The organism is Pantoea sp. NSTU24 (assembly GCF_050157905.1).
Lineage (GTDB): Bacteria > Pseudomonadota > Gammaproteobacteria > Enterobacterales > Enterobacteriaceae > Pantoea.
Genome location: NZ_JBKIWZ010000001.1, coordinates 1,137,297 through 1,194,448, shown reverse-complemented (window position 1 = coordinate 1,194,448; position 57,152 = coordinate 1,137,297). Strand labels below are relative to the sequence as shown.

The window sequence follows — 57,152 nt, the reverse complement described above, 5'->3', positions numbered from 1 at the left end:
GCCCGTCCGGAGAAAACTTAACAGTCAGTCCGGGCTCAGGCAGTGCACTCCATAAGGAGGAAGCATACTGCCCGGTTTTTGACTGATGTCAGGATCCGCCAGCGGGGTCAGGTATTTAGTCGCTAACCTGACTGATTTAAGACGATTAACCTGATACGGACAAGGAGGAATTTACCGAAAAAACTACGAGATAGCACTCCGCGCCAGAGGCCAGGCAGTCTGCGCCGCAAGGCTGTCGTGTGCATCCTGATTACGGCGGCGGAAGTCGCTGGGGCTGACACCAACCCGCTTACGGAATACGCGTGAAAAGTAGAGCTGGTCGTCGTAACCCACTTCGCGCCCGACCGAGGCGATCGGTTCCTGCGTGGTCTGTAGCAGCAGCTTGGCGCGGATGACGCGCTGATCTTCCCGCCAGCGCAACAGATTGACGCCCATCTGCTCACGGAACAGGTGCGCCAGTCGCGACGGTGACAGGCAGACATGGCGGGCCACCTCTTCGATTCTGACTTCGCTGGCGAGATGGTTGGTGACATACTGGCAGGCTTCGATGACGCGCGGATCGCGGATAAGCTGATGACTGCGGGGATCTTCCTCGACGGCGCGCAGCAGCAGCCGTTCCAGCAGATTCATCGCCAGCTCTTCCGCGAAGCGACGTCCGGAGTTGTGAGTCTGTTCAATACTGGCAAACAGTCGATCAAATTCGCCGCGCAGCGATTCCGGCAGCAGCAGGCGTCCGACTCCCTCCTGCTCATCCTGCCAGCGCAGCCAGTCCTGCCAGTAGGCACGCGGGCGGAAATAAACCCAGCGGTGGAACCACTGCGGGCTGTCCGGCGCGCGACCATAATAGTGAGCGGTTTTAGGCTGAAACAGCAGCAGTTCGCCCGGTTCACAGTCAAATGCCCGCTCGCCGTCGAATACCCGCCCTTTACCCTTAATGGTGAGATTCAGAATATAACCTTTCATGCCGTGCGGACGATCGATAAAGAAATCGAGCGGGCCTTCGGCGGTAATCGGGGTCAGCCCCGCCACCAGCCAGGCATTAAATGAATAGCCCGGCAGTAAGGGGTTTTGCTGTTCGGCCGGTAATTCGCGGTGATACATAGCGTCCTCACTCAGTCTGTTATTGTCCGGATAGCCCGCAGAAGCGGCTGCATCTGCGGGCCAGCGACGCGGGTAATCAGGCTTTTTTCTGCTTATAACGGTCAAATATCACCGCAGCTAACAGTATCAGACCCCGCACGACATACTGTGAGAATGGCGAGATATTCAATAAATTCATCGCATTCTCAACCGTACCGAGAATAAGCACACCGGCCACGACATAGGAGATTTTGCCAATCCCGCCCTTCAGCGACACGCCGCCCAGTACACAGGCTGAAATCACCACCAGCTCATAGCCGATAGAGGTCATCGGCTGGCCGCTGGTCATGCGTGACGCCAGGATGATACCCGCCGCTGCCGATACCAGGCCGGAAAGAATAAAGATGATGATGCGGGTGCGCACCACCGGCACCCCCGCCAGTCGTGCCGCCTCTTCATTGCCGCCGATGGCCAGCGTATTGCGGCCAAACGTGGTTTTGTTGAGCAGGAAACCGAAGATCAGCATGGTTGCCAGGGTCAGCCAGATCGGCGCCGGGACGCCCAGCCAGTTAGCGAAGCCCAGCGCAAAAAAGCGTTCATCTTCGATGCCGACCGCTTTACCGTCGGAGAAAATATAGGCCAGACCGCGCACAATCTGCATGGTCGCCAGCGTGGTAATCAACGCGTTGATCTTCAGCCGGGCGATCACGAAACCGTTGATAAAACCGGTGAGCATGCCCAGTACCAGACCGGCTGCGACGCCAATCCACAGGCTTTCCGTCATATTGATCACCACGGCGGTAACCACACCTGCACAGGCGATGACGGAAGCAACCGACAGGTCAAAGTCTCCGGATGCCAGGCAGAACAGCATGCCGCAGGCGACCATGCCGGACATCGACATCGCCAGCCCCAGGCCTTTCATATTGATAAAGGAGCCGAAGTTCGGCACAAAAATCGCACAGACAATAAACAGCAGCGCAAAGACGACCAGCATGCCGAAGTTGTCCCAGATGCGACCTAACTGCAGTCCGCCGCGTGATGCAGGCTGCGGCGTATTTGAGGTCGTGGATGAAGCCATGATGCTCTCCTGTCAGGCCACGGCGGCCGCTTGAGTGGTTTTAGGCATCGCCAGGCTCAGCGTCTGCTGCTCCGTGGCGTCGTCGTGCAGCAGTTCACCGGCGATGGCACCTTCGCGCATCACGACGATACGGTCGGCCAGGCCCATCACTTCCGGTAAATCGCTGGAGGCGAACAGCACCGCGATGCCCCGGTTCGCCAGCTGATAAATCAGGTTATAGATCTCGTGTTTAGCGCCGACATCGATGCCGCGCGTCGGCTCATCCAGCAGGATCACCTTCATCTCCTCCGACAGCCAGCGTCCCAGAATCGCCTTCTGCTGGTTGCCGCCGGAGAGGTTCATGATTAGCTGATCGGCGCTGGGCGTTTTGATGTTCAGCGAGCGGATGTGGCTGTCGGCGTTTTTGTTTTCCCAGCCGTTTTTAATCAGGCAGCCCGCGGTCAGGTTGTGACGGCGGGCACTGATATTGATGTTATCGCGCACTGAATGCACCGGAATAATCCCCTCAGCTTTGCGATCTTCCGGGCAGAGCATAATACCCGCCCGGATGGCGTCGATCGGCTCGCGCAGCGGCAGCGGCTTGCCATCCAGGATCACCTGACCGCCACGCAGACGGGTGCCGCCAAACAGCCCTTTCAGCAGTTCACTGCGTCCGGCGCCCACCAGGCCAAACAGCCCGACGATTTCACCGGCATGGACCTTCAGCGAAATCGGCGTGCGGACGCCCTTTGCTTCGACCTTATCCAGTTCCAGCCGCACCGCGCCTTTGGCTCGCGGCGCGTAGCCATAAATATCACCCAGATTACGGCCCACCATCGCCTGCACCAGATCGTCGTGATGGGTATTCGCCATATCGGTAAAGGTGCGCACGTAGCGTCCATCTTTGAAGACGGTGATGGCATCGCTGAGGGCGAAGATCTCCTCCATGCGGTGCGAAACGTAGAGCACCACCCGGCCTTCCTGACGCAGCTGACGGATGACGCGGAACAAATTGTCGATCTCACGCGCCGACAGAGAACTGGTCGGCTCATCGAAGGCGATGATGCGCGCGTTACGCGCCAGTGCTTTGGCAATCTCCACCATCTGCCACTGCCCCAGCGACAGGTATTTCAGCGGCATATCCGGATCGATATCCATGCCGAGATTTTTCAGTTGCAGGCCCGCCTCAAAGCGCATCAGCTTACGGTTTACCAGCCCATGTTTATGGGGAATCTGACCGAGGTAGATATTCTCCGCCACGCTCATTTCCGGCACCAGATGCAGTTCCTGGTAGATGATGGCCACGCCCGCGTCCAGCGCATCTGTGGTGCGCTGAAAGCTTACTGGCTGGCCTTTGATACGAATCTCACCGCCGCTCGGCTGATAACTGCCGCTGAGTATTTTTAACAGCGTCGATTTGCCTGCTCCGTTTTCGCCCATCAGCGCATGGACTTCACCGCCGCGGCAGTCGAAAGAGATATCCTGCAACGCTTTCACGCCAGGAAACGTTTTACTGATGCCATGAAACGACAGAAATGCTGAATCAGTGTTCATGTGGATCCTCACTCTTTCGCGCCACCCGCTGGCTGGAGCGGGTGACGCGAAATCGGCTACGAAGGATGTCAGGTGCAAAACACCTGACAGGCTCAGGGTTACATCAGTCCTTTTTTCGCCAGTTCGGTTTTGAAGTTGTCACGGGTGATCAGCACCACATCAGTAACTTCGGTGAATTTCGGCGGTTCTTCACCTTTGCTGACCCAGTTGTAGAGCATCTGGCTGCTTTTATAGCCGTGAATGTCCGGGCTTGGCAGCAGCGAGCCGTAGAAGCCGGTCGCTTTGTCTTTCGACAGTTCGCTGACCGCATCCACGCCGTTGATGCCGATGCCGATGACGTCAGCCGCCTTAAAGCCCTGACCTTCTGTGGCGCGCACGCCGCCCAGCACGGTATTGTCGTTCATGCCGACAATCAGCCAGTGTTTGATTTCAGGATGCTGAACCAGCAGGGAGTTACCGGCGTCAAATGCGCCCGGGATATCGTTGGATTTGGTCGGGACCTGGTAGATCTGTGCGGCCGGGAAACCGGCTGCCTTCAGCGCGTCCATAGAGCCGCCGGTACGACGACGGGCAGTATCGAGTTCATTGGCCGTAATCGCCATCACGCCGGTAGTTTTCACATCCCAGCCGCGCTTCTGCATCTCTTTATAGAGTTCCTGCCCCTGACGCTCACCAATTTTGGTCGCGGCCATCATGACCAGCGGCACCGTATCCATTGGTTTGCCTTTGGCCGTCACGAACTGATCGTCGACCGCGATGACCTTCAGGCCATAGCCGCGCGCTTTCGCCATAATGGCAGAGCCAAGTTTTGGATCGGGCGTACAGATCACAAAACCTTTTGCACCGTTGGCCGCCAGGCTGTCGATGGCATTCAGGGTTTTTTCCCCATCCGGTACGGCAATTTTGATCACGTCAAAGCCAAGATCTTTGCCCGCTTTGTCGGCGAATTTCCATTCAGTCTGGAACCAGGGTTCCTCTGGCTGCTTGACTAAAAAACCCAGCTTCATGGTCTCGGCGATAGCGGATTGTGACATAACCGCTGCCAGGCCGATGGCCGCGAATGCTTTAGTGAATTTATGCATGATGCTCTCCGGTACCAGGTTATTTTTCGCTGCTAATAACGAATTGGTGTAAACGCTACCAGTTAGTTTTGTTTTGAGGGTACAGCCATAAATCAGTGCGTTAGGCTGCTATGTGTGGTCAGCCTGTGCGGACGCTGGGCTAGTTTTAGCGGGATTGGCGAAGAAAATTGTAGAGCGGTATCACATCTTAAAATCACGACAAAATGATCCATATATTCAGCAAAATTAACCGGACCTTAACTTTTGCAATGGATCACAAAATCACTGCCGATGACAGAAAAGTGCATATTGTCAGCCAGCAATGACTAACTGTTCCGGCGCGCCGAACCCAGGATACAGGAGTTAACTCATCACAGGAGATTCCGATGCGTGCTGGAGCCATCACCCTTGGGCTGGATTTTGGTAGTGATTCGGTGCGTGCGCTGGCCGTAGATTGTCACAGCGGCAAAGAGCTACAGAGTGCGGTGTCGAACTATCCGCGCTGGCAACAGGGCTTATACAGCGATCCACACACCAACCGTTTTCGTCACCATCCGCAGGATTACATTGATGCCATGGAGCAGACGCTGCTGGGCGTACTGAATGCGCTGAGCGACGAGCAGCGGCGCGCCGTGGTCGGTATCGGCGTGGACAGCACCGGCTCAACCCCCGCGCCGATTGACCGCGAGGGGCATGTCCTGGCGCTGCGTCCGGAGTTTGCCGACAACCCCAATGCGATGTTCGTCCTGTGGAAAGATCATACTGCTATAGAAGAAGCGGAAGCGATCAATCAGCTCTGTCACAGCGGACGCTTTCAGGATTACAGCCGCTACATCGGCGGTATCTACTCCTCCGAATGGTTCTGGGCGAAGATTCTGCACGTATCGCGTGAAGATGCCGCTGTGCGCGAGGCGGCCGTCTCCTGGGTTGAGCTTTGTGACTGGGTGCCCGCCCTGTTAAGCGGCACAACCGCACCGGATAAACTGCGCCGCGGCCGCTGTGCCGCCGGGCATAAAGCACTGTGGCACGGCGACTGGAACGGTCTGCCCGATGCCGGTTTTCTCAATGCGCTCGACCCGCTGTTAACGCAGCAGCTCGACTTCCCGCTCTTTACTGAGACCTGGACGGCGGATCTGCCGGTCGGCACGCTCAGCCCGGAATGGGCACAGCGTCTGGGTCTGACGCAGACCGTCACGATCTCCGGTGGCGCGTTTGACTGTCACATGGGTGCCGTCGGGGGTGGCGCAAAACCTTACACGCTGGTGAAAGTGATTGGCACCTCAACCTGCGACATCCTGATTGCTGATGCAGCGCAGGTCGGCGATCGCGACATCAAAGGCATCTGCGGCCAGGTCGATGGCAGCGTCATGCCCGGTGCAATCGGGCTGGAGGCGGGTCAGTCTGCTTTTGGTGATATCTACGCCTGGTTCAGCCGCCTACTGGGCTGGCCGCTGCAGCTGGCGGCGCAGCAGCATCCGGCACTGAAACCGCAGCTGGCGGAGATGCAAAAGAGCCTGATTAAAGATCTCACTGAGGCCTGGGCGGCGAACCCGCAGCTCGACCATCTGCCGGTGGTCCTGGACTGGTTCAACGGTCGCCGCACGCCGAATGCTAACCAGCGACTGAAAGGGGTCATTACGGATCTCAACCTGGGCACCGATGCACCGGCACTGTTTGGCGGGCTGGTTGCGGCGACTGCCTTTGGCGCACGCGCCATCATGGAGTGCTTTGAACAGCAGCAGATTCCGGTGGAAAACATCCTGACGCTGGGCGGCATCGCCCGTAAGTCCCCCGCCATCATGCAGGCCTGCTGCGACGTGATGAACCGGCCGCTGGATATTGTCGCCTCCGATGAATGCTGTGCGCTGGGGGCGGCGATCTTTGCCGCTGTCGCCGCCGGGGTTCACGCCAGCGTTCCGGATGCACAGCAGGTCATGGCCAGCCCGATTGCCGTCACCCTGCAGCCCGATCCGGCCCGCGTCGCCCGCTATCAACAACTTTATCAACGCTATCAACAGTGGTGCGTAGCGGCTGAACCGCAATACGCCGCCCGCCCTGCTTCCGCGACCAGCCTGTCCCGGCAGGCGTAATGGTTACAGACAGTCCGGACACGGGCAGGCGCATACGGCGTGCGTAAGGATGATTCGCTGCGCGCCCCCTTCAGGGTCACCCTGACGGGCGTTCAGGTTGCTAAAGCAGCCTGTGTGCCCTGCCCGGATTCAGGCAGACAAATTAAACAGCCTATCAGGATAGGCGCAAAGTTAAGGAGTGATGTATGGAACAGTCAAACAGCTACAGCGTGTGGTTCGTCATCGGCACACAGCACCTCTACGGGGCGGAAACTTTACGCCAGGTTGAACAACATGCCCGTCAGGTCGTTGAAGGTCTTAATCAGACTGGTTTACCGCTTCGTCTGGAACTGAAACCGCTGGTGAAATCGCCGGATGAAGCGCTGGCCCTGTGCCGTGACGCCAATTTCGACCCGCAGTGCGTCGGTATCATCACCTGGCTGCACACTTTCTCCCCGGCCAAAATGTGGATTGGGGGCCTGAGCATTCTTAACAAGCCGCTGCTGCAGTTCCATACCCAGTTCAATGCAGAGATCCCATGGGATAGCATGGACATGGACTTTATGAACCTGAACCAGACGGCGCACGGCGGTCGCGAGTTCGGCTTCATTGGCGCGCGGATGGGCCTGCAACACAGCGTGGTCACGGGGCACTGGCAGGACAGCGCCAGTCAGCAGCGTCTGGGAAACTGGATGCGTGCAGCCCTGGCGAAACAGGAAAGCCAGCAGCTGAAAGTGGCCCGTTTTGGCGATAACATGCGTGAAGTGGCCGTCACTGAAGGTGATAAAGTGGCCGCCCAGATTCAGTTCGGCTATGCGGTTAATGGCTGGGGCGTCGGCGATCTGGTTGAGGTCATAAACGGCGTCAGCGACGGTGACGTAAACGCGCTGATTGACGAATATGAGAGCCTCTACCGCTTTACGGATGTCGCTGCGTCCGGCGGTGAAAAACGCCAGAACGTGCTGGATGCCGCGCGTATCGAGCTCGGCCTGACCCGTTTTCTGGAAGCGGAAGGCTGCCACGCCTTTACCACCAATTTCCAGACACTGCACGGCATGACACAGCTGCCAGGCCTGGCGGTTCAGCGCCTGATGGCGAAGGGTTATGGGTTTGCAGGCGAAGGTGACTGGAAAACCGCTGCCCTGCTGCGCATTTTCAAAGTCATGGCCGGAGATCGTAAAGGTGGCACCTCATTTATGGAGGATTACACCTATCACTTCTCACCGGGCAACGATCTGGTGCTCGGCTCACACATGCTTGAAGTCTGCCCGTCGATCGCCATCGAAGAGAAGCCATTAATCGATGTGCAGTTCCTGGGCATCGGTGACAAAGCCGATCCGGCACGCATGATCTTCTCCACGCCAGCGGGCCGGGCAATCAACGCCAGCGTGATCGACATGGGCGATCGTTTCCGTTTGCTGGTGAACGTCGTTGATGCAATTGAACAGCCAAAACCGCTGCCGAAGCTGCCAGTGGCACGCGCTCTGTGGAAAGCCCAGCCGTCACTGGCGACCGCTTCCGAAGCGTGGATTCTGGGCGGCGGCGCACACCATACGGTATTCAGCCAGGCGCTGACGCTGGAGGATATGTATCTGTACGGCGAAATGAACGACATCGAAGTGCTGGTGATTGATGAGCACACCCGGTTGCCCGCGTTTAAAGATGCGCTGCGCTGGAATGAAGCGTACTACCGCCTGAAACGTTAATCAGGGATCAGCGGTGCCTTTCTCCTCTGCGATACACGAAGTGCAGGGGTTGAAAGGCGCCCTGTTTCAACCCTAATGCCATGCGATCCGGAACAGCGGCGTGCCGTAAAGTCGCGGTTAATTCCTTCCTCAGGCCCGCCACCCTCACGTTCAGTAACGCTACTTCTGCTCATAAAGCAGCACCCAAGCCCGACCGGGAAAGAAACGCCACCTCAGCCCTTAAAGCCGCACCCAAGCCCGACCGCGCAGGAATTGTATGCCTGAAGAGCAAAGCGTCCGCGCCAGGGATGGCGTGGCCGATCCGCAGGGATGCGGGAATCCTTTGCGATCGGGCATACCTTTCCTGACCTGCACCCCAGCCACCCGCGAGGGTTCGCTTTCTAACACCCTACATACAGACTTCTGCCCGTACACTCCGAACAGCCGATTCCCCTGCGTAAGGAAACTCCACCTCAGCCTTAAAGCAGCACCCAAGCCCGACCGGGCAGGAATGGTATGCCTGAAGAGCAAAGCGTCCGCGCCAGGGATGGCGTGGCCGATCCGCAGGGAAGCGGGAATCCTTTGCGATCGGGCATACCTTTCCTGACCGGCCCCCCAGCCACCCGCGAGGGTTCGCTTTCTAACACCCTACATACAGACTTCTGCCCGTACATTCCGAACAGCCGACTCTCCTGCGTAAGGAAACTCCACTTCAGCCTTAAAGCAGCACCCAAGCCCGACCGGGAAGGAAAAGTATGCCTGAAGAGCAAAGCGTCCGCGCCAGGGATGGCGTGGCCGATCCGCAGGGATGCGGGAACCCTTTGCGAACGTGCATGCCTTTCCTGCCCTTGCGCCTCAGCCCCCGCGATGCGTTGTTTTCTGACACCACGCAGACAGATTTATGCCCGAACAAAAGACCTGCTACCCGCGTGCCGGATGGCACGCAATGGAACAGCGGCAAATCATGGGTGAAATGGTTACGGTGAGGGTGCTTTATCTGGCGCAACAAAAAGGCGGCTCCTGAGAGCCGCCTTTTAATCTCAAACTGAATAATCAGGAAGTGAGTCGCTTAACCGGGGCGTTCTGCTGACGATCCCAGATCACCGTCAGTAACCGCTGCAGGGCAATAAACGCAAACAGCAGAATCCCGATAGCGATCTTGGTCCACCACGAACTCAGCGTGCCGTCGAAATTGATCCAGGTCTGAATCAGTCCCTGAATCAGCACGCCAAACAGTGTTCCCAGCACCGTGCCGACGCCACCCGACAGCAGCGTTCCCCCAATCACCACCGAGGCAATCGCATCCAGCTCCACACCCAGTCCGGCCAGCGCATAACCCGCTGAGGTATAGATCGAAAACACGATCCCGGCCAGCGTCGCCAGCGTGGTAGAAAGCATATAGATTTTGATGGTGGTAGCGCGGGTTGATACGCCCATCAGCTGCGCCGATGTCAGGTTGCCGCCGATGGCATAAACCCGGTTACCAAAACGCGTACGGTGCGCCAGCATAATTCCACCGACCACCACCACCAGCATAATCACCGCCAGCAGGCTGAGGCGCCCGCCGCCCGGCACTTTCCACGCCAGACTCGAAAGCAGGGTATAAAACGGATGATCGATGGGAATCGAGTTCTCCGATACCAGATAGCTGCAGCCGCGCAGGAAAAACATCCCTGCCAGGGTAATAATAAAGGCCGGGATCTTCAGCGCATCAATCAGCCAGCCCATCATCGCCCCGAACAGCGCCCCCAGCGACAGAATCAGCGCAAACGCCAGCAGCGGATCGAGATGGAAATCGCCAATCGCCCGCGCCAGAAACACGCCGGTAAACGCGATTACCGCGCCAACTGACAAATCGATCCCGCCGGATAAAATCACAAAGGTCATACCCACAGCGATAATGCCCAGGAAAGCGTTATCGGTCAGAATGTTGCAGATGACCCGGGTAGAGGCGAAGCCCGGAAACTGGCTCAGACAGAACAGATAACCCGCCACAAACACCAGCAGCGTAATCATCAGCGGAAGATGACGTTTAATCATGTCGGACGTCTCCGTTTCAGCATCGCAATAAACCGCGGTGACTGCAGTAACAGCACGCACATCACCACCACCGCTTTCACCACCTGATTCAGCTCAGGCGGGAAGCCGGAGAGCAGAATCCCGGTATTCATCGACTGGATAATCAGCGCGCCAATCAGCGACAGTACCAGATTGAAGCGACCGCCCATCAGCGACGCACCACCAATGACTACGGCCAGAATCGCATCCAGCTCCAGCCACAAACCGGCATTATTGGCATCCGCGCCACGAATATCTGCCGCTACGATCAGTCCGGCAACGGCGGCACAGACGCCGCTGATCGCATAGGTGGACATCACCACCAGCCAGCCGGTCACACCCGCGTTGCGGGCGGCACGCAGATTAATGCCCACTGCTTCAATAAACAGGCCCAGCGCGGTCCTGCGGGTCAGCAACCAGACCGCCAGCGCCACCACCAGGGTGATCCAGACCGGCACAGGCAACATCCACAGCGAGCCGTTACCAAACCAGCCAAGACTGTCGCTATCGAAGGTCACAATCTGCCCCTGGGTAATCAGCTGCGCGATACCGCGTCCGGCCACCATCAGAATCAGCGTGGCCACGAACGGCTGGATCCGCAATAGCGCCACCAGCACCCCATTCCACAACCCACAGAGTAAGCCGGTACCCAGCGTCGCTAGGATAATAAAGGGCACGCCGTGGCCGGCCACCGTCAGCGTGGCGGCAGTCGCACCCGCGATGGCCATCACCGCGCCGACAGAGAGATCGATACCGCCCGTGGCGATCACCAGCGTCATCCCGATCGCCAGCAGCGCCACCGGTGCCGCACGGTTAAGAATATCGATCGGACTGCCGAACAGACGCCCATCCTGCAAATGCACGGCGAAAAAGTTACTGGCGACCAGGCTGTCTATCAACAGCACCAACAGCAGCGCGGCAATCTGTGGCATCCCGGATGGGAATTTCAGCTTACGACGAGGCGTTTTTTCAGATGACATAGGCGACTCAAGCATGTTGTACCCCTCCGTCCGCGATAGCATTGACGATCGACGCCACGGAAAGCTGCTCCAGCGGAATCTCTGCCACCTGCTTCAAATCGCGCATAATCAATACCCGATCGGCATAACCCACCAGCTCTTCGAGTTCAGAGGAGATGACCAGCAGCGCCAGACCATCGGCGCACAGGGATTCAATCAGACGAATAATCTCAGCGTGCGCGCCTACATCAATGCCGCGCGTCGGTTCGTCGAGGATCAGAAACTGTGGCTTCGTGACCAGCCAGCGCGACAGCAGCACCTTCTGCTGATTGCCGCCTGATAACAGCTCCACCGGCTGCTCAGCGTGCGGCGTACGAATACCCAGACTTTTGATAAAACGGTCGGCAATCGCCTGCTGCTCGCGTCGTTTAATCGGCCTCAACCAGCCTCGCTGCGCCTGCAGCGCGAGAATGATATTTTCCCGCACCGACGCCGCGCCAATAATCCCGTCCGTCTTGCGATCTTCCGGACAAAACCCCATTCCCAGCTGAGAGGCTTTCGCCGGGTTGGTGATGCGCTGCACTTTGCCCTTGATCTTCGCCGTTCCGCGATCGGCACGGCGGATACCAAACAGCACCTCAGCAGTTTCGGTACGACCCGATCCCAGCAGTCCCGCGAGCCCCACCACTTCGCCGGGACGCACGGCCAGGTTAAAGGGCTCGATGGTGCCTTTCCGTCCGTAATCTTCAAATGACACCACCGGCTGATTACTGCGCAGCGTGCTGCCCTGCCGCTGCAGCGCCGTCTCCAGCAGTTCACGCCCCAGCATCAGCTTGATAAGCTCAATCTGCGGCAGCGTGGCGGTGTCGCGGGTGGCGATATATTGCCCGTTACGCAGCACGGTAATCCGGTCGGTAATCCGGTACACCTGGTCAAGAAAGTGGGTCACAAAAATCAGGCTCATCCCGCGGGATTTCAACTGCGTCATCAGGGTAAACAGCATTTCGACTTCGCTGGCATCGAGGCTGGCAGTCGGCTCATCGAGGATTAACACTTGCGCCGACAGATCAACTGCACGGCAGATAGCAATAATCTGCTGCATCGCCACCGAATAATGGCCCAACGGACGGGTGACATCGAGGGAGAAGCCATAATTCCGCATCAGGGCGTCGGCATCACGCACCATCCGGCGACGGTCAATCAGACCAAAGCGACGCGGCTCACGGCCAATGTAAAGGTTATCCGCCACCGACATGTTCGGCAGCATATTCACTTCCTGATAGACAGTGCCGATGCCCATATCCTGCGCCTGCGCCGTATTGTGCGGCATGATCGGTTGACCGTTCAGGGTAATGGTGCCGGCATCGCGGCTGTAAACGCCGGTCAGCACTTTGATCAGGGTCGATTTGCCGGCACCGTTTTCACCCAGCAGCGCCATGATCTCCCCTTTGCGAATATCAAAGGAGACATTACTGAGGGCCTTAACGCCGGGAAAACTTTTGCTGATGCCCTGGATGGATAACAGCGGTGTTTCACTTTGCGTAGTCATTCTGCGCACTCCGCCTTACGTCAGGAAAAAACCGCCCCGTAGGGCGGTCTGCGGCCGTTCTGAGGCTGACAGATGAATCAGTAACCCATGCCTTTTTTGGTTTCCAGCTCCTTCTCCGCGTCGGCAGGCAGGAACAGCTTCGATTCGGTCTTGATCACTTTTGGCGGCAGCGTGCCATCTTTCTTAAATTTCTCCAGCGCATCAAAGGCCGGACCCGCCATGTTTGGGGTCAGCTCCACGTTGGCGTTAGCCTCTCCTGCCAGCATGGCTTTGTAGATATCCGGAACACCATCAATCGAGCCGGTCAGAATATCTTTGCCTGGTTTCAGCCCCGCTTCTTTAATCGCCTGAATGGCCCCGATCGCCATATCATCGTTGTGCGCGTAGACCATACAGATGTTTTTGCCGTTGTTCTCCGCCTTGATAAAGCTCTCCATTACCTCTTTACCTTTGCTGCGGGTAAAGTCGCCCGACTGCGAACGGATCACTTTGATATTTGGATGGTTGCTGATGGCTTCCGCAAAGCCTTTCTTACGATCGATCGCCACGCTGGCACCCACGGTGCCCTGCAGTTCAACTACGTTACACTGCTTATCGCCCACTGTTTTCACCAGCCAGTCGCCGATCAGCTTGCCTTCGAGCACGTTGTCCGCCGTCACCACCGACTGGTAAAGCGATTTGTCTTTTACCACAATGGCACGGTCCAGCAGATAGACCGGAATTTTGGCATCTTTTGCTTCTTCCAGTACCGGTTCCCAGCCAGTCTGCACCACCGGGGCGATGAAAATGGCATCCACGCCCTGCGCAATGAATGAGCGGACAGCCTTGATCTGATTCTCCTGTTTCTGCTGACCATCGGCGATTTTCAGGGTAATGCCCCGTTTTTTAGCTTCACTTTTCGCGACATTGGTTTCCGCCGAACGCCAGCCAGATTCAGAACCGACCTGCGAGAAGCCCACCGTCATATCTGCAGCGAGCACCGGGCCGGTTAACGCAGCACTGACCAGCGTGGTCAGAAGTAAACGTTTCCACATAGTTTTTATCCTCTGAAAGGCGATTGCTGTTTAGGGTAGAGAGCTTGCTTAGACTGGACTAAAAAAGGGTGCATAATGGCGACACACTTCACAAATCAGAGCAATTTAAAGGAGTTACGTGCAGGATGACGGCTTCGCTGAGGGTGCTGCTATGGATAAAATGGCTGAAAAACGTAAATGTAGCCGTTAAATAATTGTAATAAACAGAGGCGCTTATGATTCCTGTTGCTGGAAGCGATTACAGGCAGGCGTACAAAATGGGTTATTACGCCTGCCATTAACAAAAACCGGGTTTTGTGACTGGCCGCACACTCCCCGTCTGGCCCGCTTCTGTCGCGAAACGTTTCTCTGGTAACAAGGGACACCTGCCCGCTTATGCCTGATTCAAAAGGTGAAAAATAGGGCACTAATTTGCAGAAGAGTGTGAAGCAAATAAAAAGAGTATTTTATATCACAGTTAATCACGTCGGTTATCTGACTAAAATGGTGGATTTTAAAGGTCACTCCCAGGTTCAGGCGCAGAAATAAAAGCTTTCAGCCAGATAAACCGGCAGATAGGAGAGGTTAATGACCGATAATGTGTTTTTGTCTGATTTTTGCCTTTTTTCACGTTTGCCATCTGGACAGCTAAAGCCTGCCCCCTATACTGAGCACACCTTTGTTACTTCTCTCTGTAATGGCAATGATGACTGCGCACGATTACCTGCTTAAATTCCGCAAAGTAAATAACTCAGACAGTCTGGAAAAACTTTTTGATCACCTCAATTACTCTCTGACCAATGATTTGGACATCATTAATATGTACCGGGCTGCCGATCATCGACGCGCTGAACTTGCCTCGGGCGGTCGGTTATACGATCTGGGCTGCGTTCCGAAAACGGTATGGCGCTACGTGGTGTGATGTCTGACTGATTTTTCGCTGTTTTTGCCTCTGACTCTGTCCGGATGGGCGCGCCCTTCTGGACATGTTATTCTGCTGCGCTTCACCTCTCCCGGATAGGAATAACGACGATGAATGAACAGGTTGCTGCGCCGCGTATTGGTGGCTGGCTTCTGCTACCGCTGGCCTGGCTGATAATGACCCTGTTAACCACTGTTCTGGTGCTGGCGATGTATCTGACCCCCCTGTTTAATCCGGAATGGCGTGTGGCGCTGTTTTCCCATGGCAGTACGCTGCTCTCTTACTGGGCCATTTCTTTGCTGACCGCCGTTGCCGTCTGGGCGTACAGCCTCTGGATCAGCTGGCTGTTCTTTAAACGCTCCCGTCGTCTGCCACGCCATTATCTGCTCTGGCTGCTGATTACCGTCCTGCTGGCACTGAAAACCTTTGCCTTTACGCCGGTAGCTGATGGCCGCGCCCTCCAGACATTGCTGCTGTCGTTGCTCGCCGCGGCGGTCTTTGCGCCCTATTTCAAACGTTCTGTACGGGTGAAAACGACCTTCATTGCGCCCTGACGTCGTAAGTTATGCCAGGAATTTAATTCTGAGTGCGGTCTGCCGCCCGGCAGAGGGTGCGGGTGTTGAGATACGCCGCGCTATCCACGATAATAAGCCGCTTTCCGGCTCCCAGGCGAAAAAATGACCGATTATCTGCTTCTCTTTGTTGGCACCGTGCTGGTGAATAACTTCGTGCTCGTGAAGTTTCTCGGCCTGTGTCCCTTTATGGGCGTTTCCAAAAAACTGGAAACGGCGATTGGCATGGGCCTTGCCACAACATTTGTGATTACGCTGGCCTCGATCTGTGCCTGGCTGGTCAACCATCTGATCCTGCTGCCGCTGGACCTGGTTTATCTGCGCACCATGGCCTATATCCTGGTGATCGCCGTCGTCGTGCAGTTCACCGAAATGGTTGTGCGTAAAACCAGCCCGTCGCTCTATCGTCTGCTGGGGATTTTTCTGCCGCTGATTACCACCAACTGTGCAGTGCTGGGCGTGCCTTTGCTGAGCGTCAATCTGAATCACACCTTCCTGCAGGCGGCCCTTTACGGTTTCAGTGCTTCGATTGGCTTCTCGCTGGTGATGGTGCTGTTCGCCGGTATGCGCGAGCGTCTGGTGCTGGCCAATATCCCTGCACCGTTCAAAGGCAACTCAATCGCCCTGATTACCGCAGGCCTGATGGCACTGGCGTTTATGGGCTTCAGCGGGCTGGTGAAATTCTGATGACCGCGATCTGGATTGCTGTTGCTGTATTAAGTGCGCTGAGCCTGGTGTTCGGTGCCCTGCTGGGTTACGCCTCGCGCCGCTTTGAGGTGGAAGAAGATCCTATCGTTGAGCAGATTGATGCCCTTCTGCCGCAGAGCCAGTGTGGCCAGTGTGGCTACCCAGGCTGCCGTCCCTATGCGGATGCAGTGGGTAATAACGGTGAGGCGATCAATAAATGCGCGCCCGGCGGCGAACAGACCATGCTTAAGCTGGCTGCGCTGCTCAACGTGGATCCACAGCCGATTGACGGCGATGACGCGGCGAAAGAGCCGGTACGCACCGTCGCTTTTATTGACGAAGCTAACTGTATCGGCTGCACGAAATGTATTCAGGCCTGCCCGGTGGATGCGATTGTCGGGGCAACCCGCGCCATGCATACCGTGCTGAGCGATGTCTGTACCGGCTGCGATCTCTGCGTCGCGCCCTGCCCGACTGACTGTATTGAAATGCGACCCGTTGCCACCACGCCAGCCAACTGGAAGTGGGATTTGAATACCATTCCTGTACGGGTCATTCCGGTAGAAACTCATGCTTAATCTGTTTAACTTCCTGAAAAAAGAGAAGGTCTGGGATTTCGAGGGCGGCATTCATCCGCCTGAAATGAAAACTCAGTCAAACGGCACGCCGCTCAGCGAACTGCCTTTGCCGCACCGTTTTATTATTCCACTTAAACAGCATATCGGACACGAAGGCGAGATCTGTGTGGTGCCCGGCGACCGGGTGCTGCGCGGTCAGCCGCTGACCTTTGGCACGGGCCGTATGCTGCCCGTCCATGCGCCCACGTCAGGCGTTATTGATGCGATTGGTCAGCACATGACCGCTCATCCGTCGGGGCTGTCAGAACTCTGCATTTTCCTGACGCCCGATGGCGAGGATCGCTGGATCCCGCGCAATCCGCTACCTGACTACCGCCAGCATTCCCGCGCCGATATCGTGCAGCGTATTCACGATGCGGGTGTGGCGGGTCTCGGCGGTGCGGGCTTTCCGACTGCCACCAAACTGAAAGGCGGGCTGCGGGGCGTCAATACCCTGATTATCAACGCGGCAGAGTGCGAACCTTATATCACCGCCGACGATCGCCTGATGCAGGATCATGCCGCTGAAGTGCTGGAAGGCAGCCGTATTCTCGCGTGGGTTCTGCAGGCCGAGCGGGTGTTGATTGGCATCGAGGATAATAAACCTGAAGCGATTGCCGCACTGAAGCAGGCGCTGGGCAGTGAGCGAGACCTGCAGATTCGCGTTATTCCGACAAAATATCCCTCAGGCGGTGCGAAACAGCTGACCCGTATCCTGACCGGCAAAGAAGTGCCGCACGGCGGGCGTTCGACCGATATCGGCGTGCTGATGCAGAACGTCGGTACGGCCTGGGCTGTTAAGCGGGCCATCATCAACGGCGAACCGATTACTGAACGTGTGGTGACGCTGACTGGCGAGGCCATCGCCCAGCCGCGAAACGTCTGGAGTCGACTGGGCACGCCCATCAGTCATCTGCTGCATCATGTCGGCTTTACCCCTGCTTCACGACAGATGGTCATCATGGGCGGGCCGCTGATGGGCTTTACCCTGCCATCGCTGGATGTGCCGGTGGTGAAAATCACCAACTGTATTCTTGCGCCCTCTGCCTCTGAGATGGGAAATAACGAGGAAGAGCAGTCCTGCATCCGCTGTTCGGCCTGCGCCGACGCCTGCCCGGCCAAACTGCTGCCGCAGCAGCTCTACTGGTACAGCCAGGGCGGCGATCACGATAAAGCCCGCGCCCACCATATTGATGACTGCATCGAATGTGGGGCATGCGCCTATGTCTGCCCGAGTAATATTCCGCTGGTGCAATATTACCGTCAGGAAAAGGCCGAACTGCGCGCTATCGATCTGGAAGCGAAACGTACGCTGGAAGCAAAAGCCCGCTTTGAAGCTCGTCAGGCACGACTGGAACGCGAAAAGCAGGCGCGTGAAGCGCGTCATGAAGAGGCGAAACAGCGGGTTGCCCGTTCCGACAGCGGTGAACTGGCCGCTGCGAAAGCGCGGGTGAAAGCCCGTCAGACGACCGAGCCGGATGAAGCCACGCTGGAAGCACAGCGCGAGGCTCGTCATGCCCAGGCGCGCCTGCGTCAGGCAGAGGCGCAGGCTGAAACCCAGCCAGTGACCCGTCAGTCGGTCGATCCGCGTAAAGCTGCGGTTGAAGCTGCGATTGCCCGCGCCAAAGCGAAGAAAACGGTGGAGAAGCCTGCAGACGTTGCGTCAGAGGCCGCAGCCGTATCGGAGGCCGCAACCGATCCGCGTAAAGCTGCCGTCGAAGCCGCTATCGCCCGCGCTAAGGCGAAGAAGGCCGCGCAGGCGGAAGGCGCAGAGGCGGCATCAGACACCGATAACGCAGCCGCGACGGAGGCCCCAGCCGATCCGCGTAAAGCTGCTGTCGAAGCTGCCATTGCCCGCGCTAAAGCGAAGAAGGCCGCACAGGCAGAAGGCGCAGAGGCTGCACCAGGCACCGATAACGCAGCCGCGACGGAGGCCCCAGCCGATCCGCGTAAAGCTGCTGTCGAAGCTGCTATCGCCCGCGCTAAAGCGAAGAAGGCCGCACAGGCAGAAGGCGCAGAGGCGGCAGCAGGCACCGATAACGCAGCCGCGACGGAGGCCCCAGCCGATCCGCGTAAGGCTGCCGTCGAGGCCGCTATCGCCCGCGCTAAGGCGAAGAAAGCCGCACAGGCAGAAGGCGCAGAGGCGGCACCAGCTGCCGACAGTGCAGCCGCACTGGACGCCGAAACCGATCCGCGTAAGGCTGCTATCCAGGCGGCCATCGCCCGCGCTAAGGCGAAGAAAGCCGCACAGGCAGAAGGCGCAGAGGCGGCACCAGCTGCCGACAGTGCAGCCGCACCGGACGCCGAAACCGATCCGCGTAAGGCTGCTGTCGAGGCCGCCATTGCCCGTGCTAAAGCGAAGAAAGCCGCGCAGGCGGAAAGCGCAGAGGCGGCACCAGCTGCCGACAGCGCTGCCGGAATCGCGCCGCATCCCGACAGTGCAGCCGCACCGGACGCCGAAACCGATCCGCGTAAGGCTGCTATCCAGGCGGCCATCGCCCGTGCCAAAGCGAAAAAGGCCGCACAGGCGGAACGTGAAGCAGATGCCGCCTCACGCGATGCCGCTGCCCTGGCGACCGCCGCGCATTTTGCAGTGGAAAACGCAGAACAGGCTCAGGAGCAGGCCAACAACGCGAACGCTGAACCGGAACAGGCACCTGAACTGAATCAACCCGACGATGCGCGTAAAGCTGCAATTGCTGCTGCCATCGCTCGTGCCAAAGCGCGTAAAGCGCAGTCGTCTACGACGCTTGAGGATTAAATGGCTTTTCGTATCGCAAGTTCTCCCTATACCCACAACCGCCGCAGCACCGGCAATATTATGCTGCTGGTGGTGCTGGCTGCGGTGCCAGGTTTCGCTGCACAGTGTTACTTCTTTGGTTACGGCACCTTTATTCAGGTTATCCTGGCGACGCTGACTGCCTGGCTGACCGAGGCGGCCATTCTGCGACTGCGCAAAGCTCCCATTGCCTCAACCCTGGCGGACAATTCTGCCCTGCTGACGGCCGTCCTGATCGGTATCAGCCTGCCGCCGCTGGCCCCCTGGTGGCTGGTCGTCGTCGGCACCTTGTTTGCGGTGGTGATTGCGAAACAGCTCTATGGCGGTCTGGGCCAGAACCCGTTCAATCCGGCGATGGTTGGCTATGTGGTGCTGTTGATCTCCTTCCCGGTGCAGATGACCAGCTGGCTCCCGCCTGACACGCTGCAGGCCATCCGGCCTACGCTGATGGATACGCTGAGCATGGTCTTCCACGGCCATACACTGGCGGGCGACACCATGCAGCAACTGCAGCTGGGCGTCGATGGTGTCAGCCAGGCTACACCGCTCGATACCTTTAAAACCGGCCTGCGCGCCGGACACACAGCCGGACAGCTGCTGGCGCAGCCGATCTACAGCGGCGTGCTGGCGGGTCTGGGCTGGCAGTGGGTCAATGTGGGCTATCTGGCTGGTGGCCTGTTCCTGCTGTGGAAAAAGGCGATTCGCTGGCATATCCCTGCGGCCATGCTGCTGTCGCTGGCCTGCTGTGCCATGCTGGGCTGGATCTTCTCTCCTGGCTCGCTCAATAGCCCGCTGATTCACCTTTTCTCGGGTGCAACCATGCTGGGAGCGTTCTTCATCGCCACCGATCCGGTCACCGCGTCGACCACCAACCGCGGACGTCTGCTCTATGGCGCGCTGATTGGTCTGCTGGTCTGGCTGATCCGCAGCTTCGGCGGCTATCCCGATGGCGTCGCCTTTGCCGTGCTGCTGGCAAACATCTGCGTGCCGCTGATTGACTACTATACCCAGCCGCGCGTTTACGGCCATCAGAAGGATTAAGCGATGCTGGAGACGATTCGTAAGAACGGGGTGACGCTGGCGGTTTTCGCGGCGATTACCACAGCCGCCACTGCCGTGGTCAACACGGTGACCAAACCGACCGTGGAGCATCAGACCCTGCTGCAGCAGAAAAACCTGCTGGATCAGGTGGTGCCTGCCGACATGTATGACAACAACATCCAGCAGGATTGTTACGTTGTCACAGACAATGCGCTGGGTAACGATGCGCCACACTCTCTCTTTGTGGCACGCAAAGGCGGCCAGCCGGTTGCGGCGGCGCTGGAGACGACTGCGCCCGACGGTTATTCTGGTGCCATACAGATGCTGGTCGGCGCCGATTTCCAGGGTAAAGTGCTCGGCGTGCGGGTAATCGAACACCATGAAACACCGGGCCTGGGTGACAAAATCGAGCTGCGCATCTCCGACTGGATTAACAGTTTCAATGGTAAAGTGGTTCATGGCCCGGCAGACAAGGCTTTTGCCGTTAAAAAAGATGGTGGCGAATTTGACCAGTTCACCGGTGCTACTATTACCCCACGCGCGGTGGTCAATGCGACGAAACGCACCGCGCTGTTGATGAAAACCCTTCCGGAGAGACTCTCTTCGTTACCCGCATGTGGAGACGCAAATGAGTGAAGCAAAAAGTCTGCTGGTCGGCGGATTGTGGAAAAATAACTCCGCGCTGGTTCAGCTACTGGGCCTCTGCCCGCTGCTGGCGGTCACCGCCACCGCCACCAATGCGCTGGGGTTAGGCCTCGCGACCACGCTGGTGCTGACGCTGACCAATAGTTTTATCTCCGCTTCCCGGCGCTGGGTGCCGTCTGAAATCCGTATCCCGATTTATGTCATGATCATCGCCTCGGTGGTGAGCTGCGTACAGATGCTGATCAACGCCTATGCTTACGGGCTTTATCAGTCGCTGGGGATCTTTATCCCGCTGATTGTCACCAACTGTATTGTGGTAGGCCGTGCGGAAGCCGTCGCCTCAAAAAGCTCGATTCCGCTTGCGGCGCTGGATGGCTTCGCCATCGGCATGGGAGCAACCTGCGCCATGGTGGTTCTGGGTTCCCTGCGTGAAATTATCGGCAGCGGCACGCTGTTTAACGGGGCCGATCAGCTGCTTGGCCCGTGGGCGAAATCGCTGCGCATTGAAGTAGTGCATTTCGACTCACCTATGCTGCTGGCCATGCTGCCGCCGGGTGCCTTTATCGGTCTTGGCATGATGCTGGCAGGTAAATACCTGATCGATCAAAAGATGAAACAGCGGGCTGCCCTGCGGGCGCAGGCAGCTGAAACCGCTGCGCCACAAAATGGCGTTGGGAAAGCCGTGTGAATCAGACCAAACGTACTGAGATTCTGCGCCGGCTGCAGCAGAACAATCCGCATCCGACCACCGAACTCGCTTTCAGCTCACCCTTTGAGTTGCTGATCGCGGTACTACTCTCGGCGCAGGCAACCGATGTCAGCGTCAACAAGGCCACCGCGAAGCTCTATCCGGTGGCGAATACCCCCGCCGCGATGCTGGCGCTGGGCGTGGAAGGCGTTAAGTCCTACATTAAAACCATCGGCCTGTTTAACAGCAAAGCGGAAAATGTCATTAAGACCTGCCGCATTCTGCTTGAGCAGCATAACGGTGAGGTGCCGGAAGATCGCGCCGCGCTTGAGGCCCTGCCTGGCGTGGGCCGCAAAACCGCCAACGTGGTGCTCAATACTGCCTTTGGCTGGCCGACTATCGCTGTCGATACCCATATCTTCCGCGTCAGCAACCGCACGAAGTTTGCACCGGGCAGGAACGTCGAAGAAGTGGAGCAGAAGCTGCTGAAGGTGGTGCCTGCGGCCTATAAGGTTGACTGCCATCACTGGCTGATCCTGCACGGTCGCTATACCTGCGTGGCGCGCAAACCCCGCTGCGGCTCTTGCCTGATCGAAGATCTCTGCGAGTTTCCCGACAAAACGGAGTAACGGTTTTAATCCCCGACCCGCTTCGGCGGATTTTGCTTTGCTGCCCCGCCTTTTTCCCCTGCCGGTTCACTTCTGTGCCATGCCAGCCTGAAAGGCAACACGGTTTGTCGGGTTGTTACGCAGAGGGTGATAATGGAAAATCGCCGCCCCCGATTATAAGAAATGTTATGCCACGGTAAGCAATGTCATGAATAAACGTCCCTCTGCCGGGAAGCACGCGCTGCGCCTGTTTCTGGCGCGACTCTGGCCGCATCCGCTGGCGGTAAGCAAAAAGCATATCGTCATCGCCGGACTGGGTGCCGGCACCGGACTGATGCTGACCAGCCTGCTGAGCCACTGGATGCTGGGCGAACTGAACCTGTGGTTTGTCGCGCCGGTCGGCGCATCGGCCGTGCTACTGTTTGGCGTACCGGCCAGTCCGCTGGCGCAGCCGTGGGCCATCGTCGGCGGTAACAGCCTCTCTGCGCTGACGGGCGTTGTGGTTTGTCAGCTCATTCCCGATTCGGCCATCGCCTGCGGCGTTGCGGCCTGCGTCGCCATACTTTTGATGTTTCAGCTGCGCTGTCTGCATCCGCCCGGCGGCGCGGTCGCGCTGACCGCCATTCTGGGCGGCCCGGCGGTGCAGCAACTGGGCTATCACTTCGTGCTGACGCCCGTTCTGCTTAATTCCCTGATTCTGGCGCTGCTCGCACTGCTGTTTAACAATCTGGCGGGGCGGCGCTATCCGCATCCGCTGGCACCCGAAGAGGTGAAGCCCGGGCCAGTCGCGATGCCGGTTCCGCTGACGCGTGACGACCTGCAGCAGGCACTGCAGGGGGGTGAGCTACTGGATATTGATGAGGATGATTTGCAGGCGCTGCTGCTGCGTGCGGAAGAGATTGCCCAGCGCCGTCAGTTCAGCTGAAGAACCGGATGACAGCCTGTCAGGCGTGCCCGGACACCTCACTCGTTTGTGACAGTGTCACCAAAGAGGCTATACCGACCTGCCCTCAGCGCTGCGCCAGCGCGGCCTGCATCCAGGCCATCACCAGCGGTGAGCGTTTTTGCTGCAGCGCCGCCCGTTCCGACTGGAACAGCGTTGCCACAAAAAAGGGATGCCCTGGCAACTCCACGCCGCGGACGTCACCCGCCTCATCCCAGGCCGTTATCCGTAGTGTCTTCTCGCCCAGCGCCGCGCTGAAGGCCGGGTTAACGCCAAAGTTGCAGTGATAGCCCTCATCGCTCTCAAGCGCGCCGTAGGCGGTGGCGATACGCGACCCCGGTTCGAATCTTACCGTACCGCGCTGCTCCACCAGCGAACAACTTAACGGGGCGATGACGCTGCGTCCGCCGGTGTCGGTTTCGGCATGACCGGCATCCTGCCAGCCCAGGACGTTGCGGGCATATTCGATTACCGCGTACTGAAATCCGCCACAGGAGCCCAGGAAAGGCTGGCCGCTTTCACGCGCCCAGCGGATAGCGTCATAGACGCCGCTGTCGTTGTGATAGGGACTGCCCGGCACCACCCAGAGCGCATCGCCCGCTGTCAGGTCGGTTTCATCGAGTCGTTCGGTGGCGACCCAGGTGGTTTCAGCAGTGATGCTCAGGCTGCGGGCAGCACGCTCGATGGCAAGGGGAATGGCCTGGTGAGCGACCGCGCTGGCGCGGTAGTCTCCCACCAGAAAGAGACGCAGAAATGACATGGGCAGATCCTTTTCTGGGAAAACAGAAGGTTACACGAACGTTAATTTTTTGTCATTTATTGCCTTTGTGAAGGAGACAATGCGGCGAGCCAAGCGGCGGATTCAGTCTCTGCGCGCCGTTTATGACAGGCGAATTCACGCTATCCTGCGCGTCAGTGATGGATTTCACTTCTCTGACGGCGTGAAGCAATCGTTTTCTTTTTTTGCTTATTGAATTAAATCCCTGAATTGCGGGACCGATCGCGCATCGTGTATTTTTTCAGCGATCCGGAGCGCATAATGGTCACTCTTTGTTCAGATCGCTGGAAAAAATCGCTGTGACTGCTCATCTGTGCTGACGACAGGCGCCCTGGTAAACGATTCATCCACAGATTCCTCTGTTAGCAGTTAATATCAATTTCTTCCAGCACCCTGCTGTGATTCAGTCGTTTTCTGCTGATCCAGCCCTTACCATCAAAATTAAAATCTAATCAACAGCTTGTTCTGCGGTTTTTAACGCTACATTATCAGCTCAGGCTGGTTGTCAGAAAATTCTTGCCCTGCCGCCCGTAATCAGCCAAATTAGTCCCCCCTTTTCCCTTCTAATAACAATCTTGCGCGTGGAAAACTCACACGACGCAGACTTAATTGCTGTCCCGAAACAGGGTATGAAAAACTGAGGTACATGTGTCAACTGCAAACAAACACACTGATGAGGCTGTCAGTCTCAATGCGTTTAAACAGCCAAAGGCGTTTTACTTAATCTTCTCGATTGAGTTATGGGAGCGTTTTGGCTTCTATGGCCTGCAGGCCATCATGGCGGTTTATCTGGTGAAGCAGCTGGGGTTGTCTGAATCAGACTCTATCACCCTGTTCTCTTCATTCAGTGCGCTGGTTTATGGACTGGTCGCCATCGGCGGCTGGCTGGGCGATAAGGTACTGGGCACCAAGCGCGTGATCGTGCTGGGCGTGCTGGTTCTGGCGCTGGGGTATGCGCAGGTGGCCTTCTCCGGCCATAACGTCAGCATCGTCTACACCGGTATGGCGACGATCGCCGTGGGTAGCGGCCTGTTTAAGGCGAACCCCTCGTCGCTGCTTTCAACCTGCTATGAAAAAGATGACCCGCGTATCGACGGTGCTTTCACCATGTTCTATATGTCGATCAACATCGGTTCGCTCTTCTCAATGATGCTGACACCGTGGCTGGCGGCAAAATATGGTTACAGCGTGGCCTTCTCGCTCTGCGTCATCGGCCTGGTCATCACTCTGTTCAACTTCCTGTTCTGCAAACGCATGGTGAAGGATTATGGCTCTAAGCCGGACTTCGCGCCGCTGCAGGTTGGAAAACTGCTGATGACGCTGGTTGGCGTGGTCGTGCTGATCGCCCTGGCCAACTGGATGCTGCATCATCAGACTATCGCCCGTGTGGTGCTGGCGGTGATTGCGCTGGGCATCGTGCTGGTCTTCGCTAAAGAAGCCTTTGCACTGCAGGGCGCGGCACGCCGTAAGATGATCGTGGCCTTTCTGCTGATGGTCGAAGCGATCCTGTTCTTCGTGCTCTATATGCAGATGCCAACCTCACTCAACTTCTTTGCTATCCGCAACGTTGAGCACAGCATTCTCGGCATTACGTTTGCGCCCGAGCAGTTCCAGGCGCTGAACCCGTTCTGGATCATGCTGGCCAGTCCGCTACTGGCGGCGCTCTACAACAAGCTGGGCGATAAGCTGCCGATGCCGCACAAGTTTGCCCTCGGTATGGTACTCTGCTCCGGTGCCTTCCTGGTGCTGCCGGTAGGGGCAAAATTTGCCAGCGACGCCGGTATCGTTTCCGTTAACTGGCTGATCCTGAGCTATGCGCTGCAGAGTATCGGTGAGCTGATGATCTCGGGTCTTGGCCTGGCGATGGTGGCGCAGCTGGTGCCTCAGCGTCTGATGGGCTTTATTATGGGCTCCTGGTTCCTGACCACCGCTGGCGCGGCAGTGATTGCCGGTAAAGTGGCTAACCTGATGGCGGTGCCGGAAAACGTCACCGATCCGCTGATCTCCCTCGCGACCTACAGCCGGGTGTTCCAGCAGATCGGTATCGTCACGGCGGTCATCGCCCTGCTGATGCTGATCACGGCTCCGCTGCTGAACCGGATGACCCTGGACAGTGACGCGAAAAAATAGCGCACAGACCTGATCATCACATAACGACTCAGCCGGGCTCTGCCCGGCTTTTTTGTGGCCAATCACCTCATCGCGCAGATCCCTGATCCTTATCACTGGTAATTCAATCCCGACTCTTTACTATGCTGTGATCCCATTGCAACAAGGAGTACATGGTCATGAAACTGTTTTGCAAAGCAGGAGCCTGCTCTCTCTCTCCCCACATTGTTATGCGCGAATGCGGGCTCGACTTTACGCAGGTTAATGTCGACCTGGCCACCAGACTCACCGAACAGGGCGATGACTTTCGCCAAATCAATCCCAAAGGCCAGGTGCCTGCGCTGCAGTTCAGCGACGGCAGCGTGCTGACCGAAGGCGTAGCGATTGTGCAGTATCTGGCGGATCTCAAACCCGACCGCCATCTGCTGGCCCCGGTCGGCAGCCTGACCCGCTATCACACTGTGGAGTGGCTCAGCTACATTGGCAGTGAGTTGCACAAAAGCTTCGGCCCGCTGTTCCGTCCCGGCTACCCCGACGAGGTGAAAGCGCAAATCCGCAGCCAGCTGGAAGCGAAGTTTCGCTATGTGGATGAGTCATTGCGTGACAGACAGTGGCTGATGGGGCTGCATTTCAGCGTGGCAGATGCTTATCTGTTTGTGGTGACGCGCTGGGCAAAAGCGCTGGGACTGGATTTGTCCGGCCTGACGGCGCTGGAAACCTGGTTTGAACGCGTTGCGGAACGGCCTGCGGTGCAGGCGGCGCTAGAGGCGGAAGGGTTAGTCTGAGAGAACAGGGCCGGTTAACCGGCCCTGTTGCATTACAGTTTTTCTGCCGCGAAGTGCTGCACAGGCGTGGCGATAGCCTCCTGCGCCGCGACCAGCTGCAGCTCATATTCGCCCATCTGATGGGTTTTCAGCATCACCTCATAAACCGCCGCCGTAACGTGTTCCAGCGCATCCTGCAGTGATTTGCCGTGCAGCAGATTCACCAGCAGCAGGCCGCTGGTCAGATCACCGACGCCAACCGGCTGACGTACGCCGAAATCGACCAGCGGACGGCTGATGTGCCAGGCGTCCTCCGCCGTGACCAGCAGCATCTCAAAGCGATCGCTGCGGCGACCGGCGCGCGCAAGATGTTTCACCAGCACGACGCGTGGCCCCTGGGCAATCAGTGCCCGCGCAGCGTCGACTGCCGCGTCAACATCCTTCACGGTGCGTTCGCTCAGCATCTCCAGCTCAAGCAGGTTCGGCGCGATGATGTCGCTGGCGGGCATCGCCATTTTGCAGTGAAACTCCGCCACGCCCGGTGCCACAATGCAGCCTTTTTCAGGGTGGCCCATGACCGGATCGCAAAAGTACCAGGCGTTGGGATTTGCCGCTTTTACCTGACGAACAATCTGCAGAATCTGTTCGCCCTGCTCTGCCGATCCCAGATAGCCGCTCAGCACCGCGTCACAGGTCTTCAGGCGGTCGATGTCAGCAATACCTTTTACGATGTCGGTTAAATGCGTTGCCGGCATCACCGTACCGGTCCAGTGGCCATATTGCGTATGGTTGGAAAACTGCACGGTATTCAGCGGCCAGACGTTGGCGCCCAGACGACGCATCGGAAACTCAGCCGCCGCGTTACCGGCATGACCAAAAACAACATGCGACTGAATCGCTAAAATATTTTTCACTTGTTTGCCCTGTCTGCCTTGCCATAAAAAAGGGCCGGAAACCGGCCCTGAACGCTTACTGCCAGTTAATCAGACAGTAGTGTTTCTTGCCGCGACGCAGCAGCGTATAGCGATTAAACAGTTTGTCGCTGTCGCTGAAGCGGTACTCCGCATCGGATTGCTTCTCGCCGTTCAGAGAGACGGCATTTGAGCCGATCATCGTACGCGCCTGACCGCGGGATGGCACAAGCTCAGCTTTCACCAGCGCCTGCTGCAGGTCGTCTTCTGCGCTCAGCGCGATGGTTGGCATGCCATCCTGCGCCAGCTGCTCGAAGTCCGCTTCGGTCATGTCGCTGACGGAGCCGGAGAAGAGGCTGGCCGTAATACGTTTTGCCGCCGACAGGCCCGCTTCACCATGCACCAGGCGCGTCACCTGCTCTGCCAGCACATATTGTGCCCGTGGCGCGGCGCCACTGTTTTTATCCTCTTCTTCCAGCGCATTGATCTCGTCAATGCTCATAAAGGTGAAGAATTTCAGGAAGCGATAGACATCCGCATCGGCGGTGTTGATCCAGAACTGATAAAACTTGTACGGACTGGTTTTCTTCGCATCCAGCCAGACTGCGCCACCTTCGGTTTTACCAAATTTGGTGCCGTCAGACTTGGTGATCAGCGGAACGGTCAGGCCGAAGACCTGGTTCTGATGCAGACGACGGGTCAGATCGATACCGGAGGTAATGTTGCCCCACTGGTCAGAACCGCCGATCTGCAGGGAGACGCCGTGGCGCTCGTTCAGGCAGGCAAAGTCATAACCCTGCAGCAGATTGTAGGAGAACTCGGTAAAGGAGATGCCCTGGTCGTCACGGTTCAGACGCTGCTTCACCGCTTCTTTGTTAATCATCTGATTAACGGAGAAGTGCTTGCCGATGTCACGCAGGAAGGTCAGCACGTTCATGCTGCCAAACCAGTCGTAGTTGTTGGCAGCGATGGCGCTGTTACTGCCACAATCGAAGTCGAGGAACGGGGCCACCTGCTGGCGGATCTTTTCAACCCATTCACCGACGGTTTCGCTGGTATTAAGTTTACGCTCTGCGGCTTTGAAGCTCGGGTCGCCGATCAGGCCGGTTGCGCCCCCGACCAGTGCCACCGGCTTATGTCCGGCATCCTGAAAACGCTTCAGGCAGAGCAGCGGTACCAGATGGCCCAAATGCAAGCTGTCAGCAGTGGGGTCAAAGCCGCAATAGAGCGAAATTGGCCCCTGCGCCAGTTTCTCTGTTAACGCGTCTTCGTCCGTCACCTGGGCGATAAGGCCCCTCTCCTGCAATTGTTGTATCAGGTTACTGCTGGTCATTACTGACTCCAAATTGATCAGACTGCACCTATGCTGGTACACAGCTTTCCGCTGAGTTGCGGAACCAAAAAAATGAGGGCTATAGCATAAAGCGCTGACGCTTTCTGTGCCAGCGCTGATAGGGGGGAATCGTGCAGATTCAGGGGGCCAGACGGTCGATTTTCCAGCCATCGTGGTCGCGCTGATAGATGAAGCGATCGTGAAGGCGATGTTCGCCGCCCTGCCAGAACTCCATCGTATGAAATTTCACCCGGTAGCCGCCCCAGAAGCTCGGCAGTGGCACATCGCCCTGCTGGAACTTCTGTTTAAGCTCAAGGAACTTTCCTTCCAGAATTCCGCGCGCCGAAATCCGGCTCGACTGCTTCGACACCCAGGCTCCAATCTGACTGTCGCGCGGACGGCTGTGGAAATACTTCAGCACCTCCAGCGGCGACAGTTTTTCCACCTCGCCCAGCACCATCACCTGACGCTCCAGAAAGTGCCAGGGGAAATGCAGACAGATGCGCGGGTTCTGCGCCAGCTGCAGCGCTTTGCGGCTGCCGAGGTTGGTGTAAAACACCATGCCCTGGGCATCGAAATGTTTCAGCAGCACAATACGCTGCCAGGGCTGGCCCGTTTCATCCACCGTGGCCACCGTCATGGCCGTGGGATCGGGCAGTTTCGCCTCACAGGCCTGGTTCAGCCACTGTTCAAACAGCACGAGCGGGTTATCCGGCAGATCCTTACGACGCAGGCCGCCCCGGGTATATTCACGCCGCAGATGGGCAATGGTGTGTAGCGTTTCGCTGTCACTCATGATGCTCGCCTATTCAGATAAAAAGTCAGCTGGCAGGTTGCAGCTCACAGTCATTGACGACAATTTTATCGTTACGTTCGATAAACGCGCCGTTACCTTTGGACCAGAAAACATAGGTGCCGTCGCTGTAGCGGGCGCCGGACGCTGATACTGTCTGCTTCAGCGTCAACGGCTGGCCATCCATGATGAAGCTGACCTGTTCCTTCTTCTCATCCAGCGTGACGGTCAGAGGCAGGGTTCCGCAGCGATAGTGCAGTGTCTGCGCTGCCGGTGGCTCTTTATGCATCAGGCTACAGCCCGACAGCAGCAGGCCTGCAGCTACGGTTAATCCTTTCAACATAAGCGGGTCTCCTTTACGAGTGAAGCGGGCATTATAAAAAGGATTGGGCGTGAAGTAAGTGAGAATTGACGCCAATCGGGCTAATGAGGTCAGCCTGCATGAATTATTGCGCATTTTCAGGTGGTTGTCCGAATGCATAGCCACTATTCTCAGGCTACGCTCTATACATCTTAAGCAAGGGGAATGAGAGATGAAATTTGATAACGAAGATGCGTTTAAGCTGGCCGTGGCGTTTATGCACCACAAAGAGAATGCCACTGTCGCCAGCAGCTACTTTAAAACCTTTATCGATACCTATCAGAAATTTGATCGCTGGCTGAGCGCATCCGATCCGGTTAGCGCAATGAAAGCGGAAAAAGCGGCTGCCAAAGCGGGAGAAGACTCCGTGCTCTGATGCGGTTATCCGGGACGACGTTCTGTCGTCCCGGGCTGGCTGCTCCCTGCCATGAAAAGGCCGTCTGTTATCCTGTGACGATGCTGGCCCTCCGCCTGAACAGCTTTCTGAGCTTTTTATTTGCCGCCGCCTTTTTTCTGTTCCATTGGTCAGCGCTGTACGCTACATGGCTATTAACAGTGATACCCTTTGCAATAAATGCGATTTTTCATCGCTGCACCTGCTTATTCCCCCTGCACCCGCACGTTTTTGTTTAAAAAGCCGTCACCGAAGCGTGACAGGTCCAGCAAACCCGATAAAGCCGTCTATGCTGTAGATGTCTGGATAAAATTCACGGAGTTGAAATAATGAAAATGAAATCCCTGTCAGCCATTGCTTTGCTGGTTCTTTCTTTAGGTACGCTGGCGGGTTGCGCCTCGAATCAATCGATTAAAACCACTGATGGTCGTACGATTGTTACTGATGGAAAACCCCAGATTGATTCAGATACGGGTCTGGTTTCTTATCGCGATGCTCAGACCGGAAAAACTGAGCAAATTAATCGCAATGAGATTAGTAATATGAGCGAACTCGACAACTAATATAAGGTGAATAAGATGAAAAAAGCGCTGATTCTGCCTCTTGCCGCGTTGATCGGTATGACCGTATTAACCGGCTGTACCCGTACCAGCTATGCGATTCAGACTAATGATGGCCGGACCATCATCAGTGACGGTAAGCCTTCTGAGTCTGATGCTGGCCTGCTGGCCTACACCGATGCGAACGGTGTGAAGCAGCAGATTAATAAAGCAGACGTTAAAGCCGTTTCTGAAGTTCCTCATAAATGATTCTGCGGCTGCCGTTTGCTAAATAAAGCCGCCTGCGGGCGGCTTTATTTTTGCCAGCACAGGCTGAGAAGGTCAGGCAATGCTGGCTTTACACCCCCACCCGTTTATCCGGTACATCTGTCAGTCACCCTCCGGCTCACCAGCGGTAATTGAACAAAAGCAGCACATCCAGCCTTTTTATTTATCTGAATTTCAGGCCAGCTTCGTGTTTTTAATCAGTCTGATTGTTTAGTCTCCATTCATCAGCCAATTAGCAGATTATTTTATGCTTTGCATTTAGCCGTTTACCGCAATGCTTAAAGGTTCCATTTAATTTTCACCCATTCTGTTTTGTCCGATCGATTTTCAGGGGCTTTTAGTCCGGCGCTCCGTTTACTAAACTTACCTGTCGTTATTTAATCGGGGGGTAGCAGATGATTTATCATGAAAAAAGCGTCGGCCACATCATTCTCGGCGAAGCCACGGTTAACCTGGCCTTTGAGGCACAGGAAATTTCCCTGGCGTCGCTGATTCAACAGCTGGGTGTGATGGCGGAAAATGAAAAAAGTGATGAGCGCGTCGCGCAGATCGCTGACACACGGAACTGGCTCAAAAGTTTTGCTGAAGCCGCCTCGCATGACCGCGCCGAACTTAACTGGCTGGCCGAAACCGATCAGGTACCCGTTTTCCTCAACGATTATCGTTAGTGATGTCCGGGTCAGGTCCGGGCGCCAGCCCGGCTTATCCCCCTCTCTTTCACCGGTTTTGCCGTCTCGCTGGCCCGGCATCCGGTCAGGGATAAAAAATCATCTGGTCATCGCTGAAATAACTGTACAGATTCATAAATTTTGTATAACTTCGCGCCTGAGCGAACATTTTTACATCACCTGCCAGGAAATAAACCATGTATCCGAATCAGAGACTGCCGCGGACGGCAGACGATATTGCCCGTTATTTTAATGCGGCAAGCCTGCCTTCACAGCAAGAGACGCTGGGACAGGTGGTGGTTGAAATTCTGCATGCCGGACTGAACGTAAACCGTAAATCGATTTGCACCAAGCTTCTGCTTCGACTCGAAACCGCTTCTACGGAAGAGGAAGAGCGTCATTATCGTACGCTCATCAGCCTGCTGTTCGGCCGCTAAGCGACCGCGCCTCTGCGCTGCCCCTTTTTCATGACCGGCGTCATTCCTGGCAAGGCCCCTTTCATGCGGCATATCTGACCGCCTGACCGTTCGCGGATCAGGGCGATGAAAAGCCTTTTTGCCCGCAGTCAGGTTGTGATAGGGGTGTAAAGATCGGGGGAAAAGCCCCTTGCGAAAATGACGGGCTCAAGACGGGGTATGGATGATGGTGACTGTCTGTCTGACCGCAGAACGCCTACCCCAGCACTTTCAGTGCCAGTGCCAGCGTCTCCTGTTCATTGGTAACATCACCGACCTTACCTACTACCCGCATACCAAAGGCGATGCAGAGGATCAGACCGGCTGCCGCTTCCCTGTCCAGTGTGTTATCGATGGAACCATCTTTCTGACCCAGCGCCAGCAGCGTGACCAGGAAGCGCTGGTTACGCTGAACTACATCGTTGATACGCTGTGCCAGTTCCGCATCCAGGGTCTGCAGCGCAATCGCGCTGGAAACGACGAGGCAGCCGCACCGTCCTTCTGTCGCACGAGCGGAGTCCAGATAAAACTGCAAGAGTTCAGTAACTTTTTCCCGCCCGCTGACGCAGGGTGCCAGACGACGATGCAGATCGGCGTTGCGCAGCGCCAGGTAGCGCTCGAACACCAGCAGGAATAGCGAACGTTTATCTTTAAAGGCTTTGTAGATGCTGCCTGCGGAGAGGTTCATCGCCTCACCCAGATCGGTTATCGAGGCCGCGTGATACCCTTTTTGCCGGAAAACGATCATGGCGTGATCCAGAGCCTGTTCAATATCGAACTCTCTGGGACGTCCTCGCTCTCTGTTTTTATGCGCTGTGGCTGTCGTGATCATCGTTACCGGTCTGAGATCGTGCATTCCTGTCAAAATCGACAGCGATTCTATCTCAGGCATGGGCAACAAGTATAGATGGTCAGCGCGACAGCACGTCATCTGCCGCCGACGCGCCACAGGCCGCACTGCCTGCAAGACCCCTGTCAGCCGGTGCTGAGCGACGCCCGGCACCATCAGAGGCGAAGGCCAGACACTGCTTATTCAGATAATAACGATATCTTTACGCACGCTTTGTCCTCTTGCAGGGCGCGCTGAGCGGCATTGAATTTCATCAGCCAGAAGGTGAACTGCTTAATTAACAGGCTGGCATGATTTTCATCCTCCGCCTGGCATAAAAAAAGCCGGGTTTTTACCGTACTGCTATCGTCAATCGCGTAGATCTCATGGTCATTGTGATGGCGGGACAGGATGATCGTAGTAAAAGAGATAGTGGGCCATTGCTTTATTCTGGCTTCAAATTGCGTGAAATTCATTATATCTGCCTGGTTATGAACCTTAACAACCCGATGAAAAACCACTCATCGGACCAGGAGAAGCATAACCTCTGGCGCTATTCCGCGCGTGATAAAAAAAGCTTTTAGCGGACATGGCTACGTCAGCAACAGAGGAGGCCGGACACGCACCGGCCTAACTGCCGCCACCGGCATATCCGCTATCCGTGTGGCACAAGGTGACAGCATCTCGTGCTTCCTCGCCAGGCCTTATTGATCCCCCTGCCCGGCAAACCAGCGTTTTCCGCTGCCGGTTTCGTTAATTTTATCCATCAGCTGCATCAGACGATGAGCGATGCATTCCTCAATATCAAAACGCTGCCAGCATGGCTTTGCTGATCGAAACAGGCAGTCAGATGGCGTGGTTTTAAGCGTGCATTGGCCGGTTCTCAGATCGGCCTGGCAAAAATCAGGCACGATCTGATTCTGAAAATCAGGCGCGTTTTTCCATCTTTGCCCAAAACACCGCGATGCTCAGCAGCAGACAGATAACCCCACCGACGCTGAACAGCAAATCAATAGCCAGATTCAGGCTGGCATGATCCACCACCGCACCTAACAGCACGGGCACCCAGTTAGCGATATAGGCAATGACATAGAACAATGAAATCAGTTTTGCGTGACTGGCTGCAGGAGAGATCATATTAAGCAGGGTCGCACTTCCCACAAAGATGGCGCCGTAGGAATATCCAGCCACAAGCAGTCCTGTGCATGCCCATACTAAAGAGTGGGTGCTGATAGCCCAGGTAAAAAACACAATCGAAATGGCCTGAGTAAAACAGCCGGCAGCGAGAGACGTGCGAGCGCTAATCCGGCGGCTCAAAATCTGACTGATACCGGCCACCATTAAGTACACCGCAATCACGTAGCCATAAACGCCCTGACTATGAATGCCGAGCAGATGCTCCGATACCGCCGGTCCAATGGACAAAATACTGGCGGCAAACGCCCAACTCATAAACAGAGCGCCAGCACACAGGAAAAAACGTATGCCAGTCGCTTTCAGTCCGGCTTTAAGTGTCGTATCCGCTGAAAGAACAGATGAGGATGGCGCAACCCTGGCTTGATCATGATGATGCGCTGGCCAGCTAAAACGTAATCCGATAAGGGCAATTGCAGCCGTGATCATAATCAGCAGAAACGGCAACGTCTGGCTGTGGAAATTGGTCTGAATCGCCACGCCGCTAAAAACGGGCCCCAGAGCCAGACCGGTGGTGAAAGAAAGCGTGGCGAGCAGAGCCGCAGCTTTACCGCCATCTTTAGGGCCAAAACGCAAAAGGGCAATATTCGCTGCACCGGTTAATGCCCCGGTTCCTACGCCCGCCAGCAGGCGTGCCATAAACAGACAGGCAAATGAATCGGCGAGTGAAAACAGCAAGGCTCCCGCGAAGACGGCCAGTAGCGCAGGCATCATCAGGCTGCGCAGGTCGGCAACTTTCCCTGCAAGATTTCCTACGCTGAATAACGCAATCAAGACACCGGCCGCATACGCGCCATAAATCATTGTCAGGCTGACGGCGGTTAAACCTAGCTGCTGTTGATAGAGGGGATAAAGCGGCGTTGGTGCACTGCTATTCAATAAAGCAGCAACCAGCGCCAGTGCAAGAAAGAATAAAACGCTCTTTTTGGAAGCAGAATTATTTTTGTCTGTCGGACGACTATCGATAGTTAACACTTCTGACATTTTTATTTCCCGAACTGTAGATAAATCAACCCTGTGCAGCTAATGCTGATTTCACAGAGCAGCAAACACATTCATGATAAAGCCTGCTTGCTCCCCATAGCAGAGGCAAGATTGCATCACAGGCATTCATTTATGCAGCTTGATAATCCGTACTCAATGTGTCGTGTTACCCTGGATACGGTTTATAACGTTACAACTCGCCAATAAGGCCAGGCCATAAACAAAATGATTAATCAGAGCTGCTGTTAATAATTCATAACTCCCGTTTTTCAACCCGCATAACCCCAACCCGACCGAAGGATAGATAACCAGTAGTGTAATCGATGAACATATCAGCCCATAAAGAGCACTTTTCGGGATCGATAGGTGAGTAAAAAACCTCACCTTCAGGAATAGCCAGCAATAAGGAAAAGCCAATGCAACGCCTGCAAAATAATGAAATAAATAGCCTGCCAGCAATCCATATTTGCTGACTGTAACTTCACCAGGATGAGAAAAAACAAAATTCCCTTGCAACCATTGCGATAACAAATTACCAATAAAATTAATATTTAATGGGGGAGTAACATTGATGATGGAGGTAAGCTTATTTACGACATCCATACTTAGCGTAGACGTTACTCCACTCAAAAGAGTGAAAAAAATAATGGCTTTAAGATTGTTGCATATTTGCATCTTCAATTGGAATTTTACCCCCTGGCGATGGATGTTTCTTTATTGACACAAGGATACCGGACAGTGCTATACATAGCATGCCTCCTGCAGCGATTATTGATATTTTTTCGCCAAAAAAATAATAACCAATAAATGCCGTGAAAATAATTGTACTATAGGAAATAACACTCACCGTGGTTGTTTCTCCAATACTATATGCTCGCGTCATGGCTAATTGCCCAATAGTACCAAATCCACCAACTGCGATGAGAGCAATAAGTTGATTTGCCGTCGGAAAAGTGATACCAGAAACCAGACATACACCGAACCCTATAACCGCACCTGGCAATGAAAACCAGAATACAACTCTCAGGATTGGTTCCCCACATCGGGTCAATTTACTGACATTATAATAGGCAAGAGCAGTAAGCAGTCCCGAAAAAAGCCCAGCCATGATAAAAATATGGCTACTGACAGGAATGTCAGGGTGCAATAAAATCACTACCCCTAAAAAACCAAGTAAAATTGACATCAATATGCGGCGGGATGCATTTCCCTTTTGGATTAATATCATAATTAACCCTTGAAACATGGGGTTGGTATAACTTAATGTCGTGGCCATTGCCACAGGCAGGTGCATAAGAGAATAGAAACCACAATACATTGCTCCATTACCCAATGATGCACGTTTAAAATGCAATAGTGGCTCACCAGGCTTAAAAGAGATGCCTTTAAAAGACATTATTGCAGCTATGATAAGCACACTAATAAAACAGCGAAAAAAAATTATCTCAAAAAAACTCACTTCTGTTGACAGCACCTTGATTTCTGCGTTCATTAATGAAAAGAAAACACAGGCTAGCAGCATCCATAAAATAGCCATAAGCGTACTGCATCTCCAGTTAATCAGGATTTTTATCGTTTGCAATTTGAGTTGTAAGCAGTGTATTTTTTGAACATGCAAAAAAGACCAACATGCCTGCTCCCTCACGGCCAGAAACCCCCTCATGAACTGAGTTCACCGTGTCACTAAAAGTCTCGCCTTCAGAGAAGGTCATTTTTTTTCCTGAGTTCTTCATAGTGAGTGTTACATTCCCATGCGTCATATAGACTGTACTTATACACGCATGGTAGTGCCATGGAAGAACATGTTCAGGAGCAACTTCCACTTTCAAAACGGTGATTTCAGGCGTACCGCCAGGGTAAGCATGATAGACATCACCATTCCATGATCGCTCGGTTTTCAATAGTATGTTTTTTTCAACGCCCTCTTTCGCTATTGCTATATTGATACTGAGTATGGCGGCAAGTGTAATTATTGAACTTCGGAAATTAAACATAATGATTCCCCAACTATTTTATTCCTGCGGTAACGCAGAAACCGCCTGCGCCGCGATTCGTGCTTCATAAGCCGTTACGCTTTGTGAGTAGTAACGATTCGGCGTGCTATGATTACCGACAACAATTTCGATCAGGAAAGGTCCGGGATGTTCCTTCGCTGCGTTTACGGCTGTGCTTAATTCTGCCAGGTGTTTAACGCAAGTGGCTGTAACACCCAGGCTTGTCGCAAAGCCGACCCAGTCATGAGTGGGAAGCCGGGTAAAGTCCGCAGAAATACCGCGTTGATGCAATGTATCAATGTGCATAGCGCCGTGGGCCTGGTTGTTTATCACCACAAACAGCGTTTTAATGCCGTAACGTGCAGCCGTCTGAATTTCTATACCGTGCATCAGCATGCAGCCATCACCAGTCACCACCATACAAGGCCGCTCTGGCTGGGCAAGTTTAATACCGATACCCGCGCAGATAGCCCAACCCATGGGGGCAAGCTCGCTGGAAGTATGATAGTCACCAATGCCGGTAGCGGACCAGTAGTGGGCCATAAAGATTCTATGTGCACCTGAATCAACAACAACATTAGTATCTTCAGGCATAAGATTGCGTAAATAGTGGACGACATCACCAGCAAATAAGTGTTTATCTTCTTCGTCCTGTTTGGTAAACAGCGAGGTTTTAGAAACCGTTAATGATAATTTACGAACATCAGATATCCAGCGCGAACGCTTCTGTTTAGCCGCTAACAAAAGCGTGTTTCTCCCTATCCTGCTACTGACAAGGTAATCCAGGGTTTTGCTAAGATTAGAGAATATATGAATATCAGGTTGATAATGTGAGCAGTTTTTTTGGAAATCATCATCAATAAATATTAACGTTTTATTACCGTGCAGTTCAGGGCACCAGTTAAGGCTATCTCGCTGTGTTAAATCACTGCCTAAAACAATTAAAACATCTACAGCAGGATCGTTGATAGTTTTTATCGCGCGTGTATGTCCAGCGAAACCATACAGACCAAGGGCTAAAGGATGTTTTTCAGGAAAAGCCCCTTTACCTGAAAGTGTAGTCGCTACCGGAATGGAAAATTTTTCGGCTACGTTTTTTAGTAAGGTCGCATCATGGCAATTGTTAACACCACTACCTGCCAGTATGGCGACATTAAAGTCGCGGCAAAGATAATCGTGAATAAGCACATCCAACGCGCAAGTATCAATAGCAAATCCATGCCGAATACTTTTTATCTTTACTGAATGATCTTGTTGAGGTTCTTTTTGAATGTTTACGGGTATATTTAAATAGGCGCAACCTTTCCTCTGAACATTAAGCTGGTCGAAGGTTCGTCGCATTTCATGATTAAAAACACAAGGCGTCTTTATTTCAATAGCACTGTTAACTAAAGGTTTCACAACAGATAACTCATCAAGTCCGCCATTACTACCATCCTGAAAGGCGCCCTGTGCTTCGTGATAAGTCGCTACGCCGCCAGTAATATAGAGCACAGGTATTCTGTCAGCCCGAGCCGCTGCCATCGCCGGTAAGAAATTCATTGTACCAGGCCCTGAGATACCTAAACAAACACCAAATCTTCGGCTACCTCGGGCATAACCGTCAGCCATAAACCCGCAGGCAGTTTCATGTGCCCCCATAATCCCGACAATCGATGTTTTTTCCAGCGCCTTAACAATTGGATAAATCAACTTACCAGGCACTAAAAAAATGTGACTAATTTGCTTATTCTGTATTTCAGCAATAAGGACCTCAGCACAATTCAAAGCAACATCTGTTCGGCTATTTTTTCTTTCAACAACTTTATCTGAATTAAACGTCGGGCAGGTAGTGTTAAAAAAATCATCTTCAAATAATTTCATTTTCTAAATCCATTAGAATAAAAATAAAGACAATCAGCATTAATGAGGAAAAAATGTGCGTTATATGGGAGGCTTCACATAACAAAACGCATCGCACCTATATCCAAAAAACGGCCCATCATAGTCACAATTTGAAATTTTTAAAGTTGCATTAATGCTTCACAATAATGCAAAAATACTTATAATTTCATAGTGCTTTTTATGATATGACTTATGATTTCTGATGCTTTTTTGATCAATCTGAAGATGTGCGTTTAGTTATAAATAACATGGAGCAGTAGATGAACTGGGATGATGTTCGTTTTTTCCTCGCATTAGCGAGACAAAAAACGTTGCGGGGTGCCTCAAAATCGTTAAACGTCGATCAGGCAACAGTCGGACGCCGTATCGCAGCGTTCGAAAGCGCGCTCAGTTCCCGGTTATTTATACGTACGCCTCGCGCTTTCACGCTGAGCGAGTTTGGCGAGCAGGTGATGGCAGAAGCCAGTGCGATGGAAAGTGCCATGCAGGCGATGAGCCGTAAAGCCGCCTGCAGCGATAGCATCCCTGCGGGTAACGTGCGCATCGCCAGCACAGACACACTCGCCACCATGTTTGTCATACCTGCCATTCAGCGTCTGCGTGAACAATACCCGGACATCACCGTAACCTTATTGACCGGAATAGGTTTCTCCGATATCTCGTACCGCAGTGCGGATATCGCTATTCGTGGTGCCCGACCTGATTCTGAAGAGTTAATCGTTAAACGCCTGGCGACCATTACTATGGGGCTTTATGCCAGCCAGCGCTATTTTGATCGGCTCGGAGAACCGCAGCAAGAAAGCGGATTAACGGGTCATCAACTGGTTATGTTTCCGGCAGACATGGTGCCACGTCATCGACAAAACCTGTGTGGCTTTGCAGTAAACAGCCAGCAAGTCGTGCTGGAATGTAATACACAACTGCTGATGCAGTCCGCAATTAAACGCGGGATTGGCATCGGCCTGCTCTCGACATTTTTAGCTGACTGCGATCCGCAATTAATCCCGGTATTTCCCGAAAAACGTGACCCGGTGGATATCTGGCTGGTGCTCCATCCGGATCTACAAAAAGTTGCACGGATCAGGGCCGTGATTACGGCGCTGGAGCAGTGCTTTGCGGAAGAAACCCGGGCAAGAGAAATTTAGCAGACCTCGCGGTTTCAGTAGCCGGGGAAAATGACCCGGCCTACTTAACCGCAACTACCGGCAAATCCGCTACCCGTGTAGTGTAAGCAGGTGACAGCATCTCACGCTTCATTGCCCAGGCCTTATTGATCCCCTGCCCGGCAAACCAGAGTTTTCCGCTGCCAGTTTTGTTAATTTTATCCATCAGCTGCATCAGCTCCTGGCTGTTGCGGCGTGGCTGATGCTCATCAAACAGATCAAGCTGGGCCACGCCCTGACTGAAAAAATCCCCCAGCACAATGCCCGCCTTGATATAGCGATATCCCTTAATCCAGATGTTATCCAGACACGCTAGTGCAACGTTGATGATGTCGCGGGTGTCCTGCGTCGGGATCAGCAGCTTCTCTATAGACTGATTGCCATAAAAGGGTTCGTCAGTCGCGTGCGGGCTGGTGCGCAGAAATACCCCTATCTGACGACAATACTGGTTCTCGCGACGCAGTTTCTCTGCCGCGCGCTCCGCATAGGCACAGACGGCTTCGCGCATCTGGTCATAATCGGAGATGCGGCTGCCAAACGAACGTGAACACATGATTTGCTGCTTATCCGGTGTCACTGATTCCAGTTCCAGGCAGGATTCGCCACGCAGTTCTCTGACGGTGCGCTCCATCACCACGCTGAACTGTTTGCGAATGGATTCGGTGCTTTGATCGGCCAGATCTTTCGCCGTCATGACGCCCATGGCGTTGAGTCGTTTGCCGATTCGGTGCCCCACGCCCCAGACGTCAGCCACATCGACCAGTGCCAGCAGCTTTTTCTGTCGTTCGGGGTCCGATAAATCGACAATGCCGCCGGTTTTACTCCACTTTTTGGCCGCAAAATTCGCCAGTTTTGCCAGCGTTTTGGTCTGTGCAATGCCGACGCCGACGGTCAGATGGGTCTCTTTGCGGATCCGTTCTTTGACCTGTCGGCCAAAGGTCTCCAGCGCTGTGCAGTTCTGCACGCCGGTGAGATCCATAAACGCCTCGTCGATCGAGTAGATTTCTACCGAGGGGGCCATCTCTTCGAGGATGGTCATCACCCGATGGCTCATGTCGGCATAGAGCGCGTAATTTGAGCTGAAGACCTGTACCGCGTGACGCGTCAGCTCTTCGCGCATTTTAAAATAGGGTGCACCCATTTTAATGCCAGCTTTCTTTGCCTCGGCGCTGCGCGCAATCACACAGCCGTCATTGTTCGACAGCACCACAACCGGTTTACCTTTCAGATCGGGCCGGAAAACGGTTTCGCATGATGCATAGAAGCAGTTCACATCGACCAGCGCGAACATGGTCAGTGCGTCGCTTTAATCACAAAGGTAACAACACCAAACACTTCCAGCACATCTTCGGTCTGAATAGCGATCGGTTTGAATTTAGTATTCATCGGCATCAGTTGCAGGCAGGGGTGAAGCTGAAGACGCTTAACGGTAAATTCGCCGTCGACGGCGGCGACCACGATATCGCCATGGGCGGCGGTAAGGGAACTGTCGACCACCAGCATATCGCCATCGTTGATGCCCGCCTCAATCATCGACTCGCCGCTGACGCGGACAAAATAGGTGGCGCTGGGATGCTGGACCATCAGCGCATTCAGGTCGATGCGCTGTTCAACATAATCCTGCGCCGGTGAGGGAAAGCCGCACGGGACACGTTCGATATAGAGCGGCAGCGGCAGGATAGCGAGCATGTCCGCAGGTTTAATGAATTCCACAATGTTACTCCTTTTTTCATGTTACTGTATATAAATACAGTAATAGCTATTTCCCCCTTTAATCAAGTGCTCTGGCCCTTTTTTAAGTAAAACACCTGATGACCCGACACTTTTTTTTAATCGCTGTTTTTTCAGTGCCGGGATAGTAAACAAAATCGGGTTACTTTCAGCGCAGCGGCAACATATTGCTCTGCCTTGCTCACAGTAACGCCTCTTATAAATTACGCCGTGAATTATTCTGACTTAAGGAAAATCTGACATCTGCTTTCCGGTTCAGACAGACGTTTGAATATAGAGGTTGAGAGGGTTATTCTGCCTTTTTTCAGGCATGGAGGAGTTATGGCAGACGACGATCGCATCAGAAAGCTGGAAGAGACCGTTGCACAGCTAACAGTTGAGACCACAGTATTAAAAGCGATACTGGGCCAGCAAATAGCGCTGAATAATCTCAATTACAAAGGGAAATTTGACGATGTGCTGGCGGCGCTGGCGAAGGAATATGCCGAACGCGGACTGGAGGACGGTAATAATCGGGCCATCCATGATGCCCTGAGACAATATATTAAGTATGAGCCGCCAGGCATGGAATAGACGCCCCTCCGGCAGCGTCTGCCTGCCGGATGTTACCGGCGCGGCTGAACGCTGCTCCGGCCCATCGTAAATACGTCAGGCGCACCTCCCGGATTTACACTCCGCTGTCACTCTCCAGCGCATCCTGAATCGCATCAGCCAGATTCGCTATTTCATTCGCCACAGCCTGCAGATCCCAGGAGGTCTTCGAGCCGGTTGCAGACGTTGAGGCGCTGACGGACTCTTTTGCTACAGAGAGCGCAGCCGCAACAGCGATCGCGCGTTTATGTTGTTCCTGGGTGATACCTGCCGGAGGGAGTGCAAAATAGTCGTGGACCATGATCGTTTCCTTGCAATGGATAAGGGGGTCAACCTTAGCGGTCTGAACCGGAGGTGTGAAGCGAATTATGCTGCGCCGCGTACCGGATGGACAGGAATGCGACAGCCGGACGCGATCCTGCACATTTTCCGCCCTGAAACCTGTACAGGTTTTGCTGTAATCCGCCGTCAGCAAGAGTGTTCAGCATCCCGTTATAACGATTAAAAAACTTCACTATCGTTAACGCAACATTGTCATTCTGACGAAAATTAATTTTAAGTAATTGTATTTTAATAACTAAACCAGGGTTTCTCACGCACGATTTTAAAGTTGCATTCTGAATACACCACCGACCAGAAAAAATTTTTTCAAATTTTATTGTACAACTTTGCCTTTCTTGTATAACTTTACGTCGTGATGTTAAATCACTTGTAACGAAAGGTGCATTGCACCGCATCTGAAGGTGTTGTGGATTTCCACCTTCAGATGCAATTTTTTTTGCAACGCCGTTTAGCGGATCGCAATCAACCTGTCTCCCCCAATTTTTTATGAGGCCTGACCATGCAAACAACGATGAATACAGAGTCTCAGATTTCAGATTACTTCATGAACTCTGGTACCGCGCTGAGCACCGAACAGCAGGTGATTACTGCCGTCCATGCCGAACTCGCTCGCGCAAAAGCCCACGTCTCCGATAAAGATATCGTGCTGGGCCTGATTCACCACCTGGAGAGCGAACGTGACGTGATGAAGCAGGATATTTACCGTCAGGCGCTTGAACACGTTCTTCAGCGCGCGTCGGTGACCAGCAACAGCTGATAACCTGTGTCTGTTATGAGGGAACGCGAATTAGCATGGATGCATTTCCCGACCGGAATCGGCCCCATTTTTTGGGGCTTTTTTATTTCCGCCCTTTGCAGCGCCTGCCCCCCTTCCCGGCACCAATCTGACACCGCACGTATAACCTTATATCGCTCCGCTTAAAGGCTATTTTGCCGATTATTTCACCATTAATCCCGGTTAATTGCTCTCGTTCCGCTTTATTTATCCGTTATCTGTGTCCAGGCTTTTTCTGCATTCACTGCAAACACAGACGAGGAAAATAATCATGTTTCATCATTCATCAAAACTTCAATTTCCGGTTCGTGTGGAAAAGCCCGACCCTGAGTTTGCCATGCTGCTCCAGCAGGCCATCGGTGGCGTCGAGGGTGAGATTCGTGTAGCGATGCAATATTTTTTCCAGGCAATGGGCGCACGGGGTGATGTCCGGATCCGCGATCTGCTGATCTCGACCGCGACTGAAGAGCTGAGCCATATCGAAATGCTGGGGTACGCCGTGGCGCTCAATCTTGAAGGCGCCCCGCTCTCTTATCAGGAAGCGTCGGCGAAAGATCCCGGTGGTCAACGCCATTCTGGGCGGCATGAATCCGCGCCATATCCTCTCTTCGGGGCTGGCGGCGATGCCGGTGAACGCCAACGGCATGCCATTTGATATGAGCCATATCTACGCCTCTGGCAACGTGGCCGCCGACATGCTGGCGAACGTCACCGCAGAAGCGACGGGCCGCGTACTGGCGACCCGGCTCTACAATATGACCGAAGATAAAGGCATGAAGGATTTCCTCTCCTTCCTGATCGCCCGTGACACCCTGCACCAGCAGCAGTGGCTGGCCGCCATCGAAGAGATGGGGGGCCTCAACGCCTCGCTGCCGATCCCGAATAGCTTCCCACAGGAGCATGAAGCGCAGGAGCACGCCTATTACTGCCTGAATACCTCGCTGGATAAGCCGCTGCCGGAAGGCCGCTGGAGCAACGGTCCGGCTTACGATGGCCGGGGACAGTTTAGCGCCAGACAGCAGCCCGAAATTCTGGGCGATGAACCGCTGCTCGGCAACGCCCGTCCCGGTTCCGGCGCCCAGTCAGAACAGATTGACGGTATCACCCCACCAAAACCCTGATCGCGCACCGGTCCGGGCCTGATGCCCGGACCGGATCACCCTGTCTTTTATGGAGAAAACGTCATGTCATCCACTCAGCGTCCACAGCCCCCTTTCGCAGAACAGCAACAGAGCTGGCCGGGCAGCACCACCGCGATGCAGCCTCAGCCCGATCACGGCGAAGAGAGCTATCAGGGCTCAGGCCGTCTGATAGGTAAAAAAGCGATTATTACCGGCGGCGACTCCGGCATCGGTCGGGCAGTCGCCATTGCGTTTGCCCGCGAAGGGGCCGATGTGCTGATTTCCTATCTTGATGAGCATGAGGATGCGCAGGATACCGCCCGTCTGGTTGAGGCCGCGGGCCGGAAAGCGCTGCTGGTGCCCGGTGACATTACCGAGGCGTCACACTGCAACGCGCTGGTGGACCAGGCCGTCGAGGCGTTTGGTGAAATCCATATTCTGGTGAACAACGCGGCCTATCAGATGACCCGCGAGTCGCTGGATGCGATCAGCGATGAGGAATTTGACCGGACAATGAAAACCAACCTGTACGCGATGTTCTACCTCAGCAAAGCGGCCACACGACACATGTCTGCGGGCGGATCAATCATCAATACCGCCTCGATTAATGCCGACCAGCCGAAACCGAAGCTGCTCGCCTACTCCGCTACCAAGGCCGCCATCGTGAACTTCTCCGGCGGCCTGGCGGCCCTGCTGGCGGAAAAAGGCATCCGGGCCAATGCTGTCGCGCCCGGTCCGATCTGGACGCCGCTGATTCCCTCGACCATGCCGGTTGAGCAGGTGAAGAATTTCGGCAGCGAAGTACCACTGCAGCGTGCCGGTCAGCCTGCGGAACTGGCACCCACCTATGTGATGCTGGCCAGCGATGAGTCCAGCTACATTTCAGGGGCGACCATCGCCGTGACCGGTGGCGTCGCCATTATTTAACCGGCTGTTCCCCGGCCGATTCCGTCTGCGGATCGGCCAACCGCTGCTGCGCGAGACCCCACCAGTAGAGCGGCTCCCGCGCCAGATTTTTCATTTTCACTTCGCACATGATGTCGAAAGCCTGAAACGACAGCGCCCACCCATTCAGCGTCGGATTAAAGAAATAGTCAGAGTGCGCCCGCAGTTTGCTTTTGCTCACCCCCAGCTGCTGCTGATCGGGCCAGCCCTCTGCCGGAATAACCCCCTCCTGCGAAACCGAATAGTGCAGCACCGGACGCACGCCGCGCCAGGAGTCAATGACTCTCGCCACACGCGCATCATCGGGCTGGATAAACTCACTCTCTTTTACCCAGTGATGATGAATATCCAGCACTACCGGACAGAGCGGTGCCGCCTGCAGCACATCCTCCAGCGAGCAGGAGATCTCATCGTTCTCCACCGTCAGCATCCGCCGCGCTTCCGGGCTGAGGCGGTTAAATGACTGCCTGAAGCCATCAAAGCCCGCCTTGCCGTTCATGTGGATGTTGATTTTAAAATCCTGGAAGGTTTTACCGTAGCCCATCAGGCAGGCGCAGAGCGTGTGATATTCCACGTCCTCCAGCGCACGCGTTACGACGTCGGGGTTGTCGGAGGCCAGCACGGTGTATTGCCCCGGATGGAATGAGAGCCGGATCTGATGCGTCCGCGCCAGCTCGCCACAGCGGACAAACTGTGAATGGAGCGCCGGCAGAAATTCAGCAAACAGCGGTGCGGCTTCGGGCACCGTGTAGAGGGGCAGCAGATCGCTGCCAATACGCATCATCCTGAGGGACGGCGGTAAGGTCGCCAACTGCTCCAGCGTCAGAAAGAGATGATTGAGATTGGTTACGGTAATCTCATACAGCAGCTGATAGCGCTCGTCGTGCGACAGGCTCAGAAAGCGTTTACGGGTGGTCGCGCGAAACGGGAAAAACTGTTTACCCTCGGGGTTGAGATACTTGCATGCAAAGCCTAATTTCATGTCTGCTCCTGATTAATGCTTATCAGAAGTGTAACAGGCCGCTGGCGGCCAGCCAGTCGTGTGCCACAGCAGTGAGCAGAATAACCGCAGGCGGCGTGCTTATACAGGGTGCGACGCGCTGGCGCGGCACGTGTGAAGTGGCTGTGCGCCGCAGCGTGCGGGGATCGCTTCAGGCCGGACCATCAGGTCAGTAAAGTGTGTGGAAACGTGTTCTGACGGCTGACCGGGCCGTGAAGCCAGCCCGGTCGGGGTCCTGAGAAAGCGGTGCCCGGCCAGGCTTAAAAAACGGCCGTATTACGCGGGTCAGCCTGGCCGCTGCCCACTCAGTGATGCAGCATCTCATCCACAACCTGCGGATTGGTCATCTGATAAGGGTAATAGGTCGGCCAGTTCTCCATCTCCGTCAGCAGGGCCTGCTGCGACACATTACCCATAAAGAGGTGGAAATGCGCAGACTTGCGCGGACCAATGGTGTGATCGCTGAACTGCACATATTTAGGTGCTTTGCTGCCGGCATCCTGGCACTCGAACAGGTAACGCACCCCTTTTTTGCCTGACGTATAGGTCAGGATCTTATGGCCCGCGTAGCGGTAACGACAGGCATTAACCTGTTCCCCGACATGAAACTCCATCACGCCATCTTCGATACCAATCGTCGCGACATCAGTGGCGTAACCTTTGCGGTAATAGGCTTTAATCTCTTCTGCCGTTTTACCCGGGGTCTGCTGCGCCTTCTTCTGCCAGACCGGGTCCAGCTCACCGCTCTGCAACAGCGGATAGACCGACTGCCACAGTCCGTCCCAGTCAGAGAGCGAACGATCTTTCACATCGCTGTCAGCAAAAATCCCTTCTGCCGCCTTCTGCTCCATCGCAGACAGCGGTTTTCCATGCGCGTGTGTGCCGTGCGCCAGCGCCTGCTGGCTGATGAACAGCGCCCCAATCATCCCAATCCACTGACCTGTCAGATTTGCCAAAACCTCATCCTCACTCGCTGTTACAGTTGCGAAAAATGTTATGATATAACATTTCTGAATTCAACGAAAAGTTTCCGCTGGTAACGTTAATTTTGCTTACCGATCGGCCACCGCTTCCGGCCCCTGCTCTGGCCCGCTGGCGGACGACGCCCGGGCGCGCGCGAACCCGGATTTCCGTAAGGCGGGCACGGCCTGGCTTGCCGCTAAGCCAGACGGTGCGTGACGTCGATAAGCGTAGCGACAGGAGAGGCGCAGAGATAAGCGGCGGTTTCTGTCCGGACAAAAAAGCACGCGCGACGCAGTTAAATGGCCGCTTAATCCTCAGTAATGTTCAGGTTGTTCTATATTTAGTGTCGTCGAAAGTAAAACAACCGCTGGAGCATGGATTAATGTCGAAAGATACAGAGAAGAAACCCCTGAGCGAACGTGCGCCCACCACCGGACCCGAATCATCAGAACCAGGGCTGGGATCCCTGGCACCCAAAGATGGTTCGCATCAGCCCCCCGCTGAACCGACCCCGCCCGGCAAACAGCCTACTGCGCCAGGCAGCCTGAAAGCTCCACAGACACACAACGCCAAACTTGACCAGCTTGAAGACAGCCGGAAAAACGGTACCCATCAGGCGCTGACCACCAATCAGGGCACGCGTATCGCCAACGACCAGAACTCACTGACCGCCGGGTCGCGCGGTCCGACGCTGCTGGAAGACTTTATTCTGCGTGAGAAGATTACGCACTTTGACCACGAACGTATCCCGGAGCGTATCGTCCATGCCCGTGGTTCGGCCGCACATGGCTATTTCCAGCCTTATCGCTCACTGAAAGATCTGACCAAAGCGCAGTTCCTTAGCGACCCGGAGCAGACTACGCCTGTCTTTGTCCGTTTCTCCACGGTTCAGGGCGGTGCCGGTTCAGCGGATACCGTGCGCGACATTCGCGGTTTCGCCGCCAAGTTCTATACCGAAGAGGGTGTCTTCGACCTGGTCGGCAACAACACGCCGGTGTTCTTTATCCAGGATGCGCATAAATTCCCTGATTTCGTCCATGCCGTTAAACCAGAGCCGCACAACGAGATCCCGCAGGGCCAGAGCGCCCACGACACCTTCTGGGACTATGTCTCTCTGCAGCCGGAAACCATGCACAATGTGATCTGGGCGATGTCTGACCGCGGGATCCCGCGCAGCTACCGCACCATGGAAGGTTTTGGCATCCATACTTTTCGTCTGATCAACGCCGAAGGCAAAGCGACCTTTGTCCGCTTCCACTGGAAGCCGGTGGCCGGTAAGGCCTCACTGCTGTGGGACGAGTCACAGAAACTGACCGGCCGCGATCCCGATTTCCACCGTCGCGACCTCTGGGAAGCGATCGAAGCCGGTGATTTCCCGGAATATGAACTGGGCCTGCAGCTGATCCCGGAAGAGGACGAGTTCAAATATGACTTCGATATTCTTGATGCTACCAAGCTGATCCCGGAAGCGCTGGTGCCGGTAGAGATCGTCGGCAAGATGGTGCTTAACCGCAACCCGGACAACTTCTTTGCGGAAACCGAGCAGGTGGCGTTCCATCCAGGCCATATCGTTCCGGGTCTGGACTTCTCTAACGATCCGCTGCTGCAGGGTCGCCTCTTCTCCTATACCGACACGCAGATCAGTCGTCTGGGCGGGCCAAACTTCCATGAGATCCCGATTAACCGCCCAACCTGCCCTTACCACAACTTCCAGCGTCAGGGGATGCATCGTCAGGATATCGATACCAATCCGGCAAACTACGAGCCGAATTCCATCAACGATAACTGGCCGCGTGAAACCCCACCCGCGGCGAAAGGTGGCGGCTTCGAAAGCTATCAGGAGCGCGTGGAAGGTCACAAAGTGCGTGAGCGCAGCCCGTCGTTCGGCGAATACTATGCCCAGCCGCGTCTGTTCTGGAACAGCCAGACGGCGTTCGAGCAGCAGCACATCATCGGTGCCTATTCGTTTGAGCTGAGTAAAGTAGGCCGCGCTTATATTCGTGAGCGGGTAGTGGATCATCTGGCGCGTATTGACCTGAAACTGGCGCAGGGCGTGGCAGATAACCTGGGTATCGCGCTGACCGACGAGCAGCGCAACATTCAGCCGCCAGCGGCGGTGAACGGCCTGACTCAGGATGAGAGCCTGAGCCTCTACGCCGTACCCGGTGGCGAGATCAAAGGCCGCCAGGTGGCGCTACTGCTCAGCGACGGTGTGAAAGCCGCAGATGTGCTGGCGATTCTGCAGGCGCTAAAAGCGGAAGGCGTTCACGCCAAGCTGCTGGCACCACACATGGGCCAGGTACGGGCCGATGATGGATCGGTGCTGCCGGTGGATGCGACCTTTGCCGGTCTGCCTTCCCTGACTTTCGATGCCGCAATCGTGCCGGATGGCAATATCGACGCCCTGTTGTTAAGCGGCGATGCCCGTTACTTCCTGCTGGAGGCCTACAAGCACCTCAAGGTGATCGGCCTGGTGGGCGACGCACGTCGCTTTAACGCGCAGTTCGGCCTGAACGATGGCGATCAGGAAGACGGCATCGTGCAGGGTGATTCGGCGGAAAGTGCACTGATGTCTGCGTTTACGCAGGCGATGAAGGCGCACCGTGTCTGGTCGCGCAGCCAGAAGGCGCAATCCGTTCCGGCCTGATGTCTGCCGTTAATAAAAAACCGCCCCCGGGGGCGGTTTTTTTATGGCATCGCGGCGTTACCGCCGTTTTCAGAAGCTCTGCCAGTTGTCATTATCCGTTACGGCGACAGGCTGACGTGCCGGCATCATCAGTGCTTTCGCCTTCGCCACCGGCGCGGCGGAGAACGCCGCCTGCAGGCTGCCGGTTTTAAAGACCGAAACCGTTTTACGCAGCGTGCTCGCCTGATCCTCCAGTGAGGCGGCGGCCGTGGCAGACTCTTCCACCAGCGCAGCATTCTGCTGCGTCACCCCATCCATTTCCGATACCGCAATGCAGACCTGCTCAATGCCGCGGGTCTGCTCGGTAGAGGAGGCCGCGATTTCTTCGATCAGCTGCGTCACCCGGCTGACCGACTTCACAATACTCTCCATCGCCACGCCTGCCTGAGAAGCATGACCGGCGCCGGTTTTAATGCGCTCGGCGGAACGCTCGATCAGCCCACGGATCTCCTGCGCCGCACTGGCGCTGCGTCCGGCCAGCGAGCGGACTTCGCCCGCCACCACCGCAAATCCCCGGCCCTGCTCACCGGCCCGCGCGGCTTCAACGGCAGCATTAAGCGCCAGGATATTCAGTCTGGAAAGCAATGCTGTCGATAATAGCGGTAATCCCGGCGATCTGACTGGAGCTTTCGCTAATCTGATCCATGTTCGCGATAACCCGGGCGACGGTTTCACCGCCCTGCTGCGCCGTGGCCGACGCCTCTTTCGACACCATGGTAGCCTGCTGCGCATTATCCGCGTTGAGCTTCACCGTCGAGGTAAGCTGTTCCATGCTGGCGGCGGTCTGTTCCAGTGCGGCCGCCTGCTGCTCAGTGCGGGAAGAGAGATCGGTGCTGCCGGCTGAAATTTCCGCCGCGCCGGTGAAGATAGAGCGGGTTGCCTCATCAACCGAGGTAATGGTCACCACCAGCGCGTCGCGCATCTGCTGCAGCTCCTGCGTCAGCAGGCCCATTTCGTTGCGACCTTCCGGCTGGATCGCCACGGTGAGATCGCCCGCAGAGATGGCGCGCATATAAACGGTCAGCCTGGCCAGTGGGCCAATCAGCAGCTTCTGCAGTCCGGTCCAGACTGTCACCCCGATCACCACGGTGATCAGGCCGATGGTCAGCAGCGCCCAGAGTGCATCCGTCAGGCTGCGCTGGTTATGCAGGGAGGTATCTTTCATCAGCTGGATGTTCACCGCCCGCCAGGCCTCATAGGCGCTGTCAAGCTGATCCTGCGCCGCCTGCGCCTCCAGGTTACCGTAGGCCGGATAGTTGCCCTGCTTCAGGAAGGTAATGGAGGCCAGCATGGTGTCACGCATCTGTTGGTAGGCTTTCTCAACCTGCGCCAACTGCGCCTCACTCTGCCCGGCTCTGCGCGGCATCGCCTGCCACGCGTTGAAATCCGCGTTGGCCCGCGCCGCAGACTGCCCCGCCTGCTCCAGCAGCGCCGCCATCGCCGCCAGCGATTTAGGGTCCTGCTGATTTTTCAGGAAACGGATCGCCACGCGGTTGATAGTGACGCGGGTTTTAATCAGGGTTTTAACCGCATCGCTGAGATGCTGCTGCTGCAGCGTCAGCTGTTCGGCCGCCACGAAGTTTTTATCGGCCTTTGAGACGCCGTTATAAAACAGAAAGCCGGTCAGGGTCAGTAACGTAATAAAAAGGGCAAGGATGGTCAGAATGCCGTGCGTAATTTTAAGATTTTTTAGCATGTCCAGAGGCTCATGTCAGAGGAGATAAGATCGTTATCGGCCGGTGCGCCATTTATCTGAGCGTCGCGCGCAGTCAGTACCGCGCACAGAGAACAAAAACGGTGGCCGCGCGTGGCCTGCGACAGAAAAAAGCGCGGCGGCGGAACCTGAGCGCATTCGGCGCTTAACAACCGTACCCCTGCTGTGGTTGAATTCGCCCCTCCTCTTTTTCGCACGTGGTTATCATGCATTACATTCAGAGTCTGATGAGTTTTATCGAGGGAAACCGGGTGCTGTCGATCAGCTTCAGCCTGCTGCTGCTGGTGATGGCGGGCATGATCACGCACCTGATCTGCAAATTCTTCATCGTCAAAGTGATCAGGAAGGTCTTTTTCAGCAGCCATAAAAAGGGCGTGCCGCTGGATAAAGACATCCGCCTCTCTCAGAAACTGTCGAATTTTGTGCCGGTGATTGTGGTCTACAATTTCCTGCAGTTTATGCCGGGCCTGCCTGAAAATCTGAAGGTGGCCATTCAGACCATCTGCGGCATCCTGTTCTTTATCTATCTGTCGATTTTCTTTAATGAAGTGCTGGAGATCGTTAACAACTCCTACTCGCGCAAGTCCAAACGCAAAAATCACTCGATCAAAGGCTATATCCAGATTGGTAAAATTCTGGTGCATATCATTGCCGCGATCATGATTCTGGCGATCATGTCCAACAAGTCACCGGCTATTATCATCTCCTCGCTGGGTGCGGTGGCCGCGGTGCTGATGTTAATCTTCCAGCATACGCTGCTATCGCTGGTGGCCAATATTCAGCTCTCCTCCAACGACGTGCTGCAGCTGGGCGACTGGATTGAGATGCCGGACAGAAACATCAGTGGCGAGGTGATCGATATTGCGCTGCACACCATCACCATCCGCAACTGGGACAACACCCTGTCGCGCATCCCGACCAAAAACTTTCTGACCGAGACCTACACCAACTGGCAGGCGATGTTCTCTTCCGGCGCCCGGCGCATCATGCGCAGCTTCTGGCTCGATCAGAAGTCGATTACCTTTGTGACTCAGGAGATGCTGCAGGCGATGAGCCAGATCCGCCTGGCCGGGGAAGCAATCACGGAGCTGCTGGATGGACGCGATATCAGCGCCGTCGGCGATCGCTGGTTTATCGAAAACAACATCACCAACCTGATGGTGTTCCGTAAGTTCCTGACCGCCTGGCTGGCGCAGCGTGATGATATTCAGAAAGAGATGTATATCGTGGTGCGGCCGCTGAAGCCGTCGCCGGACGGTTTGCCGGTAGAGGTTTACTGCTTCACCTCATCTATTTACTGGGCCGACTATGAAAATACTCAGGCCGCAATTTTTGAGTACATCACGGCGATGACCCGTTTCTTTTCGCTGCAGATCTACCAGCATCCGGCTGGCTCGGACTTTGCCCGGCTGGCGCAGCCGCGCGCAGAAAGCCGGGAGGCGCCACAGAACAGCGGATTCTGACCGCTGATGCCCGGTGAACTTCAGCGGTCACCGGGCAGCGCGACAGCCGGCCGGTTAACTCTTGCTCAGCGCATAATTCAGCACTCTGTCATTTTTCATCTGTACGGTCAGCGTCTGCCCCTCCGTGGTGTTCAGGGTGCGCGCCTCGCTGTAGGTCCACTTCAGCAGCCGCTGTCCGTCGGTGTAGGGCGTTTCACTGTCGGGCTGACCAAACAGCGCAATTAGCTGCGAGCGGGTGGTCTGACCGGCGTGTATATGCTGCAGATTACCGCTGTCCAGCCGGTGTCCGACCCGGTTAGAACAGGCGGAGAGCAGCAGCACAGCTAACAGAAGGCATTTCTTCACGTCATATCCTTTTCAATATTCAGCGGCGCCAGTCCGCCGGTGTGACCGATACCATCATGGTTAAGCGTAGAGTGCATCCGCACCATCCGGCAGAGGTTTCTGTGCCTGCCGATACGCATTTGCAACCGGTGGCGCTGGTTTCAGCGAAATTAACACAAATTAATGCCCCGCCATGCCCCGCCGCCCTGCGACTGCAACATCTTAGTCTATGATTACTGTCTGTATACCCTGTGGAAACGGTCTCAATGCTGGCTTCCCGCGGTATTACGCTGACTATCTGTCCGGCTTCCTGGCTGGAAGAGACGCGCCAGCCCACCTAGCATCCTGGTCTCGCTGATCGCTTTACGGTTTTTTGACGCTTGTATCATCAACATCCTTTTCGTGCGATGGCTGCCATCGTGCATTTCCAGGCTAAATGAGGCAACTGAATGGAATCCAAATCTTTTTTTAAAAGTTGGGGCGCAGAACGGGTTGCCGACGACGAGGTGCGTTTCCGCCTCTGGGCAACCGGCCAGCAGCGCGTCACGCTGCGGCTTTCGGGTCGGGATATTGAGATGACACCGCAGGCGGATGGCTGGTTTGAAACCCGGGTTGCCGGGGTCGCCGCCAATGCGGAGTATGACTTTGTTCTGGCGGATGGCACCGCCGTGCCCGATCCGGCCGCCCGCGCGCAGAAGGCCGGCGTCAACGGCCCGTCGTTGGTGATCGATCCGGAAGCTTATCGCTGGCAGAACAGCCAGTGGCAGGGACGACCGTGGGAAGAGTCGGTGGTGTATGAGTTGCACATCGGCACCTTTACCACCGAGGGCACGTTCCGGGCAGCCATCGACAAACTGCCGATGCTCGCCGACACCGGCATCACGATGATCGAGGTGCTGCCGGTGTCGCAGTTTGGCGGCAACCGCGGCTGGGGCTATGATGGCGTCCTGCTCTATGCACCACATGCCGCCTACGGCACGCCCGACGATTTTAAAGCCTTTATCGATGCCGCCCATGGTCATGGGCTGTCAGTGGTGCTGGATATTGTCCTGAACCACTTCGGGCCGGAGGGCAACTACCTGCCGCTGCTCTCGCCCGACTTCTTCCACAAGGAGCGTCAGACGCCCTGGGGTGCCGGCATCGCCTATGACGTCGATGCGGTTCGCCGCTACATCGCAGAAGCCCCGCTCTACTGGCTTCAGGAGTATCATCTGGATGGTCTGCGTTTCGATGCGATCGATCAGATCGACGATCCCAGCGAAAAGCATGTGCTGGTGGAGATTGCCGAGCGTATCCGCGCTGACATTCCCGATCGCCCCATTCATCTCACTACCGAAGATTGCCGCAACGTCACCTTCCTGCATCCGCGCGATGAAAATGGCCATGCGCCGCTCTTCACAGGCGAATGGAACGATGACTTCCATAATGCCGTGCATGTGCTGGCCACCGGAGAAGATCACGCCTACTACCAGGATTTCGCCGACAGGCCGGAACAGCGGGTGGCACGGGCGCTGGCCGAGGGCTTTGTCTATCAGGGCGAAGTGTCGCAGCAGTCAGGCGAACCGCGCGGCGTGAAAAGCAGCAGTCAGCCGCCGGTCGCCTTCGTCGACTTCATTCAGAACCATGATCAGACCGGAAATCGCGCACAGGGCGATCGCCTGATTACGCTGGCAGGCGCAGCGCGCACACAGGTCCTGCTGGCGACGCTGCTGGTGTCGCCCCACATCCCCCTGCTGTTTATGGGTGAAGAGTATGGCGAAACGCGGCCATTCCTCTTCTTTACCGATTTCCACGGCGATCTGGCGAAAGCGGTACGTGAAGGACGCGCCAGAGAGTTCGAAGGCCATGCGGGTCACGGCGAAAACGTGCCGGATCCTAATGATGTCACGACCTTTGAGCAGTCAAAACTGAACTGGTCGCACATCAATACACCGGAGGGTCAGCAGTGGCTGACGCTGACGCGCCAGCTGCTGGCCCTGCGTCAGGAACATATCGTGCCGCTGCTGCGTGACGCGGGCGGCGATGCCGGTCAGGTGGTGAGCACGGCGGAAGGTTTCCTCGCGGTGCGCTGGGACTTTCCACAGGGCACGCTCTCCCTGGCGCTGAACGTCAGCAATACGGCGCAGCCGATCCCGGATCTGCCGGGCGACACCCTGTTTGCCTGGCCGCAGGCCGGCACCGAACTGACCCCCAACGCTATCCTGGTGCGTCTGGCTAAGAGAGAAGCAGAATGAACATTCCAACCGCAACCTACCGCATCCAGTTCCGCAATGGCATGACGTTTGACCGCGCGGCGGCGCTGGTGCCCTATCTGAAAACACTGGGGATCAGCCATCTCTATGCCTCGCCGATTTTCAGCGCGACCGCAGAGTCAACCCACGGCTATGACGTAACGGACGTAAATCAGATCGAGCCGTCAATCGGCGGCCGCGAAGGCTTTGATCGCATGGCCGCCGCCCTGAAGGC

At 55.5% G+C, this 57,152-nt stretch carries 56 protein-coding genes and 1 pseudogene (1 of these 57 only partly in view); 29 read left to right on the top strand and 28 right to left on the bottom strand.

From position 1 onward, the window contains the following. Positions 1–183: 183 nt before the first annotated feature. The 4 genes from araC to ACLHDD_RS05875 form a co-directional block, all read right to left on the bottom strand. Complete coding sequence (araC, locus tag ACLHDD_RS05890; RefSeq protein ID WP_427103332.1) at positions 184–1,101, bottom strand: arabinose operon transcriptional regulator AraC; 918 nt, start codon at positions 1,099–1,101, stop codon at positions 184–186. Positions 1,102–1,177: 76 nt separating this feature from the next. Continuing rightward, positions 1,178–2,161: an L-arabinose ABC transporter permease AraH gene (gene araH, locus ACLHDD_RS05885; RefSeq protein ID WP_427103331.1), complete on the bottom strand. Its 984-nt coding sequence runs from the start codon at positions 2,159–2,161 to the stop codon at positions 1,178–1,180. 12 nt (positions 2,162–2,173) lie between these two features. Continuing rightward, complete coding sequence (gene araG / locus ACLHDD_RS05880) at positions 2,174–3,694, bottom strand: L-arabinose ABC transporter ATP-binding protein AraG (protein WP_427103330.1); 1,521 nt, start codon at positions 3,692–3,694, stop codon at positions 2,174–2,176. A 98-nt stretch (positions 3,695–3,792) separates the two neighbouring features. After that, a complete protein-coding gene (locus tag ACLHDD_RS05875) occupies positions 3,793–4,776 on the bottom strand; it encodes an arabinose ABC transporter substrate-binding protein (RefSeq protein WP_427103329.1) in 984 nt (327 codons plus the stop codon). A 365-nt stretch (positions 4,777–5,141) separates the two neighbouring features. Here ACLHDD_RS05875 and ACLHDD_RS05870 point away from each other — a divergent pair, with 365 nt between their 5' ends. Together ACLHDD_RS05870 and araA are read left to right on the top strand one after the other, a co-directional pair. Continuing rightward, entirely contained in the window at positions 5,142–6,845 is a 1,704-nt protein-coding gene (locus ACLHDD_RS05870) for a ribulokinase (protein ID WP_427103328.1), read from the top strand. 185 nt (positions 6,846–7,030) lie between these two features. Then, the gene (gene araA / locus ACLHDD_RS05865) at positions 7,031–8,530 is read left to right on the top strand and encodes an L-arabinose isomerase (protein ID WP_427103327.1); all 1,500 of its coding nucleotides are present in this window, start codon (positions 7,031–7,033) and stop codon (positions 8,528–8,530) included. 1,032 nt (positions 8,531–9,562) lie between these two features. Here the strand turns inward: araA and yjfF are convergent. The 4 genes from yjfF to ytfQ all read right to left on the bottom strand — a co-directional run bounded on the left by yjfF (position 9,563) and on the right by ytfQ (position 14,109). Next, entirely contained in the window at positions 9,563–10,549 is a 987-nt protein-coding gene (yjfF, locus tag ACLHDD_RS05860) for a galactofuranose ABC transporter, permease protein YjfF (RefSeq protein ID WP_427103326.1), read from the bottom strand. Further along, positions 10,546–11,562: a galactofuranose ABC transporter, ATP-binding protein YtfT gene (gene ytfT, locus ACLHDD_RS05855; protein ID WP_427103325.1), complete on the bottom strand. Its 1,017-nt coding sequence runs from the start codon at positions 11,560–11,562 to the stop codon at positions 10,546–10,548. Before ytfT ends, yjfF begins: the two co-directional genes overlap by 4 nt. Continuing rightward, on the bottom strand, positions 11,555–13,075 hold the full coding sequence (locus ACLHDD_RS05850; protein WP_427103324.1) for a sugar ABC transporter ATP-binding protein: 1,521 nt from the start codon (positions 13,073–13,075) through the stop codon (positions 11,555–11,557). Before ACLHDD_RS05850 ends, ytfT begins: the two co-directional genes overlap by 8 nt. A gap of 77 nt (positions 13,076–13,152) precedes the next feature. Further along, positions 13,153–14,109 carry a galactofuranose ABC transporter, galactofuranose-binding protein YtfQ gene (gene ytfQ, locus ACLHDD_RS05845; protein ID WP_427103323.1) on the bottom strand — a complete coding sequence of 319 codons (957 nt, stop codon included), beginning with the start codon at positions 14,107–14,109 and terminating at the stop codon, positions 13,153–13,155. Between the two features lie 685 nt (positions 14,110–14,794). Between ytfQ and ydgT the strand changes: the two genes are divergently transcribed. The 10 genes from ydgT (at position 14,795) to ACLHDD_RS05795 (ending at position 23,572) form a co-directional block, all read left to right on the top strand. Continuing rightward, complete coding sequence (gene ydgT, locus ACLHDD_RS05840; protein ID WP_427105177.1) at positions 14,795–15,010, top strand: transcription modulator YdgT; 216 nt, start codon at positions 14,795–14,797, stop codon at positions 15,008–15,010. Between the two features lie 110 nt (positions 15,011–15,120). Then, positions 15,121–15,564, top strand: a complete 444-nt coding sequence (locus ACLHDD_RS05835; protein WP_427103322.1) for a DUF2569 domain-containing protein — start codon at positions 15,121–15,123, stop codon at positions 15,562–15,564. 123 nt (positions 15,565–15,687) lie between these two features. Then, positions 15,688–16,269 (top strand): electron transport complex subunit RsxA, encoded by a 582-nt coding sequence (gene rsxA / locus ACLHDD_RS05830; RefSeq protein WP_427103321.1) that lies wholly within the window; start codon positions 15,688–15,690, stop codon positions 16,267–16,269. Then, positions 16,269–16,847 (top strand): electron transport complex subunit RsxB, encoded by a 579-nt coding sequence (gene rsxB / locus ACLHDD_RS05825; protein ID WP_427103320.1) that lies wholly within the window; start codon positions 16,269–16,271, stop codon positions 16,845–16,847. The genes rsxA and rsxB overlap by 1 nt, the downstream gene beginning before the upstream one ends. Continuing rightward, a complete protein-coding gene (gene rsxC, locus ACLHDD_RS05820; protein WP_427103319.1) occupies positions 16,840–19,647 on the top strand; it encodes an electron transport complex subunit RsxC in 2,808 nt (935 codons plus the stop codon). The genes rsxB and rsxC overlap by 8 nt, the downstream gene beginning before the upstream one ends. Continuing rightward, the gene (rsxD, locus tag ACLHDD_RS05815) at positions 19,648–20,706 is read left to right on the top strand and encodes an electron transport complex subunit RsxD (RefSeq protein ID WP_427103318.1); all 1,059 of its coding nucleotides are present in this window, start codon (positions 19,648–19,650) and stop codon (positions 20,704–20,706) included. Between the two features lie 3 nt (positions 20,707–20,709). Next, a complete protein-coding gene (gene rsxG, locus ACLHDD_RS05810; RefSeq protein WP_427103317.1) occupies positions 20,710–21,342 on the top strand; it encodes an electron transport complex subunit RsxG in 633 nt (210 codons plus the stop codon). After that, on the top strand, positions 21,335–22,039 hold the full coding sequence (locus ACLHDD_RS05805) for an electron transport complex subunit E (RefSeq protein ID WP_427103316.1): 705 nt from the start codon (positions 21,335–21,337) through the stop codon (positions 22,037–22,039). The genes rsxG and ACLHDD_RS05805 overlap by 8 nt, the downstream gene beginning before the upstream one ends. After that, positions 22,036–22,668: an endonuclease III gene (nth, locus tag ACLHDD_RS05800; protein ID WP_427103315.1), complete on the top strand. Its 633-nt coding sequence runs from the start codon at positions 22,036–22,038 to the stop codon at positions 22,666–22,668. Before ACLHDD_RS05805 ends, nth begins: the two co-directional genes overlap by 4 nt. Positions 22,669–22,855: 187 nt before the next feature. Further along, entirely contained in the window at positions 22,856–23,572 is a 717-nt protein-coding gene (locus ACLHDD_RS05795) for an HPP family protein (RefSeq protein WP_427103314.1), read from the top strand. Positions 23,573–23,657: 85 nt separating this feature from the next. Here ACLHDD_RS05795 and ACLHDD_RS05790 read toward each other — a convergent pair whose 3' ends face one another. Then, positions 23,658–24,350: a CTP synthase C-terminal region-related (seleno)protein gene (locus ACLHDD_RS05790; RefSeq protein ID WP_427103313.1), complete on the bottom strand. Its 693-nt coding sequence runs from the start codon at positions 24,348–24,350 to the stop codon at positions 23,658–23,660. 666 nt (positions 24,351–25,016) lie between these two features. On the opposite strand from ACLHDD_RS05790, the gene dtpA reads away from it, so the two are divergent. Both dtpA and gstA read left to right on the top strand, forming a co-directional pair. Continuing rightward, positions 25,017–26,498 (top strand): dipeptide/tripeptide permease DtpA, encoded by a 1,482-nt coding sequence (dtpA, locus tag ACLHDD_RS05785; protein WP_427103312.1) that lies wholly within the window; start codon positions 25,017–25,019, stop codon positions 26,496–26,498. Between the two features lie 158 nt (positions 26,499–26,656). Then, a complete protein-coding gene (gene gstA / locus ACLHDD_RS05780) occupies positions 26,657–27,262 on the top strand; it encodes a glutathione transferase GstA (RefSeq protein ID WP_427103311.1) in 606 nt (201 codons plus the stop codon). Between the two features lie 32 nt (positions 27,263–27,294). Here the strand turns inward: gstA and pdxY are convergent, their stop codons facing one another. The 4 genes from pdxY to ACLHDD_RS05760 form a co-directional block, all read right to left on the bottom strand. Further along, complete coding sequence (gene pdxY / locus ACLHDD_RS05775) at positions 27,295–28,155, bottom strand: pyridoxal kinase PdxY (RefSeq protein WP_427103310.1); 861 nt, start codon at positions 28,153–28,155, stop codon at positions 27,295–27,297. A 55-nt stretch (positions 28,156–28,210) separates the two neighbouring features. Continuing rightward, on the bottom strand, positions 28,211–29,485 hold the full coding sequence (gene tyrS, locus ACLHDD_RS05770) for a tyrosine--tRNA ligase (protein WP_427103309.1): 1,275 nt from the start codon (positions 29,483–29,485) through the stop codon (positions 28,211–28,213). A gap of 139 nt (positions 29,486–29,624) precedes the next feature. Next, on the bottom strand, positions 29,625–30,281 hold the full coding sequence (gene pdxH, locus ACLHDD_RS05765) for a pyridoxamine 5'-phosphate oxidase (protein ID WP_427103308.1): 657 nt from the start codon (positions 30,279–30,281) through the stop codon (positions 29,625–29,627). A gap of 25 nt (positions 30,282–30,306) precedes the next feature. Next, the gene (locus tag ACLHDD_RS05760) at positions 30,307–30,621 is read right to left on the bottom strand and encodes an MliC family protein (protein ID WP_427103307.1); all 315 of its coding nucleotides are present in this window, start codon (positions 30,619–30,621) and stop codon (positions 30,307–30,309) included. A 190-nt stretch (positions 30,622–30,811) separates the two neighbouring features. On the opposite strand from ACLHDD_RS05760, the gene ACLHDD_RS05755 reads away from it, so the two are divergent. The 5 genes from ACLHDD_RS05755 (at position 30,812) to ycgZ (ending at position 32,965) form a co-directional block, all read left to right on the top strand. Further along, entirely contained in the window at positions 30,812–31,015 is a 204-nt protein-coding gene (locus ACLHDD_RS05755; RefSeq protein WP_427103306.1) for a hypothetical protein, read from the top strand. A 347-nt stretch (positions 31,016–31,362) separates the two neighbouring features. Beyond that, positions 31,363–31,596 (top strand): YgdI/YgdR family lipoprotein, encoded by a 234-nt coding sequence (locus ACLHDD_RS05750; RefSeq protein ID WP_111141161.1) that lies wholly within the window; start codon positions 31,363–31,365, stop codon positions 31,594–31,596. Positions 31,597–31,611: 15 nt separating this feature from the next. Continuing rightward, on the top strand, positions 31,612–31,842 hold the full coding sequence (locus ACLHDD_RS05745; protein ID WP_003848985.1) for a YgdI/YgdR family lipoprotein: 231 nt from the start codon (positions 31,612–31,614) through the stop codon (positions 31,840–31,842). A gap of 413 nt (positions 31,843–32,255) precedes the next feature. After that, positions 32,256–32,528 (top strand): hypothetical protein, encoded by a 273-nt coding sequence (locus ACLHDD_RS05740; RefSeq protein WP_427103305.1) that lies wholly within the window; start codon positions 32,256–32,258, stop codon positions 32,526–32,528. Between the two features lie 197 nt (positions 32,529–32,725). Next, positions 32,726–32,965, top strand: coding sequence for a regulatory protein YcgZ (ycgZ, locus tag ACLHDD_RS05735; protein ID WP_111141149.1), 240 nt, complete (start codon positions 32,726–32,728; stop codon positions 32,963–32,965). Between the two features lie 235 nt (positions 32,966–33,200). Here ycgZ and ACLHDD_RS05730 read toward each other — a convergent pair whose 3' ends face one another. The 7 genes from ACLHDD_RS05730 to ACLHDD_RS05700 form a co-directional block, all read right to left on the bottom strand. Further along, a complete protein-coding gene (locus ACLHDD_RS05730) occupies positions 33,201–33,815 on the bottom strand; it encodes a TetR/AcrR family transcriptional regulator (protein WP_427103304.1) in 615 nt (204 codons plus the stop codon). Positions 33,816–34,012: 197 nt separating this feature from the next. Next, a complete protein-coding gene (locus ACLHDD_RS05725) occupies positions 34,013–34,288 on the bottom strand; it encodes a hypothetical protein (protein WP_427103303.1) in 276 nt (91 codons plus the stop codon). A gap of 451 nt (positions 34,289–34,739) precedes the next feature. Continuing rightward, positions 34,740–35,990 (bottom strand): MFS transporter, encoded by a 1,251-nt coding sequence (locus ACLHDD_RS05720; protein WP_427103302.1) that lies wholly within the window; start codon positions 35,988–35,990, stop codon positions 34,740–34,742. A gap of 153 nt (positions 35,991–36,143) precedes the next feature. Then, complete coding sequence (locus tag ACLHDD_RS05715; RefSeq protein ID WP_427105176.1) at positions 36,144–36,665, bottom strand: DUF2938 family protein; 522 nt, start codon at positions 36,663–36,665, stop codon at positions 36,144–36,146. Then, positions 36,643–37,527 carry a DMT family transporter gene (locus ACLHDD_RS05710; RefSeq protein WP_427103301.1) on the bottom strand — a complete coding sequence of 295 codons (885 nt, stop codon included), beginning with the start codon at positions 37,525–37,527 and terminating at the stop codon, positions 36,643–36,645. Before ACLHDD_RS05710 ends, ACLHDD_RS05715 begins: the two co-directional genes overlap by 23 nt. Positions 37,528–37,546: 19 nt before the next feature. Continuing rightward, a complete protein-coding gene (locus ACLHDD_RS05705) occupies positions 37,547–37,984 on the bottom strand; it encodes a cupin domain-containing protein (RefSeq protein WP_111141156.1) in 438 nt (145 codons plus the stop codon). An 18-nt stretch (positions 37,985–38,002) separates the two neighbouring features. After that, positions 38,003–39,847, bottom strand: coding sequence for a thiamine pyrophosphate-binding protein (locus ACLHDD_RS05700; protein WP_111141157.1), 1,845 nt, complete (start codon positions 39,845–39,847; stop codon positions 38,003–38,005). 281 nt (positions 39,848–40,128) lie between these two features. Here ACLHDD_RS05700 and ACLHDD_RS05695 point away from each other — a divergent pair, with 281 nt between their 5' ends. Then, positions 40,129–41,013 (top strand): LysR family transcriptional regulator, encoded by an 885-nt coding sequence (locus ACLHDD_RS05695; protein ID WP_427103300.1) that lies wholly within the window; start codon positions 40,129–40,131, stop codon positions 41,011–41,013. Between the two features lie 40 nt (positions 41,014–41,053). On the opposite strand, the gene umuC is transcribed toward ACLHDD_RS05695, so the two are convergent. Together umuC and umuD are read right to left on the bottom strand one after the other, a co-directional pair. Continuing rightward, complete coding sequence (gene umuC, locus ACLHDD_RS05690) at positions 41,054–42,322, bottom strand: translesion error-prone DNA polymerase V subunit UmuC (RefSeq protein ID WP_427103299.1); 1,269 nt, start codon at positions 42,320–42,322, stop codon at positions 41,054–41,056. A gap of 2 nt (positions 42,323–42,324) precedes the next feature. After that, positions 42,325–42,744: a translesion error-prone DNA polymerase V autoproteolytic subunit gene (gene umuD / locus ACLHDD_RS05685; protein ID WP_293769898.1), complete on the bottom strand. Its 420-nt coding sequence runs from the start codon at positions 42,742–42,744 to the stop codon at positions 42,325–42,327. Between the two features lie 339 nt (positions 42,745–43,083). Between umuD and ACLHDD_RS05680 the strand changes: the two genes are divergently transcribed. Then, a complete protein-coding gene (locus tag ACLHDD_RS05680) occupies positions 43,084–43,335 on the top strand; it encodes a hypothetical protein (RefSeq protein WP_293769896.1) in 252 nt (83 codons plus the stop codon). A gap of 94 nt (positions 43,336–43,429) precedes the next feature. Here the strand turns inward: ACLHDD_RS05680 and ACLHDD_RS05675 are convergent, their stop codons facing one another. Further along, a complete protein-coding gene (locus tag ACLHDD_RS05675; RefSeq protein ID WP_293769894.1) occupies positions 43,430–43,654 on the bottom strand; it encodes a hypothetical protein in 225 nt (74 codons plus the stop codon). A gap of 540 nt (positions 43,655–44,194) precedes the next feature. Here ACLHDD_RS05675 and ACLHDD_RS05670 point away from each other — a divergent pair. The 4 genes from ACLHDD_RS05670 to ACLHDD_RS05655 all read left to right on the top strand — a co-directional run bounded on the left by ACLHDD_RS05670 (position 44,195) and on the right by ACLHDD_RS05655 (position 46,518). Further along, entirely contained in the window at positions 44,195–44,452 is a 258-nt protein-coding gene (locus ACLHDD_RS05670; protein ID WP_111142009.1) for a biofilm development regulator YmgB/AriR family protein, read from the top strand. A gap of 289 nt (positions 44,453–44,741) precedes the next feature. After that, positions 44,742–45,125: a manganese catalase family protein gene (locus tag ACLHDD_RS05665; protein WP_427103298.1), complete on the top strand. Its 384-nt coding sequence runs from the start codon at positions 44,742–44,744 to the stop codon at positions 45,123–45,125. Further along, the gene (locus ACLHDD_RS05660; protein WP_427103297.1) at positions 45,031–45,591 is read left to right on the top strand and encodes a manganese catalase family protein; all 561 of its coding nucleotides are present in this window, start codon (positions 45,031–45,033) and stop codon (positions 45,589–45,591) included. The genes ACLHDD_RS05665 and ACLHDD_RS05660 overlap by 95 nt, the downstream gene beginning before the upstream one ends. A 63-nt stretch (positions 45,592–45,654) precedes the next feature. Then, positions 45,655–46,518, top strand: coding sequence for a glucose 1-dehydrogenase (locus ACLHDD_RS05655; protein ID WP_427103296.1), 864 nt, complete (start codon positions 45,655–45,657; stop codon positions 46,516–46,518). On the opposite strand, the gene ACLHDD_RS05650 is transcribed toward ACLHDD_RS05655, so the two are convergent. Both ACLHDD_RS05650 and zinT read right to left on the bottom strand, forming a co-directional pair. Then, positions 46,511–47,518, bottom strand: a complete 1,008-nt coding sequence (locus tag ACLHDD_RS05650) for a UV damage endonuclease UvsE (protein ID WP_427103295.1) — start codon at positions 47,516–47,518, stop codon at positions 46,511–46,513. The genes ACLHDD_RS05655 and ACLHDD_RS05650 overlap by 8 nt on opposite strands. Before the next feature lie 323 nt (positions 47,519–47,841). Next, complete coding sequence (gene zinT, locus ACLHDD_RS05645; protein ID WP_427105175.1) at positions 47,842–48,462, bottom strand: metal-binding protein ZinT; 621 nt, start codon at positions 48,460–48,462, stop codon at positions 47,842–47,844. 419 nt (positions 48,463–48,881) lie between these two features. On the opposite strand from zinT, the gene katE reads away from it, so the two are divergent. Next, entirely contained in the window at positions 48,882–51,146 is a 2,265-nt protein-coding gene (gene katE, locus ACLHDD_RS05640; RefSeq protein ID WP_427103294.1) for a catalase HPII, read from the top strand. A gap of 69 nt (positions 51,147–51,215) precedes the next feature. On the opposite strand, the pseudogene ACLHDD_RS05635 reads toward katE, so the two are convergent. After that, a pseudogene (locus ACLHDD_RS05635) lies at positions 51,216–52,881 on the bottom strand (methyl-accepting chemotaxis protein). Positions 52,882–53,105: 224 nt separating this feature from the next. Here ACLHDD_RS05635 and ACLHDD_RS05630 point away from each other — a divergent pair. Beyond that, a complete protein-coding gene (locus ACLHDD_RS05630; protein WP_427103293.1) occupies positions 53,106–54,362 on the top strand; it encodes a mechanosensitive ion channel family protein in 1,257 nt (418 codons plus the stop codon). A 54-nt stretch (positions 54,363–54,416) separates the two neighbouring features. Here ACLHDD_RS05630 and ACLHDD_RS05625 read toward each other — a convergent pair whose 3' ends face one another. Both ACLHDD_RS05625 and ACLHDD_RS05620 read right to left on the bottom strand, forming a co-directional pair. Beyond that, positions 54,417–54,707 carry a hypothetical protein gene (locus ACLHDD_RS05625; RefSeq protein ID WP_427103292.1) on the bottom strand — a complete coding sequence of 97 codons (291 nt, stop codon included), beginning with the start codon at positions 54,705–54,707 and terminating at the stop codon, positions 54,417–54,419. Then, a complete protein-coding gene (locus ACLHDD_RS05620) occupies positions 54,704–54,826 on the bottom strand; it encodes a hypothetical protein (RefSeq protein WP_427103291.1) in 123 nt (40 codons plus the stop codon). Before ACLHDD_RS05620 ends, ACLHDD_RS05625 begins: the two co-directional genes overlap by 4 nt. Positions 54,827–55,135: 309 nt before the next feature. On the opposite strand from ACLHDD_RS05620, the gene treZ reads away from it, so the two are divergent. Together treZ and treY are read left to right on the top strand one after the other, a co-directional pair. Then, a complete protein-coding gene (gene treZ / locus ACLHDD_RS05615) occupies positions 55,136–56,920 on the top strand; it encodes a malto-oligosyltrehalose trehalohydrolase (protein WP_427103290.1) in 1,785 nt (594 codons plus the stop codon). After that, on the top strand, positions 56,917–57,152 hold the start of the coding sequence (gene treY, locus ACLHDD_RS05610; protein ID WP_427103289.1) for a malto-oligosyltrehalose synthase. The gene runs 2,293 nt beyond the window's last position; the window shows 236 of its 2,529 coding nt (coding positions 1–236); it begins with the start codon at positions 56,917–56,919; its stop codon lies off the right edge, out of view. Before treZ ends, treY begins: the two co-directional genes overlap by 4 nt.

Coding starts and splice junctions, on each gene's coding strand:
- rsxD (WP_427103318.1), top strand. CDS start 19,648: ATGGCTTTTCGTATCGCAAGTTCTCCCTATACCCACAACCGCCGCAGC.
- gstA (WP_427103311.1), top strand. CDS start 26,657: ATGAAACTGTTTTGCAAAGCAGGAGCCTGCTCTCTCTCTCCCCACATT.
- ACLHDD_RS05715 (WP_427105176.1), bottom strand. CDS start 36,665: ATGCAAATATGCAACAATCTTAAAGCCATTATTTTTTTCACTCTTTTG.
- ACLHDD_RS05750 (WP_111141161.1), top strand. CDS start 31,363: ATGAAAATGAAATCCCTGTCAGCCATTGCTTTGCTGGTTCTTTCTTTA.
- ACLHDD_RS05630 (WP_427103293.1), top strand. CDS start 53,106: ATGCATTACATTCAGAGTCTGATGAGTTTTATCGAGGGAAACCGGGTG.
- ACLHDD_RS05620 (WP_427103291.1), bottom strand. CDS start 54,826: ATGCGTATCGGCAGGCACAGAAACCTCTGCCGGATGGTGCGGATGCAC.
- pdxH (WP_427103308.1), bottom strand. CDS start 30,281: ATGAGTGACAGCGAAACGCTACACACCATTGCCCATCTGCGGCGTGAA.
- ACLHDD_RS05745 (WP_003848985.1), top strand. CDS start 31,612: ATGAAAAAAGCGCTGATTCTGCCTCTTGCCGCGTTGATCGGTATGACC.
- tyrS (WP_427103309.1), bottom strand. CDS start 29,485: ATGACCAGCAGTAACCTGATACAACAATTGCAGGAGAGGGGCCTTATC.
- rsxA (WP_427103321.1), top strand. CDS start 15,688: ATGACCGATTATCTGCTTCTCTTTGTTGGCACCGTGCTGGTGAATAAC.
- zinT (WP_427105175.1), bottom strand. CDS start 48,462: ATGATTGGGGCGCTGTTCATCAGCCAGCAGGCGCTGGCGCACGGCACA.
- ACLHDD_RS05850 (WP_427103324.1), bottom strand. CDS start 13,075: ATGACTACGCAAAGTGAAACACCGCTGTTATCCATCCAGGGCATCAGC.
- rsxC (WP_427103319.1), top strand. CDS start 16,840: ATGCTTAATCTGTTTAACTTCCTGAAAAAAGAGAAGGTCTGGGATTTC.
- araG (WP_427103330.1), bottom strand. CDS start 3,694: ATGAACACTGATTCAGCATTTCTGTCGTTTCATGGCATCAGTAAAACG.
- ytfT (WP_427103325.1), bottom strand. CDS start 11,562: ATGCTTGAGTCGCCTATGTCATCTGAAAAAACGCCTCGTCGTAAGCTG.
- ACLHDD_RS05695 (WP_427103300.1), top strand. CDS start 40,129: ATGAACTGGGATGATGTTCGTTTTTTCCTCGCATTAGCGAGACAAAAA.
- ACLHDD_RS05760 (WP_427103307.1), bottom strand. CDS start 30,621: ATGTTGAAAGGATTAACCGTAGCTGCAGGCCTGCTGCTGTCGGGCTGT.
- ydgT (WP_427105177.1), top strand. CDS start 14,795: ATGACTGCGCACGATTACCTGCTTAAATTCCGCAAAGTAAATAACTCA.
- ACLHDD_RS05725 (WP_427103303.1), bottom strand. CDS start 34,288: ATGAATTTCACGCAATTTGAAGCCAGAATAAAGCAATGGCCCACTATC.
- araA (WP_427103327.1), top strand. CDS start 7,031: ATGGAACAGTCAAACAGCTACAGCGTGTGGTTCGTCATCGGCACACAG.
- araC (WP_427103332.1), bottom strand. CDS start 1,101: ATGTATCACCGCGAATTACCGGCCGAACAGCAAAACCCCTTACTGCCG.
- ACLHDD_RS05790 (WP_427103313.1), bottom strand. CDS start 24,350: ATGTCATTTCTGCGTCTCTTTCTGGTGGGAGACTACCGCGCCAGCGCG.
- ACLHDD_RS05655 (WP_427103296.1), top strand. CDS start 45,655: ATGTCATCCACTCAGCGTCCACAGCCCCCTTTCGCAGAACAGCAACAG.
- rsxB (WP_427103320.1), top strand. CDS start 16,269: ATGACCGCGATCTGGATTGCTGTTGCTGTATTAAGTGCGCTGAGCCTG.
- ACLHDD_RS05795 (WP_427103314.1), top strand. CDS start 22,856: ATGAATAAACGTCCCTCTGCCGGGAAGCACGCGCTGCGCCTGTTTCTG.
- yjfF (WP_427103326.1), bottom strand. CDS start 10,549: ATGATTAAACGTCATCTTCCGCTGATGATTACGCTGCTGGTGTTTGTG.
- ACLHDD_RS05875 (WP_427103329.1), bottom strand. CDS start 4,776: ATGCATAAATTCACTAAAGCATTCGCGGCCATCGGCCTGGCAGCGGTT.
- araH (WP_427103331.1), bottom strand. CDS start 2,161: ATGGCTTCATCCACGACCTCAAATACGCCGCAGCCTGCATCACGCGGC.
- ACLHDD_RS05675 (WP_293769894.1), bottom strand. CDS start 43,654: ATGGTCCACGACTATTTTGCACTCCCTCCGGCAGGTATCACCCAGGAA.
- ACLHDD_RS05665 (WP_427103298.1), top strand. CDS start 44,742: ATGTTTCATCATTCATCAAAACTTCAATTTCCGGTTCGTGTGGAAAAG.
- ACLHDD_RS05710 (WP_427103301.1), bottom strand. CDS start 37,527: ATGGCTATTTTATGGATGCTGCTAGCCTGTGTTTTCTTTTCATTAATG.
- ACLHDD_RS05730 (WP_427103304.1), bottom strand. CDS start 33,815: ATGATCACGACAGCCACAGCGCATAAAAACAGAGAGCGAGGACGTCCC.
- ACLHDD_RS05700 (WP_111141157.1), bottom strand. CDS start 39,847: ATGAAATTATTTGAAGATGATTTTTTTAACACTACCTGCCCGACGTTT.
- ACLHDD_RS05680 (WP_293769896.1), top strand. CDS start 43,084: ATGGCAGACGACGATCGCATCAGAAAGCTGGAAGAGACCGTTGCACAG.
- ACLHDD_RS05805 (WP_427103316.1), top strand. CDS start 21,335: ATGAGTGAAGCAAAAAGTCTGCTGGTCGGCGGATTGTGGAAAAATAAC.
- ACLHDD_RS05870 (WP_427103328.1), top strand. CDS start 5,142: ATGCGTGCTGGAGCCATCACCCTTGGGCTGGATTTTGGTAGTGATTCG.
- ACLHDD_RS05720 (WP_427103302.1), bottom strand. CDS start 35,990: ATGTCAGAAGTGTTAACTATCGATAGTCGTCCGACAGACAAAAATAAT.
- rsxG (WP_427103317.1), top strand. CDS start 20,710: ATGCTGGAGACGATTCGTAAGAACGGGGTGACGCTGGCGGTTTTCGCG.
- katE (WP_427103294.1), top strand. CDS start 48,882: ATGTCGAAAGATACAGAGAAGAAACCCCTGAGCGAACGTGCGCCCACC.
- ACLHDD_RS05755 (WP_427103306.1), top strand. CDS start 30,812: ATGAAATTTGATAACGAAGATGCGTTTAAGCTGGCCGTGGCGTTTATG.
- ACLHDD_RS05670 (WP_111142009.1), top strand. CDS start 44,195: ATGCAAACAACGATGAATACAGAGTCTCAGATTTCAGATTACTTCATG.
- treZ (WP_427103290.1), top strand. CDS start 55,136: ATGGAATCCAAATCTTTTTTTAAAAGTTGGGGCGCAGAACGGGTTGCC.
- ytfQ (WP_427103323.1), bottom strand. CDS start 14,109: ATGTGGAAACGTTTACTTCTGACCACGCTGGTCAGTGCTGCGTTAACC.
- ACLHDD_RS05705 (WP_111141156.1), bottom strand. CDS start 37,984: ATGTTTAATTTCCGAAGTTCAATAATTACACTTGCCGCCATACTCAGT.
- ycgZ (WP_111141149.1), top strand. CDS start 32,726: ATGTATCCGAATCAGAGACTGCCGCGGACGGCAGACGATATTGCCCGT.
- umuC (WP_427103299.1), bottom strand. CDS start 42,322: ATGTTCGCGCTGGTCGATGTGAACTGCTTCTATGCATCATGCGAAACC.
- ACLHDD_RS05835 (WP_427103322.1), top strand. CDS start 15,121: ATGAATGAACAGGTTGCTGCGCCGCGTATTGGTGGCTGGCTTCTGCTA.
- ACLHDD_RS05740 (WP_427103305.1), top strand. CDS start 32,256: ATGATTTATCATGAAAAAAGCGTCGGCCACATCATTCTCGGCGAAGCC.
- ACLHDD_RS05650 (WP_427103295.1), bottom strand. CDS start 47,518: ATGAAATTAGGCTTTGCATGCAAGTATCTCAACCCCGAGGGTAAACAG.